General features: G+C 33.4%; 49 protein-coding genes, 1 tRNA gene and 3 pseudogenes (2 of these 53 running past the window's edge). 22 read left to right on the top strand and 31 right to left on the bottom strand.

What is annotated here, in order from left to right; all coding sequences use genetic code 11:
* A protein-coding gene (locus P5P89_RS13395) for a DUF1761 domain-containing protein (RefSeq protein ID WP_278008776.1) crosses the window boundary here: on the top strand, positions 1–288 show its 3' portion. The gene continues 201 nt to the left of window position 1, outside the view; the window shows 288 of its 489 coding nt (coding positions 202–489); its start codon lies beyond the left edge, outside the window; it ends in the stop codon at positions 286–288.
* A 119-nt stretch (positions 289–407) separates the two neighbouring features.
* Entirely contained in the window at positions 408–1,553 is a 1,146-nt protein-coding gene (locus P5P89_RS13390; protein ID WP_278008775.1) for a peptidogalycan biosysnthesis protein, read from the top strand.
* A 1-nt stretch (position 1,554) separates the two neighbouring features.
* On the opposite strand, the gene P5P89_RS13385 is transcribed toward P5P89_RS13390, so the two are convergent.
* Positions 1,555–2,424, bottom strand: a complete 870-nt coding sequence (locus P5P89_RS13385; protein WP_278008774.1) for a diacylglycerol/lipid kinase family protein — start codon at positions 2,422–2,424, stop codon at positions 1,555–1,557.
* A 62-nt stretch (positions 2,425–2,486) separates the two neighbouring features.
* Here P5P89_RS13385 and P5P89_RS13380 point away from each other — a divergent pair, with 62 nt between their 5' ends.
* Positions 2,487–3,449, top strand: a complete 963-nt coding sequence (locus P5P89_RS13380; RefSeq protein ID WP_223678795.1) for an App1 family protein — start codon at positions 2,487–2,489, stop codon at positions 3,447–3,449.
* 49 nt (positions 3,450–3,498) lie between these two features.
* Here P5P89_RS13380 and P5P89_RS13375 read toward each other — a convergent pair.
* From P5P89_RS13375 to P5P89_RS13365, 3 genes and pseudogenes are all read right to left on the bottom strand, one after another.
* A pseudogene (locus tag P5P89_RS13375) lies at positions 3,499–5,414 on the bottom strand (ABC-F family ATP-binding cassette domain-containing protein).
* Positions 5,415–5,661: 247 nt separating this feature from the next.
* A complete protein-coding gene (locus P5P89_RS13370; protein ID WP_278008773.1) occupies positions 5,662–6,660 on the bottom strand; it encodes a TerC/Alx family metal homeostasis membrane protein in 999 nt (332 codons plus the stop codon).
* Positions 6,661–6,736: 76 nt separating this feature from the next.
* Positions 6,737–7,003 (bottom strand): hypothetical protein, encoded by a 267-nt coding sequence (locus P5P89_RS13365; RefSeq protein WP_278008772.1) that lies wholly within the window; start codon positions 7,001–7,003, stop codon positions 6,737–6,739.
* Positions 7,004–7,169: 166 nt separating this feature from the next.
* Here P5P89_RS13365 and P5P89_RS13360 point away from each other — a divergent pair.
* Positions 7,170–7,552: pseudogene (locus tag P5P89_RS13360) on the top strand (DUF983 domain-containing protein).
* Here the strand turns inward: P5P89_RS13360 and P5P89_RS13355 are convergent.
* The 8 genes from P5P89_RS13355 to P5P89_RS13320 form a co-directional block, all read right to left on the bottom strand.
* On the bottom strand, positions 7,533–8,606 hold the full coding sequence (locus tag P5P89_RS13355) for an NAD(P)/FAD-dependent oxidoreductase (RefSeq protein ID WP_278008771.1): 1,074 nt from the start codon (positions 8,604–8,606) through the stop codon (positions 7,533–7,535). The pseudogene P5P89_RS13360 and the gene P5P89_RS13355 overlap by 20 nt on opposite strands.
* 72 nt (positions 8,607–8,678) lie before the next feature.
* On the bottom strand, positions 8,679–9,668 hold the full coding sequence (gene porN, locus P5P89_RS13350; RefSeq protein ID WP_269237897.1) for a type IX secretion system ring subunit PorN/GldN: 990 nt from the start codon (positions 9,666–9,668) through the stop codon (positions 8,679–8,681).
* A 44-nt stretch (positions 9,669–9,712) separates the two neighbouring features.
* Positions 9,713–11,251: a type IX secretion system motor protein PorM/GldM gene (gene porM, locus P5P89_RS13345; protein ID WP_223678842.1), complete on the bottom strand. Its 1,539-nt coding sequence runs from the start codon at positions 11,249–11,251 to the stop codon at positions 9,713–9,715.
* Positions 11,252–11,302: 51 nt separating this feature from the next.
* Positions 11,303–11,950 carry a type IX secretion system motor protein PorL/GldL gene (gene porL, locus P5P89_RS13340; RefSeq protein ID WP_278008770.1) on the bottom strand — a complete coding sequence of 216 codons (648 nt, stop codon included), beginning with the start codon at positions 11,948–11,950 and terminating at the stop codon, positions 11,303–11,305.
* A gap of 59 nt (positions 11,951–12,009) precedes the next feature.
* Positions 12,010–13,401 carry a T9SS ring complex lipoprotein PorK/GldK gene (porK, locus tag P5P89_RS13335; protein WP_269234823.1) on the bottom strand — a complete coding sequence of 464 codons (1,392 nt, stop codon included), beginning with the start codon at positions 13,399–13,401 and terminating at the stop codon, positions 12,010–12,012.
* A gap of 259 nt (positions 13,402–13,660) precedes the next feature.
* On the bottom strand, positions 13,661–14,812 hold the full coding sequence (locus P5P89_RS13330) for a formimidoylglutamase (RefSeq protein WP_278008768.1): 1,152 nt from the start codon (positions 14,810–14,812) through the stop codon (positions 13,661–13,663).
* Positions 14,813–14,815: 3 nt separating this feature from the next.
* The gene (topA, locus tag P5P89_RS13325; protein WP_278008767.1) at positions 14,816–17,332 is read right to left on the bottom strand and encodes a type I DNA topoisomerase; all 2,517 of its coding nucleotides are present in this window, start codon (positions 17,330–17,332) and stop codon (positions 14,816–14,818) included.
* 333 nt (positions 17,333–17,665) lie between these two features.
* A complete protein-coding gene (locus tag P5P89_RS13320; protein ID WP_278008766.1) occupies positions 17,666–18,085 on the bottom strand; it encodes a hypothetical protein in 420 nt (139 codons plus the stop codon).
* A 413-nt stretch (positions 18,086–18,498) separates the two neighbouring features.
* Between P5P89_RS13320 and miaB the strand changes: the two genes are divergently transcribed.
* The 9 genes and pseudogenes from miaB (at position 18,499) to P5P89_RS13275 (ending at position 28,930) form a co-directional block, all read left to right on the top strand.
* Complete coding sequence (miaB, locus tag P5P89_RS13315) at positions 18,499–19,944, top strand: tRNA (N6-isopentenyl adenosine(37)-C2)-methylthiotransferase MiaB (RefSeq protein WP_278008765.1); 1,446 nt, start codon at positions 18,499–18,501, stop codon at positions 19,942–19,944.
* 44 nt (positions 19,945–19,988) lie between these two features.
* Entirely contained in the window at positions 19,989–20,378 is a 390-nt protein-coding gene (locus P5P89_RS13310; protein ID WP_278008764.1) for a GxxExxY protein, read from the top strand.
* Between the two features lie 196 nt (positions 20,379–20,574).
* The gene (locus P5P89_RS13305) at positions 20,575–21,834 is read left to right on the top strand and encodes a sigma-54 interaction domain-containing protein (RefSeq protein WP_278008763.1); all 1,260 of its coding nucleotides are present in this window, start codon (positions 20,575–20,577) and stop codon (positions 21,832–21,834) included.
* A gap of 91 nt (positions 21,835–21,925) precedes the next feature.
* Positions 21,926–22,428 (top strand): annotated as a pseudogene (locus P5P89_RS13300) (LptE family protein).
* Between the two features lie 60 nt (positions 22,429–22,488).
* Entirely contained in the window at positions 22,489–23,880 is a 1,392-nt protein-coding gene (locus tag P5P89_RS13295; RefSeq protein WP_278008762.1) for a tetratricopeptide repeat protein, read from the top strand.
* Positions 23,881–23,883: 3 nt separating this feature from the next.
* Positions 23,884–24,225 (top strand): preprotein translocase subunit SecG, encoded by a 342-nt coding sequence (gene secG / locus P5P89_RS13290; RefSeq protein WP_278008761.1) that lies wholly within the window; start codon positions 23,884–23,886, stop codon positions 24,223–24,225.
* Positions 24,226–24,366: 141 nt separating this feature from the next.
* Positions 24,367–24,642, top strand: coding sequence for a co-chaperone GroES (locus P5P89_RS13285; protein ID WP_012023920.1), 276 nt, complete (start codon positions 24,367–24,369; stop codon positions 24,640–24,642).
* 78 nt (positions 24,643–24,720) lie between these two features.
* The gene (gene groL, locus P5P89_RS13280; protein WP_278008759.1) at positions 24,721–26,352 is read left to right on the top strand and encodes a chaperonin GroEL; all 1,632 of its coding nucleotides are present in this window, start codon (positions 24,721–24,723) and stop codon (positions 26,350–26,352) included.
* A gap of 205 nt (positions 26,353–26,557) precedes the next feature.
* A complete protein-coding gene (locus P5P89_RS13275; RefSeq protein WP_278008757.1) occupies positions 26,558–28,930 on the top strand; it encodes a hypothetical protein in 2,373 nt (790 codons plus the stop codon).
* 30 nt (positions 28,931–28,960) lie between these two features.
* Here P5P89_RS13275 and P5P89_RS13270 read toward each other — a convergent pair whose 3' ends face one another.
* Positions 28,961–30,493 (bottom strand): SulP family inorganic anion transporter, encoded by a 1,533-nt coding sequence (locus tag P5P89_RS13270; RefSeq protein WP_278008756.1) that lies wholly within the window; start codon positions 30,491–30,493, stop codon positions 28,961–28,963.
* 187 nt (positions 30,494–30,680) lie between these two features.
* On the bottom strand, positions 30,681–31,094 hold the full coding sequence (locus P5P89_RS13265) for a DoxX family protein (protein ID WP_278008755.1): 414 nt from the start codon (positions 31,092–31,094) through the stop codon (positions 30,681–30,683).
* A gap of 270 nt (positions 31,095–31,364) precedes the next feature.
* On the opposite strand from P5P89_RS13265, the gene P5P89_RS13260 reads away from it, so the two are divergent.
* From P5P89_RS13260 to P5P89_RS13245, 4 genes are all read left to right on the top strand, one after another.
* Entirely contained in the window at positions 31,365–31,781 is a 417-nt protein-coding gene (locus P5P89_RS13260) for a hypothetical protein (protein WP_278008754.1), read from the top strand.
* On the top strand, positions 31,778–32,848 hold the full coding sequence (locus P5P89_RS13255; protein ID WP_278008752.1) for a hypothetical protein: 1,071 nt from the start codon (positions 31,778–31,780) through the stop codon (positions 32,846–32,848). The genes P5P89_RS13260 and P5P89_RS13255 overlap by 4 nt, the downstream gene beginning before the upstream one ends.
* Positions 32,849–33,424: 576 nt before the next feature.
* Positions 33,425–34,060 carry a hypothetical protein gene (locus P5P89_RS13250; protein WP_278008751.1) on the top strand — a complete coding sequence of 212 codons (636 nt, stop codon included), beginning with the start codon at positions 33,425–33,427 and terminating at the stop codon, positions 34,058–34,060.
* A 94-nt stretch (positions 34,061–34,154) separates the two neighbouring features.
* Complete coding sequence (locus P5P89_RS13245) at positions 34,155–35,384, top strand: TMEM143 family protein (RefSeq protein ID WP_278008749.1); 1,230 nt, start codon at positions 34,155–34,157, stop codon at positions 35,382–35,384.
* Positions 35,385–35,930: 546 nt separating this feature from the next.
* Here P5P89_RS13245 and P5P89_RS13240 read toward each other — a convergent pair.
* Positions 35,931–36,476 (bottom strand): DUF4494 domain-containing protein, encoded by a 546-nt coding sequence (locus P5P89_RS13240; protein WP_269234807.1) that lies wholly within the window; start codon positions 36,474–36,476, stop codon positions 35,931–35,933.
* Between the two features lie 162 nt (positions 36,477–36,638).
* On the opposite strand from P5P89_RS13240, the gene P5P89_RS13235 reads away from it, so the two are divergent.
* Both P5P89_RS13235 and P5P89_RS13230 read left to right on the top strand, forming a co-directional pair.
* Complete coding sequence (locus tag P5P89_RS13235; protein ID WP_278008748.1) at positions 36,639–37,112, top strand: Mpo1 family 2-hydroxy fatty acid dioxygenase; 474 nt, start codon at positions 36,639–36,641, stop codon at positions 37,110–37,112.
* 29 nt (positions 37,113–37,141) lie between these two features.
* The gene (locus P5P89_RS13230) at positions 37,142–37,888 is read left to right on the top strand and encodes a hypothetical protein (RefSeq protein ID WP_278008747.1); all 747 of its coding nucleotides are present in this window, start codon (positions 37,142–37,144) and stop codon (positions 37,886–37,888) included.
* A 149-nt stretch (positions 37,889–38,037) separates the two neighbouring features.
* On the opposite strand, the gene P5P89_RS13225 is transcribed toward P5P89_RS13230, so the two are convergent.
* From P5P89_RS13225 to mraZ, 15 genes are all read right to left on the bottom strand, one after another.
* Positions 38,038–38,111, bottom strand: a tRNA-Arg gene (locus tag P5P89_RS13225).
* Positions 38,112–38,184: 73 nt separating this feature from the next.
* Positions 38,185–38,634, bottom strand: coding sequence for a GatB/YqeY domain-containing protein (locus P5P89_RS13220; RefSeq protein WP_278008746.1), 450 nt, complete (start codon positions 38,632–38,634; stop codon positions 38,185–38,187).
* Between the two features lie 196 nt (positions 38,635–38,830).
* On the bottom strand, positions 38,831–40,810 hold the full coding sequence (gene ftsZ, locus P5P89_RS13215; protein ID WP_278008745.1) for a cell division protein FtsZ: 1,980 nt from the start codon (positions 40,808–40,810) through the stop codon (positions 38,831–38,833).
* A gap of 84 nt (positions 40,811–40,894) precedes the next feature.
* On the bottom strand, positions 40,895–42,307 hold the full coding sequence (ftsA, locus tag P5P89_RS13210) for a cell division protein FtsA (RefSeq protein ID WP_278008744.1): 1,413 nt from the start codon (positions 42,305–42,307) through the stop codon (positions 40,895–40,897).
* 6 nt (positions 42,308–42,313) lie between these two features.
* On the bottom strand, positions 42,314–43,036 hold the full coding sequence (locus P5P89_RS13205; RefSeq protein ID WP_278008743.1) for a cell division protein FtsQ/DivIB: 723 nt from the start codon (positions 43,034–43,036) through the stop codon (positions 42,314–42,316).
* Entirely contained in the window at positions 43,023–44,372 is a 1,350-nt protein-coding gene (gene murC / locus P5P89_RS13200; protein ID WP_278008742.1) for a UDP-N-acetylmuramate--L-alanine ligase, read from the bottom strand. The genes P5P89_RS13205 and murC overlap by 14 nt, the downstream gene beginning before the upstream one ends.
* A gap of 143 nt (positions 44,373–44,515) precedes the next feature.
* Positions 44,516–45,601 (bottom strand): undecaprenyldiphospho-muramoylpentapeptide beta-N-acetylglucosaminyltransferase, encoded by a 1,086-nt coding sequence (gene murG / locus P5P89_RS13195; protein ID WP_278008741.1) that lies wholly within the window; start codon positions 45,599–45,601, stop codon positions 44,516–44,518.
* 41 nt (positions 45,602–45,642) lie between these two features.
* Positions 45,643–46,953, bottom strand: coding sequence for an FtsW/RodA/SpoVE family cell cycle protein (locus tag P5P89_RS13190; protein WP_278008740.1), 1,311 nt, complete (start codon positions 46,951–46,953; stop codon positions 45,643–45,645).
* A 77-nt stretch (positions 46,954–47,030) separates the two neighbouring features.
* A complete protein-coding gene (gene murD, locus P5P89_RS13185; RefSeq protein WP_278008739.1) occupies positions 47,031–48,362 on the bottom strand; it encodes a UDP-N-acetylmuramoyl-L-alanine--D-glutamate ligase in 1,332 nt (443 codons plus the stop codon).
* Positions 48,363–49,595: a phospho-N-acetylmuramoyl-pentapeptide-transferase gene (gene mraY, locus P5P89_RS13180; protein WP_223678911.1), complete on the bottom strand. Its 1,233-nt coding sequence runs from the start codon at positions 49,593–49,595 to the stop codon at positions 48,363–48,365. It abuts the gene before it with no gap.
* 110 nt (positions 49,596–49,705) lie between these two features.
* Complete coding sequence (locus P5P89_RS13175) at positions 49,706–51,169, bottom strand: UDP-N-acetylmuramoyl-L-alanyl-D-glutamate--2,6-diaminopimelate ligase (protein ID WP_278008738.1); 1,464 nt, start codon at positions 51,167–51,169, stop codon at positions 49,706–49,708.
* On the bottom strand, positions 51,166–53,175 hold the full coding sequence (locus tag P5P89_RS13170) for a penicillin-binding protein (RefSeq protein ID WP_278008737.1): 2,010 nt from the start codon (positions 53,173–53,175) through the stop codon (positions 51,166–51,168). The genes P5P89_RS13175 and P5P89_RS13170 overlap by 4 nt, the downstream gene beginning before the upstream one ends.
* A complete protein-coding gene (locus tag P5P89_RS13165; protein ID WP_278008736.1) occupies positions 53,159–53,512 on the bottom strand; it encodes an FtsL-like putative cell division protein in 354 nt (117 codons plus the stop codon). The genes P5P89_RS13170 and P5P89_RS13165 overlap by 17 nt, the downstream gene beginning before the upstream one ends.
* Positions 53,513–53,524: 12 nt before the next feature.
* On the bottom strand, positions 53,525–54,433 hold the full coding sequence (gene rsmH / locus P5P89_RS13160) for a 16S rRNA (cytosine(1402)-N(4))-methyltransferase RsmH (protein WP_269234798.1): 909 nt from the start codon (positions 54,431–54,433) through the stop codon (positions 53,525–53,527).
* A complete protein-coding gene (gene mraZ, locus P5P89_RS13155) occupies positions 54,408–54,881 on the bottom strand; it encodes a division/cell wall cluster transcriptional repressor MraZ (protein WP_163392725.1) in 474 nt (157 codons plus the stop codon). Before mraZ ends, rsmH begins: the two co-directional genes overlap by 26 nt.
* A gap of 378 nt (positions 54,882–55,259) precedes the next feature.
* Between mraZ and P5P89_RS13150 the strand changes: the two genes are divergently transcribed.
* From P5P89_RS13150 to P5P89_RS13140, 3 genes are all read left to right on the top strand, one after another.
* Positions 55,260–56,024: an alpha/beta fold hydrolase gene (locus tag P5P89_RS13150; RefSeq protein ID WP_223678930.1), complete on the top strand. Its 765-nt coding sequence runs from the start codon at positions 55,260–55,262 to the stop codon at positions 56,022–56,024.
* Between the two features lie 43 nt (positions 56,025–56,067).
* Positions 56,068–56,688, top strand: coding sequence for a ribosome biogenesis GTP-binding protein YihA/YsxC (yihA, locus tag P5P89_RS13145; protein WP_278008735.1), 621 nt, complete (start codon positions 56,068–56,070; stop codon positions 56,686–56,688).
* A gap of 170 nt (positions 56,689–56,858) precedes the next feature.
* Positions 56,859–57,545 (top strand): hypothetical protein, encoded by a 687-nt coding sequence (locus P5P89_RS13140; RefSeq protein WP_278008734.1) that lies wholly within the window; start codon positions 56,859–56,861, stop codon positions 57,543–57,545.
* Here the strand turns inward: P5P89_RS13140 and gldC are convergent.
* Positions 57,534–57,671 carry the 3' portion of a gliding motility protein GldC gene (gene gldC / locus P5P89_RS13135; RefSeq protein WP_025572557.1) on the bottom strand. 198 nt of this gene lie beyond the right edge of the window, so the window shows 138 of its 336 coding nt (coding positions 199–336); its start codon lies off the right edge, out of view — the gene reads right to left on this strand; it ends in the stop codon at positions 57,534–57,536. The two genes, P5P89_RS13140 and gldC, sit on opposite strands and share 12 nt — an antisense overlap.

Below are 57,671 nucleotides of genomic sequence, written 5' to 3'. Positions count from 1 at the left end.
TCGTTCACCATTCATCAGTCCGGGGCCGTAGGAATGATTGGCGGACCACCCATGATAGCAAGTGCCAAACCATCTTTTCATGCTTTTATGGCAGATTATGGAACAGCTTACCGCACTTTTAAACATGGTGCTCTTCATGGTTTTATGGCGGGTCTTTTTTTTGCTTTCCCGGTTATTGGAATCAATGGTTTATTCGAAAGGAAATCTTGGAAATACATCTTTGTTCATGCAGGATACTGGATGCTCACCCTTACCATTATAGGTGGAATTGTCTGTGCATATGCATAACAAAAACATAAATTAAATCCGTTTGAAATCCAGAATCAAACGGATTTTTCTTAATAATAACTTAAAGCAAACTAGTTATTGCAAATATTATCTAATTTTGAAGAAATTAGCTCACACTCTTGAATACAAACTATTCTTTTCAAATATATAAAAGCACGTCCCTGCTGCCTTTAGAATGGAACTTGCTGGCTTCAGAAAACATTTTTTTGACACGCGAATATCTCGAAGTACTGGAAAATTCCTGTCCAGTAAACATGACTTGCCATTTCATCGGAATCTTTGAAGAAGAGAAGCTTATGGGAATCGTCCTGACCCAATTTTTATTTGCAGAAAAACTGGAATCCTTTGGAGAACGTGATAAATGCTTAAAAACTTCTGTTCGGAATTTTGCTCTTAAAAATTTCGCTTCGCATGTATTGTTTGTGGGCAACAACATGCTCACGGGGCAAAATGCTTTTGCTTTTGCTCAAAACATAAAACAATCCAAAGCAATAAAAACACTTCATAAAGCCATCACTCAGCTTAAAAAAGATTTAAAAGCAAGTGGAAAAAAAGTTCATATTACCAGTATAAAAGATTTTACTGCCAAAGAAATTGAACCACTGCAGGCCGAATTCAAAAATAATTATACATTCTCTACCCAGCCTAACATGGTTTTTGAAATCAATAAAAACTGGAAATCAGAACAGGATTATATTGATGCTTTATCCAAAAAATACCGGGACCAGTACAAACGCGCCAGAAAAAAAGCAGACGGAATCGTAAAGCAAAAAATGTCCTTATCAGACATCCGAAAATATGAAGATATTATTTACGACCTCTACTTTCATGTGGCAAAAAATGCCCCTTTCAATACTTTTTTTCTCGCCAGAAATCATTTTAGCTTTTTTAAAGAAATAATGAAAGATGAATTTCTCCTTTATGGTTATTTTTTAGAAGAAAAATTAATTGGTTTCAATACATTGATAAAAAACGGAAATGTAATGGATACCTATTTTTTAGGTTATGATGAAAGTGTGCAACGTGAAAAAATGTTGTATCTGAACATGCTTTACGATATGATCGGGTATTCCATTAAAAAAGGTTTTAAAACTATTGTTTTCGCCAGAACTGCTCTTGAGATTAAAAGTTCTGTAGGTGCCAAACCTGTAAAAATGTATGGTTTGATCACCCACAGCAATGCTTTAATCAATCATAATATTTCGCGATTTTTTAATTATTTGGAACCCAAAACCGATTGGCAGGAACGAAATCCTTTTAAATAATTTAAGGAATCGCAATTTTCATTTGCTTGTGCAGAATATGGATTTCCAACAACTTCTGTGTTCCGCAATATTCACCGTCAATCTGAAAACTCACCGGATAATCGGTTTGAATCGTAGCTTTGTCTGTTGAAATAATAACAACATCTTCTGTATCAATTGGCATGTTACCCGTAATAATTTTTCCGATTAAAAATAAATCCAGGTTTTTGAGAATTACCAATTCAAATTTACCGTCATTCATAGCACCATTTGGATTAATGGTCACGCCTGTTCCATATTTTTGAGAATTGGCAATAACAATCATTCTTGCTGTATGTTCAACTGTCTCTTTGTTTGCGGTAATTGTCGCAACAAAAGGTTCATTGGATTCTGTTAGGGTTGTAAATGCCTGCAAAGCGTATCCCCAAAATCCGCGAACGTCACTTTCTTCATAATTTTTAACCAGATCGGCATTGAGACCTAAATCGCTTAAATGAATACTTTTTTTACCATTAATACAAATCATATCCATTTCGATATAATGATTTAAAAAAGCAATTTTCAGGTTTTCTTCGATTGTTGATGGCAAGTTTAAATCAACGGATAGCCCATTTGCAGAACCGGCAGGCAAAATACCAATGATAACATCGTGCTCTTCCATAGCTTCGGCTACCATTTTAATTGTACCATCACCTCCGGCTACGACAATTCGTTCCGGACTGTACTTATTGTATAGGTCTTGTATTTTTTTAACATCATTTTTTCCGGTGGTTTCGTACACCACCAGATCAACGTTATTTGTGTCTGCAAACTCCTGTACTGACTCAATCAAATCAGATTTATCCAAGTCTCCTGAAATGGGATTTACAACGAATATGATATTCTTTTTCAAAATTTTCTATTTAAAAACCAATTAAAATAATTAAATTACAGTTACATAAATATACGGAATTAATGAAACCAATTTTACAATTATATCGCGGTTATGCCAATGAACAGGAATTAATTGTAATGGGGCATGTATTTAAACGAACGTACAACTATGATTTTCAGAAGAAAAACTTCAAAAATGCACGTTCGATTATCAATCAGTTCAGAATAAAAACGATTCAGAATTTTGACATTTACCTGAAATTTGGAGAAAAAGAAATCCATACCAAAACTTTAGATGATGGTTATTTTAAGTTTTGCATTCCGCTTGAAAAGGAATTTCATTTTGGATGGATGGAATATCAAGTTAGTATTAGATATAAATCCGAAATCATTGTTTCCAGAGGTAGTTTTATAAGACCTCACGAAGGGAACCTGGGAATTATATCTGATATCGACGATACTTTTTTAATTTCGCACACAAAAAACATCTTTAAGAAAATATATATCCTGTTATTTAAAAATGTAAATGACCGAAAAGTTTTTAAAGATGTGGTCCCACATTATCAGGCTTTGAGTTCAGCGGGAAGAAATAATAAGGACGAACAGAATGCGTTCTTTTACATCTCAAGCAGTGAATGGAATTTGTATCGGTTTATTGTAAAATTCACCAAAATCCATAAGTTGCCCAGAGCTGTTATTTTACTGAAAGACATCAAAAGAGGCATTACTGATTTTTTCATGAGCGGACGCGGTGACCACAATCATAAATTCGACAAAATAAAACATGTTTTGGAATTCTATCCGAATCTTAAATATGTATTATTAGGAGATGATTCACAACACGATCCATTTCTGTACGAGCAAATATGCAAAATATTTCCGGTTACCGTAATTGCAGTTTATATCAGACAAACAGGCAAAAGTCAAAAGTCGGAAGTCAAAAAAATCATGAAAAACTTAGAAGCTCTCGATGTTTTGGCCTGCTATTTTAAAGAAAGCAGTGAAGCGATTATGCATTCAAAATCTATTGGGATTATCAAGTAGGTTTCAGGTTCTTGTTGGAACATGAAACCTGAAACTTGAAACAAAAATACTAAGCATTAAAATTATCAATCTCTTCCTGAACGATTTCCCAATCCAGAAGCAATTGATCTAAATCTGCTTTCTTTTTGTTGTATGCTGTGAAAAATGAAGCATCTTCGATATGTTTATCATAATTTGAAGCCAGCATTTTATCATCGTGCTGAATGTCTTTTTCCAATTGTTTGATTTGACTTTCAATTTTACTTAATCTATTTTGAAGGGCTTTTCCTTTTTTCTGGTCTTCGTACGAAACTTTAGCATTTTCCTTTGTTGGAGCTGCTGTTTTTACAACATCTTTTTTCTCTACTTCACGCATGTTTTCAAGATTGCGCTGCTCTAAGAAAAAGTTGATATCGCCCAAATATTCTTTGATCTTCTGGTCTTTAAATTCGTAAACGATGTTTGACATTCCCTGAAGGAAATCCCTGTCGTGAGAAACTAATAATAACGTTCCCCCGAATTTTTGAAGTGCAGCTTTCAGAACGTTTTTAGATTTAATGTCTAAGTGGTTCGTCGGCTCATCCATCAGCAATACGTTGATTGGCTGTAACAATAATTTACAAAGTGCAAGTCGGTTACGCTCGCCTCCAGAAAGTACTTTTACCTTTTTTTCTACATCGTCTCCGCGAAATAAAAACGAGCCTAACATATCACGCACTTTCATACGGTTGGTGTCAGTTGCGGCATCTTCCATTGTTTGTAACAATGTAATTTCTCCGTCTAAATATTCGGCCTGATTTTGAGCAAAATATCCTAATTGTACATTATGTCCCAATTTGATATTTCCCTGATATTCAAATTCGTTTACCAATGCTTTAATGAAAGTCGATTTTCCTTGTCCGTTTTGGCCGACAAAAGCAATTTTACTTCCTCTTTCTACTAATAAACTTATGTCTTTAAGAATCGTTTTGTCGACGTAAGCTTTTGTAACATGTTCTGCTTCGATTACTACTTTTCCTGGTTCTTTTGAAACTGGAAAAGAGATATTCATTACAGAATTATCGTCTTCGTCAACTTCGATTCTTTCAACTTTATCTAATTTTTTAATCAACGATTGCGCCATAGAAGCTTTTGAGGCTTTTGCACGGAATTTCTCGATTAATTTTTCTGTTTCTTCAATTTTTTCTGCTGATTTTTTTGAGTCGCCAATTGCTTTTCGCGAATTTCATGACGCAGTTCCAAATATTGAGAATAGGGTTTATTGAAGTCGTATGCTTTTCCTAAAGAGATTTCGATGGTACGATTGGTAACATTATCCAAGAACATTTTATCGTGCGAAACGATTACAACAACTCCAGGATAATTGCGAAGGAAATTTTCTAACCAAATAATACTTTCGATATCTAAGTGGTTGGTTGGCTCATCCAGAAGCAATACATCGTTTGATTGTAATAATAATTTAGCCAATTCGATACGCATTCTCCATCCTCCAGAAAAGGTTTCGGTTTGGTTATTAAAAACTTCTCTTTTGAAACCTAAACCTAAAAGAATTTTCTCTGTATCTCCAACATAGTTATAACCTCCAAGAAGTTCAAAACGGTGTGTATAATCCGAAAGATCTTCGATTATCTGCCCGTATTCTTCACTTTCGTAATCGGTTCTGGTAACCAATTGATGATTGATTTCTTCTAGTTTTTTTTCTACAACTTTAATTTCTGTAAAAGCTTCATACGCTTCTTCCAAAACGGTTCTTCCCTGTTCAAAATCAATATCTTGACGCAAGAATCCCATTCTGATATCTTTCTCTTGAGAAATTACTCCAGAATCTGGTTTAAAATCTCCTGCTAACATTTTTAACATTGTAGATTTACCAGCTCCGTTTTTACCGACAAGACCTACGCGGTCGCCGGCTCCTAAACGAAAAGTAACTTCTTCAAATAAATAGGTTCCTCCAAAAGAAACGGAAAGATTGTGTATGTTAAGCATAACTTGATTGCTGTAAAATAGAATGGTTTACTAAACCATTGTTGTTTATTAAATTACCGTATCTAAAAGCTTTTTGAATATGCTTTTTTTTAATTACGATTTTGAAAGTGCAAAAGTATAACTTTTAATTGAAGTTTCGTTCCTCAAAACCAATCGCTTTTGTATTTCTTAAAGACAAAAAACGGATTGATACTAAATATCAATCCGTTTATATAAACGAAGAATTTGTTTTGTGCTAAATTTTGAATTAAGCTTCTTTTGGTTCTGGGAACATAATAGATGCTATTACTGAAATAATCAATACGCCTCCGATTACCAATAATGAATAAATGGAATCGATATGGTAGAATGGCGAAATGATCATTTTGATTCCAATAAATGATAAGATAATTGCCAATCCGTATTGTAATTTACTGAATAGGTGAATGAAGTTATCTAATAAGAAAAATAATGCTCTAAGTCCTAAAATTGCAAAGATGTTAGATGTGTAAAGAATAAACGGATCGTTTGAAATTGCAAAAATTGCCGGGATAGAATCTACTGCAAATAACAAATCGGTAAACTCAATTACTGCCACAACTACTAAAAGTGGTGTTGCTAATTTTTTTCCATTTTCGAATGTAAAGAATTTATCTCCGTCGTATTTATCGCTTACGCTAAAAAACTTTCTGATTAATCTTGCTCCTCTTGTGTTGTTGTAGTCTTCATCGTCATCATCGTCTCCAGAAGACCATGATTTGATTCCTGCATAAACCAAGAATAAACCAAAAGCAGTCATAATTAAGTTAATATCATATTTAAATCCTTCTATTCCTGCAAGGCTTAAAAGTTTGTTTAGATAAGTTAATTCTATCAAGAATGCTCCAGAGAATATAAATATCGCTCTTAAAACCAAGGCTCCAATAATTCCCCAAAACAATACTTTATGTTTGTTTTGATTGGCTACGTCAAAAAACTTAAATACTAATATAAATACAAATAGATTATCTACAGAAAGTGCTTTCTCTATCCAATAAGCCGATTGAAACTCATAGAACTTTGCAGCTCCGGCATAGTGATATACTAAACCACTAAAAATCATGGCTAAGCTGATCCATACTAATGACCACGTAATCGCTTCTTTGTTTGATACGACGTGGCTTTTTTTGTTGAAGATTCCTAAATCCAGTAAAAGCATAATGACTACTGCAATCGAGAAAACGACAATTAAACCGGGATGTTCCGAAAAGATTGGGTGTTGATTCATTTTAGATATTAATTAAGTTAATTTTTAAAGTTATGTATTAGCCATTGTTACTACGATCACCCTTCGTCCTTCTTCATTAGAAAACAGTATTTTTTTCGTGTGTAAGTTCAACCATTGTTCCTATCGGAATTTCTTTGTTTTCTGTTACATCTTTTAAAGATGTTAGTTTTTGATTCACCAACACCCACTTGTCCTTAAAGAACGTAAAATAACCTACCGGCACTTTTTGAAGCGGGGTTAATTTCTCATTTCTGGCAATATTACGATTAACATGCCATTGAAACAAATATTGATCATTATAAACCATCAATCTATGATTCTCGGGTTTCCTTGTTATAACCATTTCTGTAATAGAAATATCATATAGAAAACAATTTGGAAGAGTTAAATACAAATAAATATGCCAACTAGAATCAATATCTCTATCTTTACATTCATTATTTGTAATACGAAATACAATTAAAAACGTATATCTTTATATGCCGTTTTTTTAAAATTAAAACCTAAAAATGTTTAAAAAAGGATCCAAACTAAATAGTATTTTAACAGGAAGTTGTCCAAAATGTCAAAAAGAGAGTATGTATGTGGATAAAAATCCGCTTCATTTGACTAATATTCTCAAAATGAATGAAAACTGTAGCCATTGTGGATTAAAGTATCAACTTGAACCGTCTTTTTTTACGGTGCCATGTATGTGAGTTACGGATTAAATGTAGCTGTAGGTATAGCTGCCTTTATAGTTTCATTCGTATTTTTCGGCACAACAATCGAGCAATCATTTTTATCAATTGTTATTACTTTAATAGTTTTATTTCCCTTTGTTTTAAGGTTAGCCAGAAATTTATACATTAATATGTTTGTTTCTTATACTCCTAAAGCCGGCGAGAAATAGTAGACTTTAAATATCTTTTATGGAAACGCTTAATATCTGCCTGAGGATCAATCGGATCTCCTTTTTCGATATGATTAAACAATAGTAGTGCCAAAGAAGGACCTAGCATTACTCCACGTGTGCCTAATCCATTTAAAATATGAAGGGATTTATAAAATTCATGAGTTCCTATCAGAGGTCTTCTATCAGCAACCGTTGGCCGAATACCGCCAAAATGTTTTACGATTTCAAAATCACAAGTAATAATTTCTTTAATGCGTTCTAAAAGTTCTTTTTTTCCTTCTTCTGTTGGCCCCGCTGTCTTGTCATGCCAATTGTAAGTAGCACCAACTTTGAAAAGATTTCCTCCTAATGGCAGAATAAAAACATTTGTGTTTACAATAACATCAAGGTTTAGATCAGGAGCTTTTATTATGAATAATTCACCTTTTGTCCCATCCAGTGGAAGATAATTAAAGAATGGATTTTTATGTAATCCAAAACCTTCCGCAAAAATAACATGTTTAGCCTGTATATTCTTGTATTGAATTCCTACGTCTAAAAACTCAACAAAGCTACTATCAAAAGTTTCTTCAAGCAACAAATTATTTGCAATCAAAAATTGCTTGTACTTTTCTAACAACAATGATGTATTTACATATCCGGTATGTAAAACTTCTCCGTAGCCGTAAGGAGAATCAATACCATTAAACTTTTTAGAAATTAATTTAGTAGATAAAAATGGTTCCAGATTTATTTTGTCTGAAGCAGCAAACCAATTGTTCTGTTCTTCTATTGAGAAAAACTTTCTTAAAACAGGCATTTTAAAATTAAATTTCTCCTTCAGTTTATCTTCCACCTGACTATAGAAATCATTCATTAAAGCCAATTGTCTTTTAGCGTCCCAAACCTCACTAAATCGTTTCAAAATTACCGGATTATATAAGCCGCCTGCAACTTCAGAAGAGTTCTGAGATGTATTATCAATAACTAAAATTGTCTTATTGTTTTTAAGTGCAATTTCAGAAAAAGAAATTCCGGCCAATCCAGATCCGATGATTAAATAGTCAAACATGTATTAATGGTAAATAAAAAACTCTTACTACAAAAGTAGTAAGAGTTTTTGTTATAATGTGATTTTTGGAACTTAGTAATTCCACATATCTTGTTCGAAATTACGAATCTTTTCTTTTACTCTTTCTGACTCTAACAATTGGTTTTGTGCATTGTCTTTCATGTATTCTTTAATCTCTCGATCTCCATACATATTTTCTTCTTTATACACAACAGCATTAAAACGTCTAGAATTTAAGATTTGATCAAACGAAATAGGAAGAGCTGAGTTATTATCGTTAAAAGCTTTTGCTTCATGCAAAACTTCTCTTGAATTTGGATAAAAAATCCAGAATAACTCAATATAATCCTTTTCATCACTGTTCATAGTATAAACATCAGGAGTTACCGGACAAATCCCAAGTAAACGATATTTCAACTCACTTTGACGTTTGTCAAAATACCAATATCCTTTAATCTTATACTGAGAAACATCTGCAGCAGTTAGGTCTTGTTTTAAAATATATTCTGAAGGAACTGTTCTGGTAGGACCAACTACTTCATCTACATAAGTAACTACTTTCTTCTTGCCGGTACCAGTAACAACCTTTTTCTTAACAACACGAGACTTATAATCATCAGGATATTGGTTAATCAGTTCCCTACCAGCATCTGTTGTATCAATACGTGATAATGATCCTTCGATGTCTTTCAAAGATTTTTTAGTATTGAAATAACTATCAGCATATACCTCAGTTATTTTGCCATTTTTCATAGCTTTCGTCAAAACATCATAAAGTGAACGTCTATCAGAACCAATATTAGCTGTATCTACCGGAAAATATAAGGGAAAGTTGATCTTCTCATTTAAATCAATAATTTCCCAGGTAGTTTTCCCCATTAATACATCTCTATCATCTACATAACCATAAGCCAAAGGCTTGTCATTATCTGAGATAAGCTGTGCAGGAGTTTTAAGTCCAATTTGTGCAGGTGTCTTCGCATTAAGCAAGTTAGATTGCGCAGTAGAAGTATAACTTCCGGCGATAGAAACAATAGCTATTAAAAAATTTCTTACTTTCATCATGATATCATTATAAGATATTGAACGTAGTTTTACCTACTTTATTATTGTATTTCGTAAATTACCGGAGCGGTTCTTGGCAATAAATAACTTCCAGCTCCAACAAGTTTAGTTTTAATTTCAGAAATAGTAACCTGATCTCCTCTGCCTGCTTTAGCAAGAACTGATTTACATTGTGCATTCATTTTGTTACCATTCACTACAACTGTAGGCTGACCAGCAATTTTTAAATTGAATCCAACTACATCTAAACCAACTTCAAAATCGAAATCAAGCAATTTAGCACCTATTGTAGCAATCTCTAAGTTAGATTTAGGTCCTTTAACAACACCCATCTCACCTCTAATTGTACCCGTTGGACCAGGAATCCCTTTAATTCTGAATGTTTTCTTGTCTGTAACTTTATCTCCGTTTGGTAGTGTACCTGTAACAGAAATAGTAGCCTCTGTACCTGAACCTGGGCTCATATTGTATTTACCTGGTTTACCTGCAGAATTTAATCCCGGTGCACTGGCAACAATTTTATTAGCATCAACACCAGCAAAAGAAACAGAGATTGGATTAACAACACCTCTATAAACAACATTCATTTTATCAGCAGAAATTGTAGCAGAATTTGGTCTAGGAACTACAACATATTTTCCTGAAAATTTAAGCGGAATATTTTTACCATCTTCCAAGAATGTAAATTGACCATTAATGTCTTGCTCTCCTACACCACCTGCGGTTAATGAGATAACAGCTTGACCATTAACAATTTGACCAGGTCCTTGGAATGAAGTTGGCTTAGTATTTTCATCATAACGACCTAAAACTACTTTACCGGTTACTTTTTCACCTTGGAAATATGCATTCTTATCTAAAACTACGATTGCCTGATAGTTACTGTAGGATGCAGCAGCAACAGCAGCTTTTCCTAATGCAGCACTATAAACATCTGATTCTGCTTTTTGAACATCATTTTGCCAGGCTGAAAGTTTAGCTAATGAAGCTACAGCTGGAAAACCTTTAAAGTGATAAGCCAAATACTTATCTTTCAATCCTTCTTTATTTTTAACATCAGAAACATCAAATTTCTTTTCAATTTCTGCAACTATAGCTGCATACTTTTTATCAGATAAAGCTGCTTTCATGTCAGCTTTGTATTTCTCGATTTTAGAAATGATTTCATTTCCTTTTGCAGTATATCCTTCACCTGTAAACCAGTTGTCGATATTATCTCCTTTGTCCATTGCCTCATAAGGCAATTTCCCAGTCTCTTTATCAGTTTCAAAACCTTTTAAAACATCGCCTTTTAATCCACCGATGTATGCATAAAACTCTTTTGAAGCTGATTCAACTTTATGAGCTGTAACTGCAGCAGCGGCAAATTCTCCTTTTGCCTCAGCAGCTTTTTGATCAAGTGAAGACAATAGTCCAGCATTTGTTTGCTCAGACGATGTATTTGCACTTTCAAATTTTTCATTCATTAATCCAAAAGCAGACAATACTTCTTTGGACATATTCATTGCTAACATTGCGATGAAAACCAGATACATCAGGTTAATCATCTTCTGTCTAGGGGTTAATTTTCCTCCTGCCATTTTTTTCTAATTAGTTTTTATTAATAAATTTAATATATAGTTAAAAACTAATTATCCTTTGTTACTCATTGCAGAAAGCATACCACCATAAACATTGTTTAAAGAAGCAATATTAGCAGTCATAGATTGCATTTGCTCTTTCAATTTAGATGCATTTTCAGCGATTTCTTTATTAGCGTCAGCATTTCTTGCTGCACTTTCTAACTGAACTTTATACAAGCTGTTTAATGACTCCATTTGAGCAGCAGCCATTGACAATTCTTCGCTGTATTTTTTAGTAGATGCGATAGAATCTACTGTTGGAGCAATTCCTTTAGCAGCTGATTCGAAATTTTTAATACTGTTTCCTAAGCTTGACATTAACTCTCCGTCGATTTTAGCTTCTTTAAGCATTACATCTAATTTTTGAGACAATAATCCCTGAGCGTCAGATGGAGTCTCAACTTTATCAGCTTTCTTTTTTGGCTGACCATTTGCTAATTCAGGATACACAAGAGTCCAGTCTAATTCATCTTCTACAGGTTCAAAAGCTGATAATGCAAAAATTAACGCTTCTGTAACTAATCCGACTGAAAGCATTAAGGTACCTGTTAAAGGTCCAATTTCAAAGTGAGTAATTTTGAATAATGCTCCAATAATTACTACTGCCGCTCCCATACCATAAGCGAAATTCATTGCTTTTTTACTTAATAATGCCATAATAATACTTTTTTAGGTTTTAATTTAGATTTAGATTTGGTTATTGAATTGAATTTAATTTATTTTTTACTTCCTGTAGCCTGAGTACCCATATAATCCTGTACGGTTCTGAACCCAATATAACTTCTTGCAGAATCCGCATATTCATGATCACGTGTTCCTACTTGTAAAAAGTAAGCAACATCTTTCCATGAACCACCACGAACAACTTTTCTTTGATTATTTCCATCAATCACGTTTGGATTCATGGTTGAAACATATTCATACGCATTTGGATTATAAGCCGAATCAGTCCATTCTGAAACGTTTCCTGCCATATTATACAATCCATATCCATTCATTTCATAAGATTTTGCCTCTACAGTATACAAAGCTTCATCTGCTGCATAATCTCCTCTGCTAGGTTTAAAGTTTGCCATAAAACACCCTCTGTCACTTCTTGTGTATGGACCACCCCAAGGATATGTTGCAGATTCCAGACCTCCCCTTGCAGCATACTCCCATTCAGCTTCAGTTGGCAATCTGAAAGCATTAACTAAGTCACGTCCTTTTTTCTTTGATTTTATATAACTATTTTTATTTAAAGTTCTCCAAGCACAGAAAGCCTTAGCTTGTTTCCAAGTTACCCCTACTACAGGATAATCTCCATATGCTTTATGCCAAAAATAATCATTATGCATTGGCTCATTATAAGAATAAGCAAAATCTTTAATCCAAACAGCGGTATCAGGATAAATCGGCACTTCTTCTGTTTTCACGAAGTCTTTTCGCTTACCAACTTTAGCTTTAGCAGCTGCCTGAATATCCATCCATGAATAACGAAATTTTAATTTATTCACATCAATTGTTCTCAATCCATTATAAGATTCTTCAATTGGCAAATACATTGAATCCATTACCTCAGCATAATATTCGTCTGGATAAGCTTTTGTATCTTTAATTAATTTAACTTTTTTGTTTAATTTTCTTCCAGCATAAGGATCATCTTTTGTTCCTACACTATAATAATTATCATACATATATTTATCATATGCAGTCATTTTCTCAGGCTCAGAATCATTAAATGCATAATCCGCAATACTACCCGCTTTTTTACCTGTTCCTCCAGCTGATTTTTGTCCGGTTTCATCAGCCAAAATAGCCAAACGAACTCTCATTGTGGAGTCTTTTACCCACTCTACAAACTGACGATATTCAGAATTTGTAATTTCTGTTTCATCCATATAAAAAGAACGAACTGTTACAGTTTTAGTAGGAGCATCTTCTACCGCTGCTAAATCACCATCGGATTTACCCATAATAAAAGATCCGCCTGGAATCAAAGTCATTCCATAAGGCTTTTCAGGATGCCATTTTCCTCCTTGCACACCAACTAATTCGCCTTTATCACCGGATTTACCACAGCCAATTACTAGTGTTAACATTGTCGCAAATGCAATAAACTTCTTCATATAAATTTGGGATTTCTATTCATTATTATAAGTCGTAAACGTATTTATTATTTTTTAAATAAACAATACTATATCTATATTTATTTCAGCGGTCAAAATTAATGTTAAAAAAAATAAAAAAAATATTTTATCAAGAAAGAGTTAAAAATAATAGTCGTAAAATGCAATTTTTTATGATTAATGTTTTTATTGCGGTATTTCAAAATAAAATAAAATCTTTATAAAATTAAAAATTAAGATTTTTAACAAAATACATTCATTATAAAGCGTTCTTTCGTTGTGCTTTCCACCATCTTTCCGGTAATTCCTGATTACAAGCACACAAATATTCATCATAAGAACAAGGTAACAACGTATTTCTTTTTAATTTATTGCTTCCGTTTGACAGGAATGGAATTTCGATCCACCAGCGATCTGTTTTATCGCTTTTGTAAAAAATTAATTCTTCATCTTCAAGCGGCACTATATACTTTAGATAATTTGTTCTGCTTCCAAAAGGATACTCCTTTGAACGATAATGATAACCTTCAACAAAATACCAAATTATTTGCGCAATTAAAGCTGACTCAGGTATACTGCTATTATGATTAAAGATCCCAAATGATGAAACTTTATCGCTAATTCCTGCATAACGCGCTAGAGAGCAAATCTCTTTTCCATTAAAACCGTTCGGCTCAAAAGATATGATATTTCCTGAATCCGAAGATTTTACAGAATTCAAATCGATACTAACTAAATCAGCATCCCTGAAAACAGGTTCAGCCAAAGCTATATTGTTTGAAATTTCACCTAAGCGATAAGCGTCGAAAAACAGTTTTTCAACCAAATCAATTTCTTCCTGAGAATTATAATAAGTTTGATAACCAATATTACAATAGTTAAATAGATTATTAGGCTCATCAATTATGATTTTTGTCAAATACGAATTAGAAGAAACTATTTCATTTTCTTTACCAAAATCAAATCTGTTATCTACAGAAACCATATTCACCATTTGCTCCAGATCATCATAAGCACGATACAAAGCATATGTCAAATCTTGTGAACCTCCTATAACTATAGGAATAACTTTATTTTTAATTAATGATGAAGTTACTTTTTTAAGCGCAAAATAAGTATCCTCAACTGACTCTCCGGCCAAAATATCTCCTAAATCAGCAATTGAAGCATCCCAATTACCGGGAAACATACTATAAAGTTTTTTACGAACAGCTGTCAGGTTTACTTCATTAACAATATCAATATTTCTACGATCTTCTAAAACACCGATGATAGCAATGTTTATTTTATCTATATCAGGAAACTGATCCTGAGTATGGAAAACAATTTTACTCCCCAATTCTTGAGAAGACAGAGAACTAATAAATTTTAAAACTCCTTCGCTAACTGGTTCCAGAAAATCAAATTCCATTTTTTATTTCTTTTTAGCAGCTGTTTTTTTTGCTGGTGCTTTTTTAGTCGTTGTTGCCTTTTTTGCAGTTGTTTTCTTTGCCGGCGTTTTTGCAGCAATCATCTCCTGAACCTGAGCCAGTGTTAATTTTGTAGCATCAACATCCTTACTCAATTCAATTTTGATTTTTCCCTTTAAGATTACCGAACGTCCCCAACGTGCTTTTTCAACTACAATTCCTTCTTCTTCCCAATTATGAAGAACCTTATCAATATTTTTTTGCAATTTATCTTCGATTAGTTCTTCAACATCAGCCTGAGATAAATTATCAAAATTGTATTTTTTGCTCACATTCACGAAAAGACCATTCCACTTTATAAACGGACCAAAACGCCCCACACCCTTTTGAACTGCTTCGCCTTTGTAAACTGCAATTGGCGCATCAGCAAGTGCTTTTTCGTCAATTAGTTGCTTTGCTCTTTCCTTTGTAACAGCAAGGGGATCCTCTCCTCTTGGAAGAGAAATAAAAACACTACCATGACGTACATAAGGCCCATAACGTCCGTTACTTACTTCCACTTCTTCCCCTTTATATTCTCCTAAATTTTTAGGCAGTAAAAATAAATTCAAAGCTTCTTCTAATGTAATATTTCCAATATTCTGATCCGCCATTAAACTGGCAAACTTTTTATCTTCATCATCAGCTTCCCCAATCTGCGCCATAGGGCCAAATTTCCCCAAACGAACAGATACCTGCCTTCCATCTGCATCTTTACCCAGAATCCTTTCACCGCTTTCTCTTTCCGCATTTGCCTCTACGTCCTTCACATTTGGATGAAACTTATCATAGAACTCCTGCATCATAGTTGCCCAGTCAATATTTCCTTCCGCAATTTCATCAAAATCCTGCTCTACTTTTGCTGTGAAATTATAATCAAGAATATTCCCGAAGTTTTTCACTAAGAAATCAGTAACGATAGTTCCTATATCTGTTGGAACTAATTTTCCTTTATCAGAACCAGTATTCTCTTTTAATACTTTTTCGCCCACTTTACTGTTTTGTAAAGTAAGTTGCGTATAATTACGTTCTACACCTTCAAGTGTGCCTTTTTCAACATAATTTCTGTTGATAATAGTAGAGATAGTTGGCGCGTATGTAGAAGGACGTCCAATTCCTAATTCTTCTAATTTTTTCACCAAAGAAGCTTCTGTATATCTTGCTGGCGGCCTTGAATATCTTTCAGTTGCTGTGATGTAATTATTAGCTAACTTTTCATTTACTTTTAATGCAGGCAACATTCCTTCTTGTTCTTCTTCATCATCATCGTGCCCTTCCAAATAAACTTTCAAGAAACCTTCAAAAAGCAAAACTTCTCCTGAAGCTGTAAAAATTTCACCATGATTATTGGCTTCGATTTTTACATTGGTTCTTTCTAATTGTGCATCACTCATTTGAGATGCCAATGTTCTTTTCCAGATCAAATCATATAAACGAGCCTGGTCACGGTCAATATTTACTGTATGACGCGACATATCTGTCGGACGAATTGCTTCGTGCGCTTCTTGTGCTCCCTTACTTTTGTTTGCAAAAGTTCGGGGTTTAGAAAATTCTTTTCCGTATGATTTTATAATTTCAGCTTCAGCAGCATCCATTGCATCTTTAGAAAGATTTACACTATCGGTTCTCATATAAGTAATAAGTCCTGCTTCGTATAAACGCTGAGCAAGCTGCATTGTGATTCCTACTGGCAAATACAGTTTTCTTGCTGCTTCTTGTTGCAAAGTAGAAGTTGTAAAAGGTGCTGTTGGCGATTTTTTGGTAGGTTTAGTTTCTAAATCTGCTACCTTATATATAGAACCGATGTTTTGATTTAAGAAATCTTCGGCTTCTTTTTTAGTATTGAAGTTTTTTGGCAATTTTGCTTTAAAAGCTTTTCCTGCTTCGTTTACAAATTCTGCAACTATTGAATATGTTGCAACTGCGTTAAAGTTCTGAATTTCACGTTCCCTTTCTACAATCAGACGTACAGAAACAGACTGCACACGACCAGCTGAAAGTCCGCCTTTGATTTTTCTCCACAAAACCGGAGACAATTCATAACCTACTAAACGGTCCAGAACACGTCTTGCCTGTTGTGCGTTTACTAAATTATAATCAATTTCTCTTGGATTGTCAATTGCTTTAAGAATCGCAGATTTTGTAATCTCATGAAAAACAATTCTTTTGGTCTTTTTTGTATCCAGCTTTAATTCTTCCGCTAAGTGCCATGAAATGGCTTCTCCCTCGCGGTCCTCATCGCTTGCTAACCAAACCGTTTCGGCATTCTTAGAAAGTGATTTTAGTTTCGTTACCAAGGCTTTTTTATCAGGGGAAACCTCATATTTAGGTTTAAAACCATTCTCAACATCTACCCCTATTTCCTTTGATGGTAAGTCAGCTATGTGACCATAACTTGACTCCACCTGAAAATCGCTACCGAGAAATTTCTCGATCGTTTTTGCCTTTGCAGGTGACTCCACTATTACTAAATTCTTTGCCATTTCTCTTTTTTTCTGCAACAAAAGTAGAAGTTTTTTTTAAATATCAACCCTGATAATTCATTTTTGAAGTATTTTGACAATATGATTCTAAAAATTGCAGATTTGTCTATAAACAGATTGATTATATATATAGGTATGGTTTTTAAGAGTTCATGACCGAGAAATGTACTTATTATTCCTAAATACTTTTATTTTTCTTTTTGAAAAGCTTCCAAGACAAATTTATCTGTATTTTCAAAATCTTTATTAAACAAAATTTCAAATAAACATTCTACATATTTAAACTCTTTAGTTTCATTCTCCAAGTCCTCCAAAGTGGTTATGCTATCTAAATCAATTCTTTTTTTCTAAGAAAAATTTCTTGTGTATAAATTCATTAGAAAACTCATTCTTACGGGAACAAACGACATGTATAATATAAGTACTTTCGTTATCGTAATTAATCATATATAAAGGTTCCTTTAAATTTTTAAATAGATTTTTCTTTAGCGGCTTATACTTTCCGATTTTATATGCTAATGCTTCTGAAAGATTTAAATTTCTATGTTTAAGAATATAAAAATTATTTTCAGATATTTCAAATTCGTCGCCATCTAATAAATTTAGAAAACTTAATAATGTATTATTTCGCTTAAGAAGCCTAACAGGAATATATTTTTTCCCAATTCCACTATAACAACGATCTACTAAATAATAATAGTGATTAATTTTAAACACATTTTCTCTCTCTTTTCTTAATACATTTTCATTCATTTGTACGTGATTTTATGTTAATTCACAAAGATACAGCCTCTTATAAGTATTTCCAAATTACTTAATTTCAAACACATATTTCTTCCGAAACCGAATACCATAGCCCGGATCACTTCACTATACTTTTATTTTAATTGGAGTTCAGTGAATTTCATTTGAAGTGTAAAGCCCGGAGTTAAAAAAGCAAAGTTTCCTGTTTTAAAAAAGCGACCAGCGGAAGCTCTTTTTAAAACATTAGAAACTTTGCTTTTTTAATTAGGACTTGAAACGGAAAGCCGGAAATAGCTTCTAATAAGTAAAATGTATTTGCAAAACAATGGTAACAAACGATTCTGAAAACATTGTTAATTCTTTATCTGACATCTTGTCATATTAGATTCAATTACCCTATCTTTGCACTTTGAAATTTTACAATGGAAAAGATTATTGAAGAAAGCAAACAAGGCGAAAGTCTTGTTTTAGAAAATAAACCTGAGAATACTAAAAAACTTTTTATAGAAAGTTACGGCTGTGCGATGAATTTCTCGGACAGTGAAGTCGTAGCTTCCATTTTGTCTGACGGAGGATATAACACTACTTCCGTTTTAGAAGAAGCCGATTTGGTTTTGGTTAACACTTGCTCAATTCGTGACAAAGCTGAACAAACCATTCGTAAGCGTCTTGAAAAATACAACGCGGTAAAACGCACCAATCCAAAAATGAAAGTGGGCGTTCTTGGCTGCATGGCGGAACGTTTGAAAAGTCAGTTTTTGGAAGAAGAAAAAATTGTCGATCTAGTTGTTGGTCCTGATGCTTATAAAGATCTTCCGAATTTATTGGCGGAAGTTGAAGAAGGACGTGACGCCATAAATGTAATTTTATCAAAAGAGGAAACGTATGGAGATATTTCGCCAGTTCGTTTAATGAGTAACGGAATTACAGCTTTGGTTTCAATCACTCGTGGATGTGATAATATGTGTACGTTTTGTGTTGTCCCTTTTACACGTGGACGTGAGCGTAGTCGCGAACCGCAAAGCATCATGGCTGAAATTCAGGATTTATGGAGTAAAGGCTATAAAGAAGTTACACTTTTAGGTCAAAATGTTGACAGTTACCTTTGGTATGGAGGCGGTTTGAAAAAAGATTTTGTAAACGCTTCTGAAATGCAAAAAGCAACAGCTGTAGATTTTGATCAATTACTGGAAATGGTTGCTATTGGTTTCCCAAAAATGCGTATTCGATTTTCTACTTCAAATCCTCAGGATATGCATGAAAGCATTTTGCATGTTATGGCTAAATACCCGAATATCTGTAAACACATTCACTTGCCGGTTCAGTCTGGAAGCAACAGAATTCTAAAGGAAATGAATCGCTTACATTCTCGCGAAGAATACATGGCGCTGATTGACAAAATCAGGGCAATTGTTCCGGAAGCTTCAATTTCTCAGGATATGATTGCCGGTTTCCCAACAGAAACTGAAGAAGATCACCAAGATACAATGAGTTTGATGGAATATGTAAAATATAATTTCGGTTATATGTATTCGTATTCTGAACGTCCAGGAACTCTCGCCGGAAGAAAAATGGAAGATGATGTTCCGGAAGAAACCAAAGCCAGAAGATTACAGGAAATTGTGGATTTGCAGCAGAAACACGCCTGGTTTAGAAGTGAGGAATTCGTTGGGAAAACAGTTGAAGTTTTAGTTGAAAAAGTCTCTAAAAAATCGGAAGACGAATTTTCTGGAAGAAATTCTCAAAGCATTACAGTGGTTTTCCCGAAAGAGAATTATAAAATTGGGGATTTTGTAAACGTAAAAATCACAAGTTGTACAAGTGGAACTCTTAAAGGTGAAGCTGTGGGATATTCTGAAATGAATTAATTTTTTTAACCGCAAATTTCACAAATTTTCACAAATTATTCTTTATGAATGCTACAACTGAATATTATTATAAAAAAGAGGAGAACTACCAAATAGTAGGCATCTGTATGGAAGTACACAGATTATTAGGTCCAGGTTTACTCGAAATTGTATATAAAGATGCATTAGAAGTCGAATTCAAAAATCATAGAATTCCATATCAACGAGAAAAGGAATTTGCAATTGAATATAAAGGAGTTATTTTGCCTCATAAATTTTATGCCGATTTTGTAATTTATGATGACATCATTTTAGAAGTGAAATCTGTAAAAGAAATATGCAATGATCATCTCGCACAGACCTTAAATTATATGAAAATAGCTGATACCCCTGTTGGAATAATCGCAAACTTTCAAAATAAATCATTAATACATAAACGATTAATAAATTCATAAAACAAATTTGCGCTAATTTGCGTAATTTGTGGTTAATTAATAAACAATTATAATTAATCTAAAAGTATTCACCGAATTAAAAGAATCTGTGCTAATCACTTTAATCTGTGACAAAATAAAATATAAGCCTAACGTTTTAAGGTTAAACTTTAAACATGAAACCTGAAACAAATAAAAAACTTGAAACAAAACACAAATGGAAACAGTTCAGGCAATAAAACAACGATTTGAGATTATAGGTAATGATCCAAAGTTAAATCGTGCTATCGAAAAAGCCATTCAGGTTGCTCCAACTGATATTTCGGTTATGGTGACTGGGGAAAGTGGTGTTGGTAAAGAAAATATTCCTAGAATTATACACTCGCTTTCGCACAGAAAGCATGGTAAATATATTGCCGTAAACTGCGGAGCTATTCCGGAAGGAACAATTGACAGTGAGCTTTTTGGCCATGAAAAAGGTGCTTTTACAGGTGCTACAAGTACACGTGAAGGTTATTTTGAAGTGGCTGACGGCGGAACAATTTTTCTTGATGAAGTTGGCGAATTGCCACTAACCACTCAGGTTAGATTACTCCGTGTTCTGGAAAATGGTGAATTTATAAAAGTAGGTTCATCTCAGGTTCAAAAAACGAATGTGAGAATTGTTGCTGCAACTAATGTTAATTTGTTCAACGCCATCGAAAAAGGAAAATTTCGTGAGGATTTGTATTATCGTCTAAGTACTGTCGAGATTACATTACCGCCTTTACGCGAAAGAAACGAAGACATTCATTTATTGTTCCGAAAGTTTGTAGCCGATTTTGCCCATAAATACAAAATGCCGCCTTTGAGACTGGATGATGGTGCAATTCAGCTTTTACAGAAATTCAGATGGAGCGGAAATATTCGTCAGCTTCGAAATGTAGCGGAACAGATTTCAGTATTAGAAACCAATCGTGATATTAATCTTGCGACTTTACAATCTTATCTACCTGCCGAAGGAAGCAACCTGCCTTCTGTAATCAGCGACAGCAAAAAAGAAAGTGACTTCAGCACTGAAAGGGATATATTATATAAGGTTCTTTTTGATATGAAAAGCGACCTGAATGATTTGAAAAAACTCACTTTAGAACTCATGAAAAATGGTTCGTCAAAAGGTCAGGATATTAATCCAAATTTGATTCAGAAAATATATGGCAATCAGCAGAACGATAGCGAAATTGATTTTGAAGAAGAACCAAGAACTGCTGTAATGGCACCGACAACACATGAAGATAGTTATCACATACAAGATCACAATAATTATTTAGACGCTGAAACGATTGAAGAAGAAGAAATTTTACGTTTAGAACAAAAAGAAATCGAAATGATTAAAAAGTCATTAGAGAAAAACAAAGGAAAACGAAAAGCTGCTGCTGATGAATTAGGCATTTCTGAAAGAACATTGTATAGAAAAATTAAACAATTCGATTTGTAATTAACCTCAAAGACGCAAAATGTTTTAAACGAAAATGAATATCTTTGAGCCAGATGTCAGCGAACTGGCAAAGCAACTCTTAAAATAAAAAATGAAAAACTTAAAATATATTTTAATTCTGTTAATCGCTACAACCTTTAGCAGTTGTTCTATATATAATTTCACAGGTACCGGACAGATCGATGGAAAAACATTTCAGGTAAATTTTTTCAGAATAATGCTGATTTGATTGAACCAGGAATCGACAGACAGTTTACATTGGCTTTACAGGATTTGATCATGAATCAAACCAATTTAAACCTGGTTACTGTGAATGGTGATTTGCTTTATGAGGGAGAAATCATAGACTACAGGATCACCCCAATGACAGCAACAGCAGACCAGCAGGCTTCTCAAAACCGCTTAACAATTCGTGTAAATGTTCGCTTTTCAAATAGAAAGAAGGAAACAGATGATTTTGAAAAAACATTTGAATTTTATCATGATTATCCAGCCCAATCACAGCTAGTAGGAACCGTTTTAAATGAAGCCCTCAAAGATATTTTTGAAAGAATTACACAAGACATTTTTAATGAGTCATTGGCAAAATGGTAATTTTTGCGTTAATTCTTAAAATAGCTAATTAAACAACATACAACGATTAAAGAATAAATAATGAACGTAACTAATTATACTTATCTAATCAACAAACCTGATGCTATAACAGAAAAGCAGACAGAAGCATTAGGAAGTGTTTTAATTGAATTTCCTTATTTTCAAAGCGCCCGCGCATTGCGATTAAAAGGACTTTATAATCAAAACAGCTTTAAGTATAATTACGCTTTAAAAGTTACAGCTGCCCATACATCAGATCGTTCAGTTCTATTTGACTTCATTACCTCTGAGACTTTCACTTCCATTCAGGGAGAATTTTACGACCGTAAACTTAGAGATCTTTTAAACATAACCGTTTTTGACAGTGAAATTGTATTAGCAGAAGAAAAAAAGAAACTGGCAGAACTTCGTATTGATCCTGTTGAAAAGTCTATACTAGATTCAATTAAGGAAGCTACAACTATAACAACATTTGAAGAACCTGTAAAAGGTAAAGAAAAAACAATTGAACCTGTTTCCGAACAATCAATTTTAGACTCTTTTGAAGAAGTCACAAACGTGACTTTTAAGGAGCCTGTAAAAATAGAAGAAAAATCAATTGAGCCCGTTTCTGAACAAGCCATTTTAGATTCTTTTAAAGAAATAACAGACACTACTTTTGAAGAGGCTGTAAAAATTGAAGACAATCCAATTGATTCCATTATTGAGCAGCCAACATTAGAGTCTTTTAAAGAAGTAGTTCCAACTATTGAAGAAACACCAGTTATTGAACCTATACCTGTTAAAAAGGAAGGAATAAGAACTTTTTTTGAGGAAATTGTAGAGGAGGAAATTTTAGAAGAACTTCCTGAAGTAAGAGTTGAACCCATTGAAAAGTCCATATATAATTCATTACAAGAAGCTACAACAGTTATTTTTGAAGAAGTTACTGCTGAACAACCAAAAGAAACTGAAGTATCTGAAACAATAAAAACGGCCGAGGAAAATCTGGAAATAGGAAAACCGTTGGATTTTTCAGTTAATGAAAAACATTCTTTCCAGGAATGGTTGCAATTAGCAAGACCAGAACCAATTGACAGGACAAATGAAGGTCCGATAGAAGCTGCAAAGACAGAAACAAATGTTGAAAACATAGTCGAAAACGAAATGATTGACGAAGAAAAAAAGAAAAAAGCAGAAATAATCGATAAGTTCATCGAAACAAATCCCAAAATTTCACCTATAAAACAAACCGCAATAAATCCTGCGGTACAACTTGACTCAAATAAGGAAGATAATTCTTATTTAATGACAGAAACCCTGGCGAGAGTATATTTGGAGCAAAAAAAATACACAAAGGCAATACAAGCATATGAAATATTAATTTTGAAATATCCGGAAAAAATTACTTTCTTTGCAGACCGCATATCAGACATAAAGATTTTACAACAAAATAACAATAACAATAATTAAGTAATGAGCACATTTTCAATTTTTTTAGTTTTAATCACAATAGTTTGTTTTCTATTGATTATAGTAATTATGGTCCAAAATCCTAAAGGTGGAGGATTATCATCTACAATTAGCGGAACTCAAATGTTAGGTGGAGTACAAAAAACAACAGACTTTTTAGACAAAAGCACCTGGACATTAGCGACTATTTTGATTGCTTTAATTTTGCTTTCAAGTTTAAGTTTTACAGGATCACTGAGTGATACTGATTCTAAAATTATTGAAAAAACAGAAGCGCCTGCTGCTACTACACCAGCTGCTCCGGCTCAGGAAACTCCTGCTCCTGCAACTCCAGCAGCTAAATAATAATTTACAAAATAAAGATAAAATGCCAGCCTGTCAAAGCTGGCATTTTTTTTAGGAAAAAATGTCAGTTTTATGTGCATGGCACAATTTCTGAAAGCTTATTGAACATTAAAAAACGTATAACTATAATAATATAAAATCATGGCCTTAAACATTAAACCGCTTTCAGATCGCGTACTTATCGAGCCAGTAGCTGCAGAAACTAAAACTGCATCAGGAATCTTTATTCCGGATACTGCGAAAGAAAAACCACAAAAAGGAACTGTAGTTGCAGTTGGAAACGGATCTAAAGATCACACTATGACCGTTAAAGTTGGTGACACTGTTCTTTATGGTAAATATGCCGGAACAGAATTAAAACTGGAAGGAACTGATTATTTGATCATGCGTGAGGATGATATCTTAGCGATAATCTAAAAAAACAATATGTATTAAGTACTCAGTATTAAGACAAAAGTAACTTGAAACAAATAAAACTTTAAACAAAAAATTAAAATGGCAAAAGATATAAAATTTGATATTGAAGCACGTGACGGATTAAAACGCGGTGTTGATGCATTGGCAAATGCCGTAAAAGTAACCCTTGGACCAAAAGGGCGTAACGTAATTATCGGTAAATCATTTGGTGGACCAACAGTTACAAAAGATGGTGTTTCTGTTGCTAAAGAAATCGAATTAAAAGACCCACTAGAAAACATGGGCGCGCAAATGGTTAAAGAAGTTGCTTCTAAAACCAATGATTTAGCGGGTGACGGAACTACAACTGCTACAGTTTTAGCTCAGGCAATCGTAAAAGAAGGTCTTAAAAACGTTGCTGCAGGTGCAAACCCAATGGATTTAAAACGCGGTATCGATAAAGCAGTTGAAGCTATCGTTGCTGACTTGGCAAAACAAGCCAAAGTGGTTGGAAGTGATTCTGACAAAATCAAACAAATTGCTGCAATCTCCGCAAACAATGATGAAGTTATTGGTGAATTAATTGCTACAGCTTTTGCTAAAGTTGGAAAAGAAGGTGTTATTACTGTTGAAGAAGCTAAAGGAACAGACACTTTCGTGGATGTTGTTGAAGGTATGCAGTTTGACAGAGGATATCTTTCTCCTTACTTCGTAACAAACCCGGAAAAAATGGAAGTTGAATTAGACTCTCCATACATCTTATTATACGACAAAAAAGTATCTTCTTTAAAAGAATTACTACCTGTTTTAGAGCCAGTTGCACAATCAGGGAAACCATTATTGATTATTGCTGAAGATGTTGATGGTGAAGCGCTTTCTACTTTAGTAGTAAACAAATTAAGAGGAGCCCTTAAAATTGCTGCTGTTAAAGCTCCAGGCTTTGGAGACAGAAGAAAAGCAATGTTAGAAGATATCGCAATCTTAACTGGCGGAACTGTAATTTCTGAAGAAAGAGGTTATACTTTAGAAAACACAACTATCGAAATGTTAGGAACTGCAAAAAGGGTTTCTATTGACAAAGATAACACTACAATTGTAAGTGGTGCTGGTGAAGCTGATATCATCAAAAACAGAGTAAACCAAATCAAAGGTCAGATGGAAACCACAACATCTGATTATGATAAAGAAAAATTACAGGAGCGTTTGGCTAAATTAGCCGGAGGTGTTGCAGTTCTTTACGTAGGTGCAGCTTCTGAAGTAGAAATGAAGGAGAAAAAAGACAGAGTTGATGACGCTTTACACGCGACTCGTGCTGCTGTTGAAGAAGGAATTGTTGCCGGTGGTGGTGTTGCTTTATTAAGAGCAAAAGCTGCTTTGGCAGACCTTAAAGCGGATAACGCTGATGAGGCAACAGGAATTCAGATTGTTTCTCGTGCAGTTGAATCTCCATTGAGAACTATTGTTGAAAATGCAGGTCTTGAGGGCTCTGTAGTTGTGGCAAAAGTTGGTGAAGGTTCTGGTGATTTTGGATATAATGCCAAAACTGACGAATACGTAGACATGCTTAAAGCAGGAATTATCGATCCTAAAAAAGTAACTCGTGTGGCATTAGAAAATGCTGCTTCTGTTTCTGGAATGATCTTAACTACAGAATGTGCATTAATTGATATTAAAGAAGAAAATACCGGAGGTGGAATGCCAATGGGAGGCGGAATGCCGGGAATGATGTAATTCCCATTCCAACTATATATAAATCCGTTTACCCCAAAAGTAAACGGATTTTTTTTTAGCTTCTGTTTTTTTAATCTTATCATGATAAAAATTTTGATGTTTTATACAAAACATTAAGAATGCCTTAACTACAACAGATTGTTATTGCAATTAAATTTATGTGCTGATTTATTCAACATATAATTTAGCTTAAACATTGCTTTGTATGAAACTATTCTCCAGATTTTTTAGTTTGTTATTCTGTTTGCAATCCTTTTCTCAAACTGCTAATAATTCGGAAAAAATAAAGGAATATATCAATACTTATTTTCATTATGACAGGGAAATTATCCATGTACAATTCAACAAAAATCTTTACATAAACAATGAAGATATTGCCTTTAAAGGATATGTATTCAGCAAAAACAACAATATTCCAAACAACAATACTACAAACGTTGAATTGGTAGTCTATGACGATCAGCAGCAAATAATTCAAAAGCAATTACTTTTTACAGAGAATGGCACTTTTAAGGGCGGAATTCATTTGAACGATAAATTTAAACCTGGTAAATACAACTTCCATTTTTATACCAACTGGATGAATAATTTTAAGGAAGATGATTCTTTTAATCAAACAGTTGAAATTATAAGTAAAAACAATCCCTATTTTTTTGATGCTAATGAACCTAACTGGAAAACAGCAGAAATAAGTTTATTTCCGGAAGGTGGTAATATAATAGACGGTATAATTAATACAGTTGGAATTAAAATTAAAGATTGTAATAAGAAGGGTCTTGAAATAATGAACGGAGTTATTTTGGATTCTAAATCAACCGAGGTTGCGCATTTTCAGACCAACTCAATGGGAAATGGCGTTTTTTATTTAAAAGCTGATTTAAAAGAAAAATATACGCTCAAAATAAACTCTGAAAAATTAAACATATCAGAGCCATTGGGTAAAATTGCTGAAACCGGTATTATTTTGACTTACAATAATAATCTGGCGAAAAACAATTTGCTTGTTGTTGTTAAAACCAATGAAAAAGGCCTTGAGTTATACCAAAATAAAAAATTCATTCTGCTTATTGAACAAGATGGCAATTTTATGCAACAAGAAATTACTTTCAACAATAATAAAACGGAACAAGCCTGCTATTTTGATAAAAAAATCTTATCAGATGGAGTAAACATCATTAGAATACTCGATGAAGATTTGAATGAAGTTACTGAGCGACTCGTATATATTGAGAACAAAACTGCTCCTGTAGCAACCCTGGAAGCAAAAGCAACCTCTAATGACAGTATTGTGTTATACGGAAAGACAGAAGTAAATAAGGCTCATTTAAGTATGAGTATACTTCCTGAAAAAAGTGTTTGTATGAATCAAAAAAAAACGATTTCAGGTACCTTTTACCTGAATGCGTATTTAGATAAACCTGAAACAAATACGTATCCTTATTATGATCCGGACAACAAGAATCGAAAACAAGACCTGGAACTTTTAATGCTTAATCAAAATAAGGGCAAATTTCTGTGGGAAAACATTAAATCTGATCCACCGAAAATGAATTATCAATTTGAAAAAGGAGTTACTGTTAGCGGTAAAGTAGAGAAAGAACTAAAACCCAATTCGAAGAATAAAATTTCTCTTATATCCTTAAAAGATAATTTATTTGAAGAAGCAAATATAGATCAGCATAATGATTTTAAGTTTGAACATTTTTATGCGCAGGATTCTACAGTATTAGCTGTACAAATGATAAATGAGAAAAATGCTGCAGTATTTACTAAAATTGAAGCCAGAGTTTCCAGAGACGAACCCCGATTTATTTTAGGGACTTCATTCGAACAAATTACTTGCCCTGTATTAAAAACTACAGATAATGTTTTTAATTTCGCTCCGCCAAAGCCAGAAGACAAGGCTATTGAACTGGAAGGAATCGCAATAAAAAACAATTTCAAAAAAGAGATTTTAACGCACAAAAACAGCATGAGTCCTGTTGCTAAAGCCTTTAAAATTAAAGAGGGAGAATACAGAACAGTTTTGAGTTTCCTGACATCAAACGGATACAATACCGGCATCAACCAAAATGATAATACTGTATATGTTCGCAACTCAAGAGGAGCATATCTGGGCGATTCAGCAAGTTCTCCATCAGTATATATTGATGACATTTTAGTATTTGATTTTAATCAGCTGTTAACTCTTACTTTAGATCAGATAGATGAAATTTATATTGATCAATCAGGCAGTTCGGATGTTTCAGCTGTAGGACATGGTACGATTAAAATTTACATGAAAAAAGGACAGAAAAGTAATTATTTTAAACCAAAGTTTACCACGTTCATAGTAACAAAGGGTTTTGCTCAAAACATTAATTACAAAAATATCAGATTTGAAAATCAGGAGGAGTTTAATTATTTCGGCACTTTAAACTGGTCTCCGGACATAGATTTAAAAGAGAACCACTTAGACTATCAGATAAAGTTTCCTAAAAACAATCAAAAAGAAATTCAGGTCTTAATTGAAGGATTTTCGGAAGAAGGACAATTAATTTCAGAAGTCAAAAAAATTCATATTGGAGGAAATTCATAATTTCCTCATGATCATTAGAACTTAATTTTTTTATGACGAAACTACTTTGTACGTAGGATCTTCAATTACATTTACATCAATAATCGCATCGGCATTTTTTAATAATTGACGAGAGTCTTCGCTTAAATGTTTTAATTCGACAACTTTATTTAATTGATTGTACTTTTTGGTCAGATTATTCAAAGCTTCAATAGCCGACATATCTGCAACACGACTTTCTTTAAAATCAACTATAATATGATTTGGATCGTTTTGGATATCAAAACTCTCCATAAAAGTTGTTGTAGAACCAAAGAATAATGGTCCATAAATCACGTAATGTTTTATACCATTTTCATCTATATGATTTTTGGCCTGAATTCTTTTAGCACTTTCCCAGGCAAAGACTAAAGCAGAAATAATTACTCCTATTAAAACAGCTAAAGCAAGATTGTGTAATACTATTGTAATCACAGCAACCAAAATCCCAACGAAAATATCATGTCGGGGCATTTTATTGATCACTTTAAAACTTGCCCGTTCAAAAGTAGTAATTGCCACCATCATCATTACGCCAACTAACGCTGCCATTGGTAATCTACCAATTACAGGAGCTCCGAAAAGAATAATAATTAAAATCGTTAAAGCACCAATAATTCCTGAAAGTCTTGCTCTTGAACCTGCGCCAAGATTTACCAAAGTCTGTGCAATCATTGGACAGCCTCCCATTCCGTAGAAAAAACCATTAAGAATATTTGAACTTCCCTGTGCAATACATTCGCGATTGCTGTTTCCTCTTGTTCCGGTAATTTCATCCACCAAATTCAGTGTCAGCAAACCTTCAGTTAAACCTACTGCCGCCACAATTACCGAATATGGAAATATAACTTTAAAAGTCTCAAAAGAAAATGGAATATTCGGAATATGAAATGGAGGAAATCCGCCCTTAACCGAAGCAATATCTGCTACAGTCTTAGTTTCGATATTAAAAACAATTACCAATGCAAAAACTACCATAATAGCAACCAAAGATGCCGGAATTGTTTTTGTAATCTTTGGAAAAATCATAACAATTGCAATTGTCAATGCAACTAAACCTAGCATAATATATAAAGGAGTTCCCTGCAACCAGGAAACCCGACCATTAACTATTGTTTTAAACTGCTCCAATTGCGACATGAAAATTACAACTGCCAATCCGTTTACGAAACCAAACATAACGGGCTGCGGAACTAATCTAATAAACTTTCCGAGTTTAAAAAGCCCAATGCAAATCTGTACTACACCTCCAAGAGCAACGGCAGCAAAAACATATTCTATTCCATGCGATTTCATCAACGCGATTAACACAATCACGGTTGCTCCTGCCCCACCGGAAATCATTCCGGGTCTTCCGCCAAAAATTGCTGTAACCAAACCAGCTATAAAAGCAGCGTATAAACCAGCTAAAGGTGGGAATCCGGCTAAAATTGCAAACGATAATGATTCAGGAATCATTGTCATAGCTACGGTTAAACCGGCTAAAATTTCATTTTTATAATTGACCTTTTGGGTAAAATCGAAGAGTTGGAAAACTTTTTTCATAAGGCACAAATGTAGAAAATAATGCCTTAAGAGAACATGTCTTTTTAAATCTAAAATTTATAATTATTCAACTTAAAACTTAAAACAGAACTTAAAAAATAAAACCAACTGCTAAATGAGCGGTTTTATTAGTAATGCATTTGAACACCTTCAACATCAATAATTTAACAGTAATTTACAAATCAGATTATACCTTTTTATTGTCGAATAAGGCTCCGGTAGACCATAACGCTAAAAAAATCAAAACAGGCTGAAAAAATAACCGGATCAAGCGAGCCTGATCAGTATCAAGACCAAAAGCAGGAGTTCCGTTTACATATTGCGCAATATTCCCAGGAAAAATTAAAATGTAAAATACGGCAAGTGCAATTCCGACCTTAGCTTTATAGTTCGTCAAAAACAGCATCGACAAACCTAATAGTATCTCTACTACTCCCGAAAGTATTACAACCAAATCTTTATTAAGAGGGATCCAATTGGGAACCTGTGCCTGAAAATCATCTCGTTGAAAAGTAAAATGACCTATTGCGGCTGTTATCATAAATAATCCGAGTACTATTCTAATGAAATTTTGAAGTTTTGATGTTTCTGTGGTTTTCATATGTAAATGAATTTTTATGTTTATATTTTTTAATTGATGTTTGAAAAATTTTAATCAAATTTAATCATAAGCTCTTCAATATATTTTGCAAAGTTTATTTATACTGATTATGTAATTTCCATATCTACAGCAAACCTGATTACTTAAACTTATAATAATCGTGTGTTTTGTAATAAAATACAGTATAAATACTTATGTAATTTTCCTTAAAATGTAGTAATATTACCAGACAAATGTTAAGGCTAAATATCAACTTAAAAATAATTAATTATGAGTAAAGTTTACAACACATCCAATTGTGACGAAATTAAACTTAGTTTCGAACTGTCAAACAATCTGGGGTTTATCCCATTGTACACAAGAGTTTTTTTAGATCTTCAAAATGGAGTGAATGTTCAAAAGCCGATGTTTGTTACTCCAATGCATTTAACGGATGCTTCAATTCCTCTAACCCCATCATTTACACACAACAAAGGACTACTCTATTTTGAAACTTATATTAGTTATAAATCATTAAATGCTTCATCAAAAGAACAGATCATTGCAAACGCAAAAAAATTAATTTTTAATTATAAGATACAGGATTGCAATGGTACAAGTGAGGAATTTTCAGCTTATGATTTAGGACCAGTAGATATTAAAAGTAAAGAACTGATTTATTTTGTCGCATTAATTGATTTGATATGAAAAAATTAACTACTTACTTATTTTTACTGCTGATACAGATTAGCGTGGCACAAAATTCTGCAAACTCTGTTGATTTAAAAGAAGTGCAAATTCTTAATTCAACAGCTTTAGCATTACTGGATAATTCGGCAGCAATCGTTACTTCAAATCCTGACTACAAAGATTTTAATATAAACACTGAAAATCTATCGAATTTATCTTTTGATTTCAGCTTAAATAAAGGAAAACTAAATGGTCTTGAATATTATGGAATTGGTAAAACTGTCAATGATTTTAAACAATTTACAAGTGATAAACTTTTAAGACCTAATATTTCAGCAGTAGTCCATAGAACTGACAGCACTACTAATATAGGAGCAGGGTTTAGCGTAAATGTATTTACACTTTTTCGCAAAAAGAAAGAAGATATGCAAAAGGCTTACGAAGCTATTAGAAACACTACGGACGAAATGATTACTAAAGCTGACCTGATTATGGCAAGAGATTTCCCTAATCTAAATAAAGTCACTAACCTTATAGAATATAATGAACAGTATGCTAAAATACTGGAATCATTGCCAACTGTTGAAGCAAGCGATTTTGCAGAGCTTTTAAAAAAACCTCTATTGACCCTTGATCTCGCTGCGGCATATAGCACTTTATATGATGGCAATAATCACAATAGCAATCAAAAAGACAGGACTGGAGTATGGAGTACTGTAACCTGGTCTCCTAAAATTGATAAATCTTATCTTAATATTTATGGCTTTATCAGATATATAAAAGATAGTTCTGTTTATAATGAAGACACTAAAAACTTTTCAGATCAGTTTGAATATTTTGATTATGGAAGTAAAATACAAATTGATATCAATTCTTTTTCATTTGGCTATGAGTATATAAGAAGAAATGGAAATGGCAAAGATTATCGGTCTGTTGGATTAATACAATACAAAATCAACGCAAATTATTATATAACAGGAGGATTTGGTAAAAATTTCACTTCAGATTCATCAAAAGATCTAGTTTCACTTTTAGGAATACGTTGGGGAATAAATAAAAGCGATACTAAAAAATGGGAACATTAATCGTAAATAAATTGAAAAAATATACATTTTAAACAAAAAACAGGTATTTATACGTATAGCCAGAATCAAAATTAGTTATATCCTTGCAAAGAATAATTTTAACCATCATTTTTAGTTAATCCGCAAGGAATTGTAAATGAAGAACTTTTTTTGGAATAATTAGTGAGATTTGAATCTGTAAAAAGATTTGAATCTCATTTTTTATTTAAACTCTTATCTAAATTACTTCTTAATCAATAATAAAAAGATAATGTGAATAGACTTTCTTATTCCATTACTATACTTAATTATTACAATAGATTACTCTCCTGCAACGACCTCTTTGTATTTGCTCCTATTAACAAAACCAGAATTCGCTATAGCCGTTTGCAATCCTACCTAAACAGAAAAAATACTGTAACTACCTATCTTTCTAACCTCTATGCAAAATCCTGTTAAATGCTGATCCAATATTTCACAATAACTGTGATGCTGAAAATTAATTTTTAAAAGCATCAATTATGAGCTGATTTTTATAGCTTTGCAAAGCCACATTTTCCAATCTTTTTAAAAAACAAATTATAATACCTAATCCTAATGCGATCTATTATTTCGACATTTTTATTTTTAATATTTGTCTGTTCAAATTCTCACGCCCAACTCAGTTCTGATAAAATATTTGAAAGTTTCAAGCAGGGAGAACGTCCCAACTGCTCTTCAATTGCTTTTATCAAAGCTTCACTAAATATTTATGGATTGGACAATCTTTTCGTTACTGAAAAATTAAATGATAGTTTATATCAAATAACTTTAAAAAATAATGCTACGTTTCAACTAAAAATAAATGAATTAAATAAAGCTGAATTTTCTGCCGGATTTCTATTTATTAAACCGAATGAAGACAGTAAAAAAATAACCGATTATGCGGTATTGGCTTATGCGGTAATGGCAAAATACAAGCAAATTTTAGATAAAGAAAAGACTTTTGATAAGGCTCTCGAAGATTTAGAAGCGGGTGAAATACACACTCCAACTATTTATAAATATTTAGGATTTCAAAAAGGCAAGCACGTTCAGGAACTAAAACGTCTTACAGGAGGTGAATTTTGCGGAGTTGTGGCGTGGTCAAATGCACATGCGGTTTTCGTCTGTGAAGATTTCATGGACTATTACGGCAATAAAAAAAGTTTATGGGATAAGTATCCGGGACGTTTTAGAATATTAAAATCATAAAATAAACTTTATACATATAACACTCCAAAAATCAAATTTAGGGTGGTATTTTTGTGTTTAAAATGCCCTGAAAAAATTAAAGCCCAATACTCTTATGAGACGAGAAAATTACATTCCTTTCAATAAGGAATTTTTACTCGATCAACAAATAGCTGCTTTTGCAGAAGATCAGAAAAAAGTAGAAGATTTTAAAAAGTTATTCGACATAATCGAACACTATTATCATTATGAAACTTTTAACCTTAATCGGAACCTAAAACAAAACTATGGCTTATTCGATCCTGATTTAAGTGAGAAAGAACGTGAAATATATATTGGAAAAAGCAACTATTTAATTTTTAAGGAGACACTTCTAAAAGTTTTAAAAAACGGCAACTATAGGCGTGTCGAGCAGGAAACCTTAGACAAAGCATTTAAAGAATCTGATTTAATTGGCTTAAAACTTTCAATAGATCTTAATGCCTTCAAAGACTATGAACTTTATGTTCGCGGGCAACATAAAACCAAAGAAAAAGTAAAAAAATATATTTTCTGGAAAAAAGAAATTGAGATCGAATACTATGAGCGCGTCATGATTTACCTAAATTATAACGATGCTGATTATCTTACTACAAAAAAAGTAAAACTGGGAAAAATGCCGGTTGACCCCGGATCAATTGTCCTGAAAATTTTTAAACGCGTTCCTAAAAATGATCTTGAAACGATTTTTCCAAATGCCATTCCAAAAATGTCCACTACAGACAAACTTTTACTTTGGGTGCCTGGAATATTTGGTGGAATTTCATTACTAACTGCAAAAGTGATCCCTGCCTTGATTAATATGTACGAAGCTTACAGAACAGGAGAAGCTATTGATTTATTAAATAGTAAAACCTCTCTAAATCAGGGATTAATTGCATTGGGAATTTTATCTGCATATTGTTTTCGCCAATATAATAATTTTATAAATAAGAAAATCAGGTACTCTAAAATGCTTTCTGACAGCCTGTATTTTAAAAATATTGGAAATAATAGCGGCGTATTTTATTCACTTTTAAATTCATCCGAAGAAGAAGTACTCAAAGAAACTATTTTGGCATACTCTTTTTTACACAGAAGTAAAGATCCGTTAACAACTGAAGAAATTGATGATCAAATAGAGACTTGGTTTAAAAATAAATTAAACACGAATCTTGATTTTAACACAAAAGAAGCCTTACTAAAATTAAAAGACATAGGCCTTGGAATTGAAACTAATGGCAAGTGGAAAGTCATTGCCCTTGAAGATGCACTTATCAAAATTGATGAGTTATGGGACAATGCTTTTAATTATAACCAAAAATAAATCCCAACTTCTCTGTAAGTAATTTACGCAATTAATCATTTTTATTTCCCCTTTTCAAATAAAATTAATGATATTATAAAAATAGACTACAGAAATCAAATTATAGATACTAAAGCGTTCTGTATATTGTCAAATAAGAAATAATACGTTTTTTACCGATTTATTTTACACTTAATCGATTTAATTTTGTAATATTGAACAGTTAAAAAATATATAATTTTGCATAAAAAACTGTTTTTAACCCATAATACTTGTTTTTTAATGTGCTTTTAAGCTAAAAAAAACAAAACAGTTAAAATGAATCATAATAACTGAATTATAAAATAATCTCAATTAAAGAAAAAATTAAAAAATGACCAAAAAAATGCTACTTGGACTTTGGATTGTATTTCTTATTGTTGCTATCTTTTTTCTGATTTTACAAAAATGGATACAATCTGGCTATTGAGGTCATTTTAGCTGGTCAGCAAAATATTCTAATCTGTGCTTACTAATTAAAAAGGGAGAAAACTACTTTGTTTTCTCCCTTTTTAATTATCTTATGATTTATTCATTTTCAGTTTCAAAATAATCTTCTTGTGATTCTCCCGCAGCTACTAATTCAGGTTTTGAAGCCTTGAGCGTATTGAATCTTTCTAATAGTTCTAAATCTTCCTCTTCTCCACTGAAATAAGGAAAAACATCCATAATTGGCGACTCTGAAATTGCGGGAATAGTGTAATCTCCCATAGTATTTTTCATAACCGCAACAGTATTATCATAAGCTTCTTTTACATCATTAGCCTGTACCAGTATATACATGTTGGTTTTGCGTTCTTTTCCGCTCTCTTCATCAAAAGCTATTAAAGAAACTTTTGATTTAAACCAACGGTCTGCATTTTCGAACGGATGAATTTCTGCATAATTTGCCACTTTTATGTTTGTGATTTTAAATTCTTCGCTCACATAAGCTTTCATTTCTTCATTGATTCTGCTTTCAGCTTCCGTATAAGATATTGCATCCACTAAATAAGGTTCTGTTGTGACCTTTTGCGATCCAATATCATCAGTTTTTCTATATTTTACCTTGCATTCATACCAAATTGCACTCATATTTATTTTTTTAAGGATGCCAAAGATAGATTTTAGCAGAAATAAAACTCACTTTTTTACAAAATAGATATTCACAAATTTGAAAAAATAGAATCAATACAAAAGTTTGTGCCTAAATCAAAAATATTTAATAGATTTGATAGAATTCCTAAACCTCAAAAAATGAAAACATTAGAACAATGGTTTGAAGAATACGCTGTTAGTCATCAGAATCCCAAAAATAAAGCCATACATTATGTGTGTGTACCGGCCATCTACTTTTCTATCGTAGGTTTACTCATGAGTATCCCAAGCAATTTAATTGCTAATACTTTACGACTCAAAACGCCAATAATCGAAAACTGGGCTGTAGCAGTATTACTTTTTGTACTGATTTTCTATATTCGGCTGTCTGTTGCTATGGCTTTAAAAATTGCCCTTTTTTCAGCTATTTGCCTGATTGTAAACTATTACATCTCGCAATTCGTTCCTTTATGGTTATTTTCAATTGGCGTTTTTGTAATTGCTTGGATTGGGCAATTTTACGGACATAATATTGAAGGGAAAAAACCTTCTTTCTTAAAAGACCTCCAGTTTTTACTAATTGGCCCGGCTTGGGTTGTGGAGAATTTGTTTTCAGGGAAGCAGCATTCATAAAGTTTATCACTCCCTAATGATTCCGCATTATGAAAATTGATCAGGACGGTGTTAAAGTTGAAAAATATCATCTTTTTACTTATAGAAGAATAAGACGCACTATTGGGTATTTAGGAATAAGTCTTCCGATACTTCTAATCAGCTTATCATTTTTCCCGTTTTTCAAAACTCAACTTCAGCCTTCAATAAGCCATTATTATTATACAAATCTTAGAGAAATTTTTACAGGAACTTTATTTGCAGTTGGATTATTTTTAATTTGTTACAGAGGTTCTGGAAATACATCTATCTGGAAAAACGATAACTTACTAACTAATATTGCCGGAATTATGGCTGCGGGTGTGGCGTTATTCCCTACAAACCCAAATGATTTTGCTAATAAAATTTATACTTTAATTCCATACCCAGAAAAATATCTTGGCTGGCTTCATTATGGTTGTGCTGCTATACTATTCCTAATAATGGCTTTATTGGCTATCAACGTTTTTACCGTTGGGCAACTTAATGAAACCCGAAGTCCTAAAAGTATTTTAAACGAAAATAACATCTACAGATTCTGTGGTTATTCGATTATTGCATTTGTAATTATGGTACCGGTTTCAGAAATCCTGGAACTTTCTACCTATTCAACTTTGATTTTTGAATCTCTTTCTCTTTTTGCTTTTGGTATTGCCTGGCTAATTAAAGGACGTGCATTGGGTGACAAAGGTATAATTGGCAAAAAAATATATCAGGAAAACAATCCGGTTGATACAGAGAAAGTTTTTGAGGAATAATACTTTATCAAGATCCAACACAGTAGCCCAGACAGAAGCGGCATCCTTTGCCTGACTTTTTTAGGCAGGGAAAGATATAGCGGATGGCTGGAAACAGCTCCTAAAAAAAAGACAAAGAAGAAAAATTTCTCTCCTCTGTCCTTTCAAAGTGATCGCGGAGGGGTTCGAACCCCCAACCCTCAGAGCCGAAATCTGATATTCTATCCAGTTGAACTACGCGATCAATATTAAATAATCAAATTCAAAATCCATTTTAGAGATTGGAATTGAGAATCTGAGATATTTATTTTTTATTATTACGAAAGTAATTTTTTAACAATCGTAGAAATGGTTTTGCCTTCAGCAGTTCCACCCAGTTGAGCAGATGCTAATCCCATTACTTTACCCATTGAAGCAATTCCTGAAGCTCCTGTTTCAGCAATAATTTTTGCTATCACAGCTTCTATTTCTTCTTCACTTAACTGAGCAGGCAAAAACTTTTCAATTACTGCAACCTGAGCCAATTCAGGTTCAGCTAAATCGGGACGGTTTTGTTCAGTAAAAATTCTGGCACTCTCTTTACGCGTTTTTACCAATCGCTGAAGTAGTTTTATCTCTTCATCCTCAGTTAATTCTTCTTTAGAACCTGATGATGTTGAGGCTAATAATAATTCCGACTTAACTGCCCTTAAAGCTTCTAAAGCTACCGTATCTTTTGCTTTCATGGCGGTTTTAATCTCATCCATGATTTGTGCTTGTAAACTCATCTTATATTTTATTTAAATAAGCAAGCTGCTTATCATTGCTATATTAATTGGATTATTTTGACTTCGTTTGTAACAATAACAGACGCCTGAATGTCTATTTAAAAAAATCAAATTTTAAATTCTGTGCGAAGATAAAAAAAATAACCCGAAAATTAAATCCAATTTTCGGGCTATCCAAATATTTAGATTTTTAAAACTAATCTACGTTGTCGTGCAAAAACGAATTATTTGAACGTAATTGCAAATCATTATTACTGTCTGTACCAACTGAAATTCTTGAATTGGTGTTATTTGATTGTGAATTCGACAAATCGATTCCTAATCTTTTATATGCCGGTTCTTTTTCAAGTTCATCAATTCTGGAAACATTGTTATGAAATTTATAATTGAATTCCTTTAGTTTTCTTCTTCTCTCCTCAGCTCTTAGACGTAACGTTTCCTCAATTGTCAATTCCATTGGAGAAACATTTGAAGCTGATGAAAAATCAGGTTCGCTGGCAAATTCAGTTTTTGGTTTCAATGTGATATTTAATTCTTCAGGAATTATATCTTCTATCACTTTTTCAACCGGTTTTGATGCGATTAAATCGTTCTCCACCTCCATATATTCTTCTAACGAATACTTTATAATTCCATTTTCAGAAAGTTCTGTAACCGGTACAAAAGAAACTGGTTCATTAACTTTTATGTTACGGGTTTCATTTGTCAGTTCGAATAAAATTTTATTATCCTCTATAACTGGTTCTTTCTTTACTTCTGGTTCAGCTCTGAAAAGAGGTAAATCAAATGAAAATGTAGTTTGTTCCTGCTTCTCGAAAATTCTTTGCGGGGCTTGTGTTTCCTCAAAAGTCTTTACCTCCGGGGTTGAAATTGTAAAATCTATATCTGTAATTGGCGAAACAATTTCAAAAGTTACATCAAGATTTTTGATAAACTCTGACATTACCACTAACTCTTCCTGATTCATAGTTGGAGCAACATTAACTGGAGTTATTGGAGTAGGTATTACCGGAGCATTTGTATCTTCCATCAAATCAAAAACAACTTTCTGCTCTGGTTTTGCAATAGGCGTTTCAGCATTTAAATCAAAAGAAGCAAGCGGTCTGTTTGTTAGATTATGAACACTTCTTTGCTCATCTTCTAGTGTATGAATGATTTTTTTAGGTTCAGTATTTACAATCTCGTTTTGTTGTTCAACATCAAAACCAGTTGCGATAATAGTTACAGCAATAGCTTCACCCAGAGATTCGTCTTCACCAACCCCCATGATAATATTGGCATTATAACCTGCTTCTGCCTGAATATGATCATTGATTTCTCCAATTTCATCCAGCGTAATTTCGTCTGATCCAGAAACGATAAGCAACAATACGTTTTTGGCTCCTGTGATTTTGTTGTCATTTAATAATGGAGAATCCAATGCTGAAACAATAGCTTCTTTAGCCCTGTTTTCGCCAGTAGCTACAGAAGATCCCATGATAGCTGTTCCACTATTTGACAAAACAGTTTTAGCATCACGTAAATCGATATTTTGAGTATAGTGATGCGTAATTACTTCAGCAATACCTCTTGAGGCCGTTGCCAATACTTCATCAGCTTTCGAGAATCCGGCTTTAAAACCAAGATTTCCGTATACTTCCCTTAATTTATTATTATTGATTACAATTAACGAGTCTACTTGTTTACGCAGCTTTTCGATTCCTAAAAGTGCTTGCTCCTGACGCACTTTACCTTCAAACTGAAAAGGAATTGTTACAATACCAACTGTTAAAATTTCTCTCTCTTTTGCCAATTGCGCAATTACCGGAGCAGCCCCCGTACCTGTTCCACCCCCCATACCAGCGGTAATAAATACCATTTTGGTATTACGATCCAACATTTTTTCGATATCAGCAATACTTTCAATAGCAGACTGTTGTCCTACATCAGGATTAGCTCCCGCTCCAAGACCTTCTGTCAAATTCACCCCTAATTGAATTTTGTTTGGAACAGAACTATTTTGTAATGCTTGCGAATCAGTATTACAAACGATAAAATCTACACCTTTTATTCCTTGCTGGAACATGTGATTAATTGCGTTACTTCCGCCCCCTCCTACGCCTATTACTTTGATGACATTTGATTGGTTTTTTGGTAAATCAAATGAAATGCTTCCAAATTCTGAGTTGCTCATCATCTTTTTGGTTTTGAAATTCTTATTTAATACATTTTTTACTCTTGACTTGGGGCCAATAGTAATTCCTTTTCTCTTATTCTTTTTTTATTCAGCGTTGTCTAAAAAATCTTTGATTTTATCAACATATCGATCAAAAAACGATCTTCTTATTTTAGTTTCTGTAGATTCTGCTTCAACCTTGCCACTAGTCACAACTTCTCTTGGCTCCTGAATAGTTTCTACTCTTTCAACGTAGTTTTCTTCTACTTCGTATCGCTGTTGGGTAACCGGAGGAACATTTCTATAAACAACTTTTGGCTGCTCATTTACAATCTCCATTCTAACAGCACTTTGGGTACTATTCTCAATACTGTTCATAACCAATCCAACTGCAGTTGCAAATAATGGACTTGAAATTTCCTCGCTGGAGTTACCAGCTAAATGCTCGTTTGGATATCCAATTCTGGTATCCATACCTGTAATATATTCTACCAACTGCTTAATGTGTTTTAACTGTGCGCCGCCACCAGTAAGAACAATTCCAGCAATTAATTTTTTACGCGGATCTTCATGTCCGTAAGCTTTAATTTCAGCAAAAACCTGTTCGATTATTTCTACCACACGAGCGTGAATAATTTTGGACAGATTTTTAAGTGAAATCTCTTTGGGTTCTCTTCCTCTTAATCCCGGAATAGAAACAATTTCGTTATCTTTATTTTCTCCCGGCCAGGCAGATCCGAATTTTATTTTTAAAAGCTCAGCCTGCTTTTCAATAATAGAACATCCCTCCTTGATATCTTCTGTAATTACATTCCCTCCAAAAGGAATTACAGCAGTATGACGAATGATTCCATCTTTAAAAATAGCTAAATCTGTTGTTCCCCCACCGATATCGATAAGCGCAACACCAGCTTCTTTTTCTTCCTGACTTAAAACAGCGTCTGCAGAAGCTAACGGTTCTAATGTTAATCCTGATAATTCAATTCCTGAACTCTGAATACATCTGCCAACATTTCGGATTGATGATGCCTGCCCCACTACTACGTGAAAACTAGATTCCAGTCTTCCACCGTACATTCCTATTGGTTCCTTTATTTCAGACTGCCCGTCGATTTTAAATTCCTGGGGTAAAACATGAATAATTTCTTCTCCCGGAAGCATAGCCAGTTTATTAACCTGATCGATTAAAAGCTGAATATCTTTTTCGCCAATTACTTCTTCCGGATTATTACGGCTTATGTAATCGGTATGCTGAATACTTCTGATGTGCTGTCCGGCGATACCCACAACAACATCTTTTATTTTGTAACCTGAATTAGTTTCGGCTTCAAGAATAGCTTGCTGAATCGATTGAATAGTTTGGGTGATGTTATTTACAACGCCTCTCGCAACACCCAGACTTTTGGATTTACCAATGCCCAGGATTTCTAATTTCCCATATTCATTTTTCTTGCCTATCATGGCAACTATCTTGGTTGTTCCAATATCTAGACCTACTGCAATGTTATCTTTTTCCATTTTCTATTATTTTGTGCAAACTACTTGTTCCGTAAACCTCAGATCAATTTTATTATATTTATATAACGAACTATCTAAAACAGCCTTTTGAAAAAAAGCTTTATAATTCCTGAATTTTTGATCCACATTCATTGTTCTTCCAAAATCAATGAAGTAATTATAATTTCTATTAAACATTTTTAAGCTACCATTAGGCATAATTTCTATTGCAATGATGTTTTTTTTCAAAAACGCATCGTCATAAATTGTGCGAAATAGGGCAGCTAAATCTTCGTTATTTTTTTTATTTATTGTTCCCGAAACAAGAGGAACACGCGCCGTAAAATTGTCTGACAAAGGCATTTTATTTCCTTCATAGTCAATATAGAAAGAGGTTCCACCATCATAAATTCTTGCTATTGGTGTTCTCTGTTTTACCCGCGCTTTAAGAACTCCATCAATACTTACAAAAACATCTGATTTCTCAACCATCTCTTGTGTATCGATGCTTTTCTCTATTTTATTCAAATCTAACTCATCTTTTCGGATACTGGAAGCGTCTCTTTTATTTTCTATCAACAATTTATTAACCGTTTCAGGCTTCACAAAAAGCTTGTTCTCTCCTACAAAAATAACCTCCGATTTCGTCAGTTTTCTGTCTCCGTTTCGGTGCTGGGCAAACGAATATAGAAAGACAACAAGCCCTAAAATGAATACTAATCTTATATTTGTCCAATTAAATATTTTCATTTAAAATTGCTTTAATTGATGGTACCATCTCTCCAATATCACCAGCTCCGATTGTTACAATTATTGGTGCATCATTCGCTTTAATTTCTGCCAGTAAATCTTCTTTTGCAACAATTTTTTTATTCGAATTAGTCATTTTATCCAACAGCCATTGAGAAGTCACTCCTTCCATCGGAAGCTCTCTTGCCGGATATATATCCATTAAAAAGACTTCGTCAAACTGCGACAAACTTTCTGCAAATCCATCAACAAAATCTTTCGTCCTGCTGAATAAATGCGGCTGAAAAACCGCCAGCACTTTTCGATCTGGATACAGCTCCCTAACCGCCTGATGTACAGCATTTATTTCTGTTGGATGATGCGCATAATCATCTATATAAACTAAATTTTCAGATTTGATCTGATATGAAAAACGTCTTCTGATTCCGTTAAAAGAAGCCAGCGCTTTTACAATTGCATCTGTTGATGTTCCAAAAGTTTTTGACATTGCGATAGCCATCAATGCATTCATCAAATTATGCTTCCCTGGCAGTCCAAAACGTAAATCCTTTATAATTTCTGATGGTGTTTTCACATCAAAAACGTAACTACCATCTTCTATCCTAACATTAAAGGCCTTGTAAACAGCTTCTTCATTAATCGCACACTGAACTCCATCTAAGGGCAATTCTTTAGTAATAAAGAGATTATTTTTATCTTCAACTTTGGAGGCGAATTCTACAAAAGAAGCTTCTATAGCATCACTGGTGCCGTAAATATCCAAATGATCTGCATCCATAGATGTTATGCAGGCAATATTGGGGTGTAGATGTAAAAATGATCTGTCAAATTCATCTGCTTCGACAACTGTTACTGTTTTTCCGTTGCCAATTAGATTTGAATTATAATTCTCAACAATTCCGCCCACAAATGCCGTAACATCTGCCCCACTTTCATACAAGATATGCCCCAAGATACTAGAAGTAGTCGTTTTTCCGTGTGTTCCTGCTACTGCAAAACTATACGTTCCTTTAGTAATAATACCTAAAACTTCTGCACGTTTTTTAACCTGATACTGTCTTTCAATAAAGTAATTCCACTCTGAATGCGTCATAGGAACTGCCGGTGTAAAAATCACCAGCGTATTTTCTACATAATAATCAGATGGAATCAAACTAATATTATCTTCAAAATGAATATCAATACCACTTTCAATCAATTCATTTGTAAGCATTGAAGGAGTTTTATCATAACCCGAAACTTTTTTCCCGATATATTTAAAATAACGGGCCAGGGCACTCATTCCGATTCCTCCGATACCAATAAAATAAACGTTTTGTATTTGATTTAAATTCATTTGATTTTTATTTTGAGCTATTTTACGTTTATAAAAAACTAGTAATTAAGCCTTTATATTTTTTATTATTTAACAACTCAAAACGCTTAAAAATAACGTTATGATTTTTTTGTTTTGTTCTATAATTACATTAAAAAGTTATATTATAACAATTTTTTAATTTCATCTACAATTACTTTTGTAGCATTGGGTCTGGCGAGTTTTTTAATATTACCGCTTAATTGATTTTGTTTTCCCTCATCCTTTAAAAGTGCTTCAAAAACAATACTAAACTGACTGTCTAATTCTGATTCCCTCAATAAGATTGCGCCTTTTGCATCTACTATTGCCTGAGCATTTTTGGTCTGATGATCTTCTGCTACATTTGGCGACGGTATAAAAATTACCGGCTTTCCAACAATGCATAATTCTGAAACTGATGATGCCCCTGCCCGGGAAATAATCACATCTGCAGCAGCGTAAACAAAATCCATTCTTTCAATGAAATCAACTACTTTTACATCCTGCTGATTGTATTTTTTATAATCCTCAAAATATAATTTTCCGCATTGCCAAATTACCTGTACATTTTGCAAAAGAAAATTATCCAGTTCTTTTTCGATTAGCTGATTAACTCTTCTGGCACCTAAACTTCCACCTAAAACCAACAGCGTTTTTTTATTTGGATCTAAACCATAAAAAGCAATAGCCTCATTACGTTTTGTATCAATATCAATCAAATCCTGACGAACGGGATTTCCTGTTAAAACAATTTTTTCTTTTGGAAAAAAGCGTTCTAAATTCTCATAAGCCACACAAATTGCATTTGCTTTTTTGCTCAGCAGCTTATTTGTTATCCCAGGAAATGAATTTTGTTCCTGAATTACTGTAGGTATTCGGGCCGAGCCTGCTGCCTGCAATAAAGGTCCGCTTGCAAAACCGCCTGTACCAATAACTACATTAGGCTTAAATTGCCTGATAATTCTTTTTGACTCTAACAAACTTGATGCTAACTTTAATGGAAACATCAGGTTTTGCAAAGTCAGTTTTCGCTGTAAACCAGCAATCCAAAGCCCTTTTATCTCATAACCAGCCTGAGGCACTTTTTGCATTTCCATTTTATCTTTGGCACCTACAAAAAGGAATTCAGCATCAGGAAATTGTAATTTTAATTCGTTTGCAATGGCAATTGCAGGATAAATATGTCCTCCTGTTCCACCGCCACTTAGTATGAATTTATACTTTGTCATATTTTTAAAAGTTATAGTTTTTAAACTATTCTTTTCTAATTTTATTTGTTCAATACTGCATTCATCGGATTTTTAGAATTATCCAGAATTGAATACATTTCTTCTTCTTCATATATTTCATCCGCAGGTAAATCTTCTTCTGCCAATTCTTTATCAATTAATCTTTGAAGCGCTTCTTTTCTTCTTTCTTTCTCTTCTTTCTCTTCAGCGATTTCTTCTTCTTTCTTAGTTACACTAATAATGATTCCCAAAGAAAAACAAGTCATCCAGATTGAACTACCTCCGCTACTTATAAGCGGAAGGGTTTGTCCTGTTACCGGCAATAATTCAACTGCAACAGCCATATTAATCATTGCCTGAAATATCATTGGAAAACCGAGTCCAACTACAACCAATTTCCCAAAAAGTGTATTTGCTTTATGTGATGCAATTACAAATCTAAACAGCAATAATAAATATAAAAGCAGGATAGAAACTCCTCCTACCAATCCATATTCTTCTACTACAATTGCATAAATAAAATCAGAAGATGATTGTGGTAAAAAGTTTTTCTGCACACTTTTACCTGGACCCAAACCACCCAATCTTCCTGATGCAATAGCTATTTTTGCCTTTTCAATCTGATAATCATCTTCGTCAGGTTTGTCTGTGGTGAAGTTTTCAATACGGCTTCCCCAAGTTCCAACTCTGCTAAAAAATCTTGAATCCGGAAATGCTTTTGCTACTAATAAAAAAAACATCAGCATTGCAATACCAGAACCAATAATAAAACCAATATATTTTAATGGATATTTCCCAATAAAAGTTAGCATTATTACCATACAAAAAATCAACGCTGTTGTAGAGAAGTTTGCTGGTAAAATAAGTGCCAGAGTAATAAAGACCGGAATCCAAAGCTGTACTAATGAAACCTGAAAAGGTTCATTTTCTTCTTTAGTTTTAGATAAATAACGTGCTACAAAAATAAAAAGAACGATAGATGCTAAAGTTGACGTTTGAAATGTGATTCCAATAAAAGGAACCTGAATCCAACGACTTGCATTAGCTCCCGCGATTACAGTTCCCTTTAGCAATGTATAAACGAGTAAAAACCAAACAACAGGCAATGCTATTTTTGATATAGCCCTGAAATAATGATATGGCACTTTATGCACCCAGTAAATAATTAAAAATCCAATGCAAATATGAGCCAAATGTTTAATCAAATAACCCAGTGTATTTCCTGTACCGTGCCCGATATAAGCCAGATTACTACTCGCACTAAAAACAGGCATAAACGAAAACAGTGCTAATAAAGCCACGAATGACCATATTACCCTGTCCCCTTTTAATTTGTTTACCAGCTCTTTCATAATTCTTTTGTTTCAGGTTTTTCTTGTTTCAGATTTCAAGTTTCTGCATAATGTGAAACCTTAAACTTTAAACTATATTACAAGTTATGTACCGCTTGCTTAAATTGTTTTCCTCTGTCTTCGTAGTTTTCAAATAAGTCGAAACTAGCACAAGCCGGAGATAGCAAAACAGCATCACCTTTTTCTGTTAATCTTTGTGCCGTTTTTACAGCATCATTCATATTATTCACTTCCACCATTATGTCCACAACATTTCCAAAGGATTCTATAATTTTACGATTATCGATTCCCAGGCAGATAATTGCTTTTACTTTTTCGCGTACCAATGACATCAATTCGTTGTAATCATTCCCTTTATCAACTCCTCCTACAATCCAAACAGTTGGAACATTCATACTATCTAAGGCAAAAAAAGTGGCGTTTACATTTGTTGCTTTAGAATCATTGATATACTGTACATTCTGGATTTTTAATACTTTTTCTAAACGATGTTCAACACCTTGAAAATTTGATAAACTTTCGCGAATTGTTGCATTTCTAATTTGCATCAATTTTGCTACAGAGCTTGCTGCCATTGCATTTTTCATATTATGTTTTCCTTCTAACGCAATGTATTCTGTTTCCATTGTAAACTCTTCCTGGTTAATCTTTATTTCCATTTTGTTGTTATTTATAGAAGCCCCTTCATCGAATGATTTAGTCAATGAAAAAGGAATTAATTTTGCTTTTGTTTTATTATTCTTTAACCATTCTGTACTTGCTTCATCATCTGCATCGTAAATCAGATAATCAGTTTCGGTCTGGTTCATTGTTATCCGGAACTTTGAATTGATATAATTCTCATATTTATATTCGTACCTGTCTAAATGATCCGGACTAATATTGGTTATGATGGCGATATCAGGTTTGTAATCTATTATTCCGTCTAACTGAAAACTGCTTAATTCAAGAACGTATGCATCAAATTTATTTTCGGCTACCTGCCAGGCGAAACTCTTCCCGATATTACCTCCTAAACCTACATTCAAACCTGCCGATTTTAATAAATGATGGGTGAGCATTGTTGTTGTTGTTTTACCATTACTACCGGTAATTCCAATAGTGAGAGCTTCAGTAAAAGGTTTCGCAAACTCAATTTCAGAAATCACCTTAACCCCTCCAGCAATAAGCTTTTTTACTATCGGGGATTTATCCGGAATTCCCGGGCTTTTCATTACCACATCTGCATTCAGAATTAAATCTTCAGTATGCTGTTCTTCTTCCCAGGCAATTTTATTAATGATAAGAACTTCTTTATAACTCTCTTTAATCTTTCCAAAATCAGACACAAAAACCTCGTATCCTTTTTTCTTACCGAGGATCGCAGTTCCAACGCCACTTTCTCCTCCTCCTAAAACAACCAATCTCATCTATCTTAGTTTTAAAGTAACGATTGATAATATGGCTAACATTACAGCAACAATCCAGAAACGGGTTACTATTTTACTTTCATGGTATCCCTTTTTCTGATAATGATGATGCAGGGGTGACATCAGGAATATTCTTCGGCCTTCTCCGAAACGCTTTTTGGTGTATTTAAAATAAGTTACCTGTATAATTACTGAAGCACTTTCGGCAAGGAAAATTCCGCAGAATAAAACAATTAATATTTCTTTACGGACTGCAATGGCTAAAACTGCAATGATCCCCCCAATTGTTAAACTTCCTGTATCTCCCATAAATACTGATGCAGGAAATGAATTGTACCAGAGAAAACCAATTAAAGCCCCAACAAATGCAGATATAAAAACGGTCATTTCTCCTGAATTGGGTATATACATTATATTCAGATAATTAGAAAAAATGATATTACCTGAAACGAATGTAAATATCCCGAGGGCGAGTACAGAAATTGCAGAGGTTCCGGCAGCGAGGCCATCAATTCCATCCGTTAAATTGGCTCCGTTTGAAACTGCCGTAATAATGAAAATTACAACCGGAATAAACACTAACCAAGCCCATTTTTCGTATCCGTCTCCCATAAACGATAAAACTTCAGCATAGTCAAATTCGTTGTTTTTTACAAAAGGGATTGTTGTTGCTGTAGATTTTTCTTCAACAGGCGCAGGAAGTACAACGGTTGTATTTGCTGCTGTTCTAAAAACATCTGTTTTTCCTGTATCTGTTCTTACTGTAACAGCAGGATTAAAATATAAAACCGCTCCTACAATAATACCAAGACCAACCTGACCAATAACTTTAAAAATTCCTTTCAGCCCTTGCTTATCTTTTTTGAATATTTTGATATAATCGTCAACAAAACCAATAGTTCCCATCCATAAGGTAGTTACAATAAGCAATACAATATAAATGTTATGCAGACGAGCAAACAGCAAAACCGGAATCAAGGTTGCGAAAATAATAATCAAACCTCCCATTGTAGGTGTACCTGCTTTTTCGTTTTGACCTGCAAGACCCAATTCACGCACTGTTTCTCCAACCTGTTGGCGGCGTAAAAAATTGATCACTCTTTTACCATAAATAGTTGACAAAAGCAGTGAAAGCATAAATGCTAAAGCCGATCTGAAAGTAATGTACTGGAAAACCCCTGTTCCAGGCACATCAAGTGTTTTGTCAAAATATTCAAATAAATAGTATAGCATATTTTCTATTTTTTAAATTCCAATTCGAATTAAATTTCATTTTAAAATCCCAAATTCAAACGTTACATTGGGCTTTGCCTCAAGGTTACGGGATTTAAATTTTAATTTTGTTATTTATTTAGCTGTTCTAAAATTTCTTTTACTGTTTCCATATCATCAAAATGATGACGTACACCATTTATTTCCTGATAGGTTTCATGTCCTTTACCTGCAATTAGGATAATATCATTAGGCTGAGCCAATTGACAAGCTGTTTTTATGGCTTGTTTTCTATCCGTAATTCTCAATATCTTTTTGTAATTATGAGCATCTACACCTTGTTCCATTTCATCTAAAATCACTTCAGGATCTTCGTTTCTTGGATTATCTGATGTTAAAATTGCTTTATCACTTAAATCTGAAGCAATTTTTGCCATAATAGGTCTTTTCACCTTGTCTCTGTTTCCGCCACAGCCTACAACTGTAATCAGTTGTTCATTTTTAGTCCGGATATCATCAATTGTTTTTAAAACATTTTCCAAAGCATCAGGTGTGTGGGCATAATCAACAATTGCTGTCACATTACCCGCTGAAACAATATATTGAAAACGACCTGAAACACTCTCTAAATCAGACAACAAACGTAACGCTTCTAAGCTATCCAGACCCAATTCAATCGCAGTTCCATAAATAGCCAATATATTATAGGCATTAAAAGTACCTATTAACTTTACCCAAACTTCATTATCATTTATTTTCAACAATAATCCTGACAACTGGCTTTCTAAAATCTGTGCTTTAAAATCTGCATACGTTTTTAAAGCATATGTAAGCTTTCTTGCCACGGTATTCTGGAGCATCACAGTTCCGTTTTTATCATCAATATTTGATAAAGCGAAAGCTGTTTTAGGCAATGAATCAAAAAACGTTTTTTTTACGTCTCTGTATTCAGCAAATGTTGGATGATAATCTAAATGATCGTGTGAAAGATTTGTAAAAATTCCACCAACAAAATGCAATGCCTCTGTTCTTTTTTGATGAATTCCATGAGAACTCACTTCCATAAAACAGTGTGTTACACCAGCTTCAATCATTTCGTTTAGATAATGATTAATTGTAATTGAATCCGGAGTTGTATGCGTTGCCTTATATTCTGTTTCATCAACCATGATTTTAACTGTTGATAACAGACCAACTTTAAAACCTGCTTTTTGAAACAATTGAAATAACAAAGACGCAATGGTTGTTTTTCCATTGGTACCGGTTACTCCAACCAGTTTTAATTTTCCGGAAGGATTATCAAAATAATTAGCCGCCATAAAAGCAAGAGCCGTATTGGTATCTTTTACCTGTATGTATGTAACTCCTTTTTCAATATTTCCCGGCAATGTATCACAGATAATTGCTGTCGCCCCTAACTGAATTGCTTTTTCAATATAATCGTGACCATCAGAAAGTGTTCCGCGGATAGCTATAAAAACGTCATTTTCTTCAATTTTTCTTGAATCAAAATCTATTTTATGAATAGCTATGTCTGTTGAACCTGTTACAGACTCAATAGCTACTTTATATAATATGTCTTTTAGTATTTTCACGATAATTCTAATACTATAATTGTGTTTTTATTAATATTCTGACCAGCCTGAATCGATTGATTCTTTACTTTTCCCACTCCGTTTACTCTTACCTTTAAGCCTAAGTTTTCAAGGAGAGCAACTGCATCCATACCCGGCATACCTTTTAAATTCGGAATCAGTTTTGATTTTTTATTAGATTCGACATTAAACTTGTCATAACTGTATTCCTGTTTTGCAATTTTAGAGTCTAAATACTTAATTTTATTTGTTGAGGGCGCATCAGTAAATATTTTTTGGGCAATTCGTTTAAAAACCGGCCCTGCAACATCTGCTCCGTAATAATTATTTTTAGATGTATTAGGCTTATGAACCACTACAATACATGAATACTTGGGATGATCTGCCGGAAAATATCCAACAAAAGAAGACGCATAATACAATGCTGACTTACCTTCTTTTCCTCCATAATTCATCTGTGCCGTTCCAGTTTTTCCAGCCATTGAAAAATCTTTTGAATACAACTTAGAACCTGTTCCTTTTTTAACCACATTAAGTAAAACTGCTTTTAGTTTTTTAATGGTCTCTGGCGAACACACTCTTGGATTTATTACTTCTACATCAAACTTTTTAATCGTTTTATTCCATTCTTTAATTTCTGATACAAATTGTGGCCTTACCATAATGCCATTATTAGCAACAGAATTATAAAAAGCTAATGTCTGCATTGGTGTAACCGAAACTTCATATCCAAAAGCCATCCACGGAAGCGAAATCCCTGACCAGCTTTTATCTCCCGGATGTGGAATAATAGGCCTTCCTTCTCCTTTAAAATGCAGGCCTAAAGTTTTATCCAAACCAAAATTTTTAATATGATTTACAAACTTTGACGGATTGCTTTTGTAATTATCATAAACCGCCTGAACCATCACTGTATTTGAAGAAAGTTCAAATCCGCGTGCTAATGAAATTTTTCCGTATCCGCCTGTGTGCGAATCACGAACACTACGTCCGTAATATTTCACCACTCCCCCATGACTATCATAAACCGTACTTGTATCTGCCACTTTATCTTCTAAAATAGCCATTAAATCAACCAATTTAAAAGTCGATCCCGGCTCATGAGATTCTGCTACAGCATAATTAGTAGTTTCATAATAAGATCCGTCTTCCGATCTTCCTAAATTAGAAATAGCTTTTACATGTCCGGTTTGGGTTTCCATAACTACTACACAACCGTGATCAGCCTCGTAATCTTCTAATTGCTTCAAAAGTGCATGATGTGCAATATCCTGAATAAAAACATCAATAGTCGAAATCACATCATAACCATCAATTGGATCAACCTCGTTCACATCCCGAATTGGTTTCCACTGCCCTTTAGCAATTTTCTGCTTCAAAATCTTACCATCTTTTCCGTTCAGATAACTTTTGAATGCCCATTCAATTCCTTTTCCTACTTCAACACCAGTAGCCGGATCAATTCTGTCATAACCTATTGTTCTTTCTGCAATTTTACCAATCGGGTGCTTTCTGACAGTTTCCTGTTCAACAATTATCCCTCCTTTAAAAGCTCCCAAATTAAACAATGGAAAACCTTTAATCCTAACATATTCAGTATAACTAAGGTTTCTGGCAATTAAATAATAACGATTTTTATTTGCCCTTGCTTTTCTTAATTCATTCTGATAATAACCACTCGGTCTTCCAAGAATAGAAGACAAAGAATCTGAAAGAGGTTTAATATATTTCTCAAAATTTTCTTCTTTGGGCGCTCTTGAATCAAACCGTATTTCGTAATTAGGTATTGATGTAGCCAGTAAACTTCCATCTGCTGAATAAATATTTCCTTTATTCGCCGGAATTACAAAATTCCTAACTGTGCGCTGTTTTGCCAATTTTCTATAATAATCCCCCTCAACCCACTGAATATTGGTCAATTTAACAACAATAGCAATTGCCATCAAAAAGATGAAAACTGCTACAAGGTAAATTCTGTAGGATATATGTCTATCTTCTACTGCCATATTCTTTGAAAGAAACTTTTTCTTCTTCTCTTTTAACTTCTATTTTTACAGGAGGAACAGTAGATGGATAAATTTGCTTTTCAAGCATTTTATTCGATATTGTTGACTCCATTTTTAACTTCATCAATTCTGAACGCCGATCTACAAATTCAGATCTTAATTCTTTAACTTCATTACTTAATTTTGCAATTTCAAATACTTTTTGCTCATATCGTTGTGTATTTGCTATCATTATTATGGCAAGCAGAATGATAAAAACAATGAATCGCCAGTTTTTCACAGCATCATCATGTATCAGAAACCTTGCTTTTAATATGTTAAACACACCACTTTTCATTCTACCTATATATTATATCTTTTCTGCTATTCTTAATTTTGCACTTCTTGCCCTGTTATTCTGTTTAATTTCGGCCTCATCAGGAACAATTAATTTTCCAATGGTTTTAAATGGAACTGAAAAATTACCATAAAAATCGCGTTCTGGCTCTCCCTCAAACATTCCGTTTTTAATGAATCTTTTTACAAGCCTGTCTTCTAATGAATGATACGAGATTACAGAAAACCTTCCTCCTGGTTTCAAGATTTCAAGCGACTGTTCAATAAATTCTTTCAAAACATCCATTTCCTGATTTACTTCAATGCGTATAGCCTGATAAATCTGAGCTAATATTTTATTCCGAAGTCTTTCAGGCAAATATTTCGCCAGAACATCTTTTAATTCGTCAGTCGTTCTAATTGGACTATGCTCTCTTGCCTCAATAATAGTTCTTGACAAGGCAGGAGCATTTTTCAACTCTCCATAATCAAGAAATACTCTTCTCAAATTTGCATCATCATATTCATTTACAACTCTGTAAGCATTTAAATCATTTTTCTGACTCATTCGCATATCGAGTCCGGCATCAAATCGTGTCGAAAAACCTCTTTCAGGAACATCAAACTGATGAGATGAAACGCCCAAATCTGCCAAAATTCCATCTACGCTTCTTACTCCGTGAAAACGAAGAAATCTTTTTATAAATCTGAAATTCTCATTAATTAAGGTAAACCTTTCGTCCGGCAAGGCATTTGCCAATGCGTCTTCATCCTGATCAAAAGCAAACAATTTTCCATTCGGACCTAATCTTCTTAAAATTTCTTTTGAATGACCGCCGCCGCCAAACGTAACATCTACATATATTCCGTCAGGCTTAATATTTAAACCATCAACCGTTGGATGAAGCAAAACCGGATTATGATATTCCATTGTCGTCGTCATTAATATTTCCCATTACTTCTTCGGCTAAATCTGCAAAATCCATATCTTCGCCGCTTATTGATTTTTCATATAAATCCTTATCCCAAATCTCTACAATATTAACTGCTGATGAAAAAACGACATCTTTTGAAATATTTGAAAAAGAAACCAAATCTTTCGGAACCAACAATCTGCCCAATGCATCAATCTCTACTATTTTAACTCCGGCAGTAAATCTTCGGATAAAATCATTGTTTTTTTTTACAAAACGATTCAGCTTATTAATTTTTTGCATCATCAAGTTCCACTCATCCATTGGATACAATTCTAAACACGGTTGAAAAACGGAGCGCTTCAGGACAAAACCATCCTGAAGAGAGGAAGCCAATTGCTTTTTTAAAGGCGCAGGTATCATTAACCTCCCTTTAGCATCGACTTTACACTCATATGTCCCTACAATTGTGTTCAAAAAAACTCCTTAACATGTTATACAGCAAAAATATAAAAAATTTTACCACATTTTACCACAATATCCCACTTTGTTAATAAGTTTACCCACTTCTTTCCTAATTACCTTAATCAATAGATTATCAATACTTTAATCAATTATTACTGAATTAATAATATCTCTAATTAATTCAAAAAAATAAGAGGTATTTTTCTTAAAAAAATGTTTTTTATCCCAATTCCTTAACATTCTACAATCTTCTTAAAATCATTAAAAAAAACTGACATTTAAGCACTTTATAAATTCGACAAAAATTATGTAGTTAAAAAACAGCAGCAAAAATTCATTTTAATTTATTAAACCCTATATTTGTCGAAATTGAAATTGGCATTAAATTAAATGGATAAACACTACAAAAAAGAAGGCAAATACAGCTATTTTGAAGCTGGAGAAGGAACCCCTATCGTAATTTTACACGGATTAATGGGAGGACTTAGTAACTTTGATGGTGTAGCACAATATTTCCCATCGAAAGGATACAAAGTTGTTATTCCTGATTTGCCAATATACACCCAAAGCATTTTAAAAACCAATGTAAAAAGCTTCGCTAAATACGTTAAAGATTTCATCACTTTTAAGGGTTTTGAGAAGGTCATTTTGCTAGGAAATTCATTAGGAGGACATATAGCCCTTTACCACACAAAATTATATCCTGAAAAAGTAGCAGGACTCGTAATAACAGGAAGTTCAGGACTTTATGAAAGCGCCATGGGAGACAGTTACCCAAGAAGAGGTGACTATGAATACATTAAAAAGAAAGCAGAAGATGTATTTTACGATCCAAAAATTGCAACTCCTGAACTTATTGATGAAGTATATGCAACCGCAAATGACCGCATTAAATTGATAAAGACATTAACAATTGCAAAGAGTGCGATTCGTCATAATATGGCAAAAGATTTACCAAAAATGACAGTTGAAACCTGTATCATCTGGGGTAAAAACGATACTGTTACACCTCCAAATGTTGCTGAAGAATTTGATAAATTATTGCCAAATTCATCCTTATACTGGATAGACAAATGTGGACATGCAGCAATGATGGAGCATCCTCAGGAATTTAATGAAATTCTGGAAGAATGGCTCACTAAAAAGAATTTATAGCATCTAATAAACTTTTTATTCATAAAAGGCTAAAATAAAAATCATGAAAATCAATAGTGCCGAATTCATCGTCAGCAATTCCGAAGTTGGAAAATGTCCTCAGGATTTTTTACCTGAATATGCATTTATAGGGAGATCGAACGTAGGCAAGTCATCTTTGATTAACATGCTTACCAATCATAAAAATCTGGCAAAGACTTCTGGACGGCCTGGAAAAACGCAGCTAATAAATCATTTTAAAATCAACAATAATTGGTTTTTGGTCGATTTGCCAGGATACGGATACGCTAAAGTTTCAAAAAAAACAAAATCTGTTTTTCAACAATTCATAACCGATTATTTTGAAACCAGAGAACAATTAGTTTGTGCTTTTGTATTAATCGACATACGTCACGAGGCTCAGAATATTGACATTGAATTTATGTCTTACATGGGTGAAAGCGAGATCCCATTTTGTATTATTTTTACAAAAGCCGATAAAATCAGTAAAGTAAAAATTGACTCTCATATTGCTGCTTACAAAAAACAAATGTTCGCAAACAACTGGGCGGAAATGCCACAGTATTTTGTAACATCCTCTACAGAATCAATTGGAAAAGAGGAACTGCTTTCTTATATTGACGAAGTAAATCAGGAAGTTTTTAAAAACAACTCCAGGTTTTAAATTTTAAAAAAGAAGATGACTAAATATAAAATCTCAAATTCCGATTAAATTATAGGGTTTGAGATTTTTTTTTATTGCAATTATTTGAATCTGATTTTTTTATTTTAAACTCAATCGTAAAGCATTATCTTTTTTAAATTATATTTGACCCAAATTAACTTGATTCTTTTATGAAGAAAACCCTTTACTATTTACTTCTATTATTTTTATCTTCCTGCAATGTCACTCACTACTTTTTACACAGTACAGACAAGGTCAATACACTGGATTTTTCTAAAGGTACCTGGCTTATTGGCGATATAGAAGTCGATCAAAATACTAAAACAAAACTAACTCGTGCTGTAATGGCCGATTTTTCTAAATATTTAGGAAGAAGAGTAAAATATTCAATGGACGAACGAAAATACTTCGCTACAAAACAAGTACCATTGAAATTAGATAAAGCAGCAATTTTGGATCTCAAAAAAGCAGCTGATGCCGATTATTATGTTAATATTAAATGTAAAAATGCGAAAAACGACTTTAGTAATTTTGAATTTCAAAATCATTTTTACTATAAAAAACAAATGACTTACGCAGAAGTTATTTTAGAAGTATACGATCTTAACCGAGGCGAAATAATTTATTCACGAGCGTCGGGAGGATGTTTAGAAGAAGAACTTAGTATTACAAACTATCCGACATCAGTAGTGATAATGGGATGTTACAGGAAAATCATAAATGACATTAAAAAGATTTCTATCAAACCTGTAAATCGCCTACCAACCTACCAGGAGAAAAAAATCTCAAATCATGACTTACAATATGATTTGAGATTTTTTTATTTCCTGAAATTTGACTGCTGCCTATCTGGTTAGTTCTAATTTTTCCGCAAAATAATCACAGAAATCTTTCATTGTGTCTGCCATTTTTTCGTCATTTGTAGCTCGCTTAAAAGTATCTGACATGGCAACTAATGTCTGATGAAAGAAAATTTTCATTTC

Origin of the sequence: Flavobacterium gyeonganense (genome assembly GCF_029625295.1) — a bacterium.
GTDB lineage: Bacteria > Bacteroidota > Bacteroidia > Flavobacteriales > Flavobacteriaceae > Flavobacterium > Flavobacterium gyeonganense.
Note: the sequence above shows the minus strand (reverse complement) of the source record. Positions and strands in the feature narration are given on the sequence as shown.

Bases quoted from the DNA above. Each gene is read 5' to 3' on its own strand.
- porM (WP_223678842.1), bottom strand. From the start codon at position 11,251: ATGGCAGGAGGAAAATTAACCCCTAGACAGAAGATGATTAACCTGATG.
- P5P89_RS13265 (WP_278008755.1), bottom strand. From the start codon at position 31,094: ATGAAAACCACAGAAACATCAAAACTTCAAAATTTCATTAGAATAGTA.
- porK (WP_269234823.1), bottom strand. From the start codon at position 13,401: ATGAAGAAGTTTATTGCATTTGCGACAATGTTAACACTAGTAATTGGC.
- porN (WP_269237897.1), bottom strand. From the start codon at position 9,668: ATGAAAGTAAGAAATTTTTTAATAGCTATTGTTTCTATCGCCGGAAGT.
- P5P89_RS13305 (WP_278008763.1), top strand. From the start codon at position 20,575: ATGGAAACAGTTCAGGCAATAAAACAACGATTTGAGATTATAGGTAAT.
- P5P89_RS13230 (WP_278008747.1), top strand. From the start codon at position 37,142: ATGAAAATTGATCAGGACGGTGTTAAAGTTGAAAAATATCATCTTTTT.
- P5P89_RS13285 (WP_012023920.1), top strand. From the start codon at position 24,367: ATGGCCTTAAACATTAAACCGCTTTCAGATCGCGTACTTATCGAGCCA.
- P5P89_RS13140 (WP_278008734.1), top strand. From the start codon at position 56,859: ATGAAGAAAACCCTTTACTATTTACTTCTATTATTTTTATCTTCCTGC.
- P5P89_RS13355 (WP_278008771.1), bottom strand. From the start codon at position 8,606: ATGTTTGACTATTTAATCATCGGATCTGGATTGGCCGGAATTTCTTTT.
- P5P89_RS13165 (WP_278008736.1), bottom strand. From the start codon at position 53,512: ATGAAAAGTGGTGTGTTTAACATATTAAAAGCAAGGTTTCTGATACAT.
- groL (WP_278008759.1), top strand. From the start codon at position 24,721: ATGGCAAAAGATATAAAATTTGATATTGAAGCACGTGACGGATTAAAA.
- P5P89_RS13370 (WP_278008773.1), bottom strand. From the start codon at position 6,660: ATGAATCAACACCCAATCTTTTCGGAACATCCCGGTTTAATTGTCGTT.
- ftsZ (WP_278008745.1), bottom strand. From the start codon at position 40,810: ATGATGAGCAACTCAGAATTTGGAAGCATTTCATTTGATTTACCAAAA.
- P5P89_RS13255 (WP_278008752.1), top strand. From the start codon at position 31,778: ATGAAAAAATTAACTACTTACTTATTTTTACTGCTGATACAGATTAGC.
- P5P89_RS13250 (WP_278008751.1), top strand. From the start codon at position 33,425: ATGCGATCTATTATTTCGACATTTTTATTTTTAATATTTGTCTGTTCA.
- ftsA (WP_278008744.1), bottom strand. From the start codon at position 42,307: ATGGAAAAAGATAACATTGCAGTAGGTCTAGATATTGGAACAACCAAG.
- P5P89_RS13205 (WP_278008743.1), bottom strand. From the start codon at position 43,036: ATGAAAATATTTAATTGGACAAATATAAGATTAGTATTCATTTTAGGG.
- miaB (WP_278008765.1), top strand. From the start codon at position 18,499: ATGGAAAAGATTATTGAAGAAAGCAAACAAGGCGAAAGTCTTGTTTTA.
- P5P89_RS13245 (WP_278008749.1), top strand. From the start codon at position 34,155: ATGAGACGAGAAAATTACATTCCTTTCAATAAGGAATTTTTACTCGAT.
- P5P89_RS13235 (WP_278008748.1), top strand. From the start codon at position 36,639: ATGAAAACATTAGAACAATGGTTTGAAGAATACGCTGTTAGTCATCAG.
- P5P89_RS13270 (WP_278008756.1), bottom strand. From the start codon at position 30,493: ATGAAAAAAGTTTTCCAACTCTTCGATTTTACCCAAAAGGTCAATTAT.
- P5P89_RS13150 (WP_223678930.1), top strand. From the start codon at position 55,260: ATGGATAAACACTACAAAAAAGAAGGCAAATACAGCTATTTTGAAGCT.
- P5P89_RS13190 (WP_278008740.1), bottom strand. From the start codon at position 46,953: ATGAAAGAGCTGGTAAACAAATTAAAAGGGGACAGGGTAATATGGTCA.
- P5P89_RS13330 (WP_278008768.1), bottom strand. From the start codon at position 14,812: ATGGAATTTGATTTTCTGGAACCAGTTAGCGAAGGAGTTTTAAAATTT.
- P5P89_RS13310 (WP_278008764.1), top strand. From the start codon at position 19,989: ATGAATGCTACAACTGAATATTATTATAAAAAAGAGGAGAACTACCAA.
- yihA (WP_278008735.1), top strand. From the start codon at position 56,068: ATGAAAATCAATAGTGCCGAATTCATCGTCAGCAATTCCGAAGTTGGA.
- porL (WP_278008770.1), bottom strand. From the start codon at position 11,950: ATGGCATTATTAAGTAAAAAAGCAATGAATTTCGCTTATGGTATGGGA.
- mraY (WP_223678911.1), bottom strand. From the start codon at position 49,595: ATGCTATACTATTTATTTGAATATTTTGACAAAACACTTGATGTGCCT.
- P5P89_RS13260 (WP_278008754.1), top strand. From the start codon at position 31,365: ATGAGTAAAGTTTACAACACATCCAATTGTGACGAAATTAAACTTAGT.
- P5P89_RS13295 (WP_278008762.1), top strand. From the start codon at position 22,489: ATGAACGTAACTAATTATACTTATCTAATCAACAAACCTGATGCTATA.
- P5P89_RS13365 (WP_278008772.1), bottom strand. From the start codon at position 7,003: ATGGTTATAACAAGGAAACCCGAGAATCATAGATTGATGGTTTATAAT.
- P5P89_RS13170 (WP_278008737.1), bottom strand. From the start codon at position 53,175: ATGGCAGTAGAAGATAGACATATATCCTACAGAATTTACCTTGTAGCA.
- murG (WP_278008741.1), bottom strand. From the start codon at position 45,601: ATGACAAAGTATAAATTCATACTAAGTGGCGGTGGAACAGGAGGACAT.
- secG (WP_278008761.1), top strand. From the start codon at position 23,884: ATGAGCACATTTTCAATTTTTTTAGTTTTAATCACAATAGTTTGTTTT.
- rsmH (WP_269234798.1), bottom strand. From the start codon at position 54,433: ATGACGACGACAATGGAATATCATAATCCGGTTTTGCTTCATCCAACG.
- P5P89_RS13320 (WP_278008766.1), bottom strand. From the start codon at position 18,085: ATGAATGAAAATGTATTAAGAAAAGAGAGAGAAAATGTGTTTAAAATT.
- P5P89_RS13240 (WP_269234807.1), bottom strand. From the start codon at position 36,476: ATGAGTGCAATTTGGTATGAATGCAAGGTAAAATATAGAAAAACTGAT.
- topA (WP_278008767.1), bottom strand. From the start codon at position 17,332: ATGGCAAAGAATTTAGTAATAGTGGAGTCACCTGCAAAGGCAAAAACG.
- murD (WP_278008739.1), bottom strand. From the start codon at position 48,362: ATGAGATTGGTTGTTTTAGGAGGAGGAGAAAGTGGCGTTGGAACTGCG.
- P5P89_RS13380 (WP_223678795.1), top strand. From the start codon at position 2,487: ATGAAACCAATTTTACAATTATATCGCGGTTATGCCAATGAACAGGAA.
- murC (WP_278008742.1), bottom strand. From the start codon at position 44,372: ATGAATTTAAATCAAATACAAAACGTTTATTTTATTGGTATCGGAGGA.
- P5P89_RS13275 (WP_278008757.1), top strand. From the start codon at position 26,558: ATGAAACTATTCTCCAGATTTTTTAGTTTGTTATTCTGTTTGCAATCC.
- P5P89_RS13220 (WP_278008746.1), bottom strand. From the start codon at position 38,634: ATGAGTTTACAAGCACAAATCATGGATGAGATTAAAACCGCCATGAAA.